This window comes from Coriobacteriia bacterium (assembly GCA_034370385.1).
GTDB lineage: Bacteria > Actinomycetota > Coriobacteriia > Anaerosomatales > PHET01 > JAXMKZ01.
Genome location: JAXMKZ010000051.1, coordinates 112,943 through 170,490, shown reverse-complemented (window position 1 = coordinate 170,490; position 57,548 = coordinate 112,943). Strand labels below are relative to the sequence as shown.

Sequence of the window (57,548 nt, the reverse complement as noted above, 5' to 3'; positions counted from 1 at the left end):
GCTGACGACCGCAGCCCCCACGCTTCCGCCGCGTCGAGCTGAGGCGACGGGCGACCCGGCGACTCCGCTGGTCACCCCCGCCGACATCGCCCCTACGATCGAGACGTGAAAACGTGAACGTCAGGGGCGCGAGCCGACGAGGATGAACATGAGCGATCCGCTCTGGACCGCGGTGTCTGCATCAGGTCGCTGCTGATAGACGCGACCGATGCTCGAGGCCTTCGGCTGCACCATCACGCGCGGCTCGAGACCTGCGGCCCGGATGCGTGCCTCCGCATCCGCCGTTCGCAAGCCCAACACACCGGGCGCGATTGCGTCCGCGCCGGGCGCCCTTCCGAGCGAGAGCAGTACTCCGACCGTGGTTCCGGGGTCCGCCGCGCTGTCGGCCGCCGGGGTCTGATCGAAGACGAGTCCCTCGGGCTGCTGCTCGGTGTAGAGCTCGGATACGGCGATGCCGTATCCGTTCAGCCTCAGCGCCGACGTCGCCTGCGAACGGGACATCCCGACCACATCGGGGATGCGACTCACATTCTCTTCGCGCTCGAGTTCATCGGCTTGGGCTCCCGTGAGCACGCCCACCGCCACGTCGATGAACACGATCGAGCCCGGATCGACTCTCGTCGCGGCACCGGGCTCCTGCGCGACGATCGTTCCCGGCTCTGCAACGGTGTCGTAGGAGACCTCGGTCTCGGCCACAAGCCCCGCGGCCTCTAGTTCATCGATGGCCTCGCGCCGCGCCATTCCGACAACGTCGGGCACACGCACCGAGGCGCTCTTCGCATCGCCCACGTCGACTTGATCGGGCGCCCGTCCGAACTCCGAGTAGTTCCAGATCAACCAGACGATGATCGCGAGCACGACCGCCAGCACCAGTGCCGGTAGCCAACCTCTCCGTCGACGAGAGGCCTCGTCTTCGTGCTCATCGATCGCGACTTCATCCTCGGGGGTCATGGCGTCCTCCGGCCAGCCTCACTTCACAGTCGTTCATGAGTAGCATACCGCGCTTGCGGCCTCATGACTCCATGTGTTCCACACATCGGCCCCACCGCGTCTCCTCCGTGCCGGCGCACACTGGGTCGAGGAATATCGATAGCCCTTCCGAAGTGACCGAGATAGAGGAGGCCGAACCATGTCGACGATCGGAATCCTGGCCGCCATCGCCATCGCTGTTCTTGGAATGGCCATGATGGCCAAGGGAGCCGGGCGACAGGCCCCGAGCCCCGTCGTAGACCTATCACCCACCCCGGTCGACGAGGCCGTGCGAATCCTCGCCCGCAGATACGCTCGCGGCGAGATCAGCTTTGACGAGTTCGAGCACATGGTCGCGCTCCTGCGTGACTGATCGGCGAGCGCACCCCCACCGCGATCACGCCCGACCCTCCTCCTCCAGACCGACCGTTTCGGCCCCCCCGGCCAGACCGGTCGGTCTCTTCGGGACCTGAACCGACGCTCGGGTACAATCCGAACGGCCCGCCCGCTTCGCTGTGCGCGAAGCGTCGCCATCCCCACTCCAGAAGCCGGGAGGACCGTGTCCGCTGCGCTCTTCAGGGCCCTGCATTTCGTTCGAGCCTACGGCTGGTGGGCTGCGCTTGGCGTGCTCGCTGTCTTGGGGTCCACCGCCGCGGACCTCGCCGGCCCCCAGGTCCTTCGACACCTCATCGACACCGGCATAGCGCAGGCACGCCGTGACGTCATCGTCACGGATGCCCTGTGGCTCGTCGCCATCGCTGCGGTCGGTGCTCTGGCCTCGTTCCTCCAAGGATACTTCTCCGCACGTGCGAGCCACGGCGCGGCGTTCGACATGCGCAACACGATCTTCGACAAGCTGCAGCGGTTGAGTTTCGCGTACCACGACCGCGCGCAGACGGGCCAGCTCATCACGCGTGTCACAAGCGACGTCGATCTCGTTCGCGACTTCGTCGGCGGCGGACTCGTTCAGAGCGTCTCGGCACTCATCCTGCTCATCGGCACAGTCGTGTTCCTGTTCGCGCTGGATGTGCGCTTGGCACTGGTCGCTATGCTCGTCCTGCCCGTGACGATCGGCGTTCTCCTTCTGTTCGTGCGCAAACTCGGCCCGATGTTCCGGGACTTCCAGGCCAAGCTCGCCGCGCTCAACACGGTGCTACAGGAGAACGTCGCCGGCGCCCGTGTCGTGCGCGCCTTTGCGCGCGAGGAGTTCGAGACGCGCCGCTACAACGTGGCCAACACCGAACTTCTCGACGAGGGGCTACGCGTCCGACACGTCGTGGCCAACGCATTCCCCCTCCTGTTCAGCGTGGGCACGATCGGCGTCGGTATCGTCACCTGGGTGGGCGCCGGACAGATTCTTGCCGGCCGCATCACCGTCGGCGAGCTGGTGGCGTTCACGAGCTACCTGTTCTTGATGCTCCAGCCACTCTTCATCATCGGGTTCGGCGCGCAGCAGATCGCCCGCGCCGGAGCGAGCGCCGAGCGCCTCTTCGAGGTACTGGATGCCCCCGAGGATGTCGTCGAAGCCGCCGACGCCCTCGCCCTCACCGGTACGGCAGGTTCGATCGAGTTCCGCGGCGTCCACCTGCGCTACCCCGGTACCGACCGCGAGACTCTGGTGGGAGTCGATCTCTCAATCGCTCAGGACACGGTTGTCGCAGTCGTCGGCGCGACGGGCTCAGGCAAGACCTCGCTTGTCAATCTCGTGCCGCGCTTCTATGACCCGACGCGTGGCGCGGTGCTGGTCGACGGCATCGATGTGCGCAACGTGACCCTCGAATCCCTGCGCGGGCAGGTCGGTTTCGTCATGCAAGACACCGTGCTGTTCTCGGGCTCGGTACGGGACAACATCGCCTACGGGCGCCCGGACGCAACCGAGGAGGCGATACATGCAGCAGCCGAGGCCGCGCAAGCCGACCGGTTCATCAGCGAGCTGCCCGACGGCTACAACACTCCCATCGGCGAGCAGGGCGTGAAACTGTCCGGCGGTCAGCGGCAGCGCATCGCGATCGCACGCGCCCTGCTCGTCGACCCGCGCATCCTTGTCATGGACGACTCCACCTCTTCGGTCGATTCGGCCACCGAGGCCGCCATACGTGAACGCCTCGACGCACTGATGGCAGGAAGAACGACGCTCATCGTGGCCCAGCGTCTTGCCACAGCCAAGCGCGCGGACCTTGTCGTGCTGCTCGATGAAGGGCGCGTCGTCGACACCGGGACACACGCGGAGCTTCTCGAGCGCTCCTGCCTGTACGCCGAGATCGCCAGCAGCCAGCTGGTAGGCGGCGAAGAGATCGCGACTGATCGTGCATGCGACATCCGCACCCCGGGGGGTGAGGACTGATGGCCGGACCTGGTGCCTCGCTGCGTCAGCTGGCAAAGGACGACCGACCCACCGCTGCCGCAACCGTCGCGCGCCGGTTGTCAGCCTTCCTCATGCCGCATCGCCGAGACCTACTCGCCGGTCTGATGTGGCTCGCGCTTTCGTCCGTGGCTCTCGCGGCGACCCCCGCGCTGATCGGGCGCCTTATCGACGCCGCGGTCGCAGGCGCCCCCCAGGGCGCCGACTCGAGCGTCCTCACGGTGCCCGCACTGGTCCTCGTCGGCGCTACTCTCGTCGGATGGTTCGCTCAGCGTATGCAGATCCTCACGTTCGGCACCGCCGGGCAGCGCGCGCTCTATGGGATCAGGCGTGCGGTGTTCGCAAAGATCGTCGCACTCGACATCGGGTACTTCGAGGCAGTCGAATCGGGCGACCTCATGAGCCGCCTCATCAACGATATCGAGCAGGTCAACTCGTTTTTGTCCCAGGGATTGCGGCGGCTCGTCTCGGCGACGTTCGCACTCGTGGCAACCCTCGCCTTCATGCTCTGGGTCGATGTGCGGCTCGCACTTGCCACCTTGCTGGTCGTTCCCGTCATGCTTGGCGTCACGAAGCTCTTCAGCGTCGTGGCGCGGCGGGCGTTTCGTCGTCGGCAGGAGTCAATCGGGGACGTGTCATCGACGCTGGCCGAAGAGTTGGACGGCATCAAGGTCGCTCAGGCGTTCAACCGCACGGGACGAAACCGCACCGCGTTCACCGATAGGAACGCGACCAACCGCGATGCGAACATATCCGCAGCGACCGTGTCGTCGGCCTTCTCGCCGGTGCTCTCCGTCATCAGTGCGGCGGCCACGGCACTCGTCGCCGCACTCGGCGGATGGAGCGCGGCGCAGGGGCTCGTGACCATCGGAGTCGTCGTCGCCTTCTTGAACTACGCGCGGCAGTTCCTCAACTCGATCTCCCAGCTGTCGTCGCTGTACTCCGAGACGCAGTCGGCGCTCGCCGGCGGTGAACGCGTCCTCGCGCTGATCGACACGCCGGTCGAAGTCACCGATCCCTCCGAGCCCGTCGTCCCCGCCTCCGTGTCCGGGCGCATCGAACTCTCCGGCGTGCGGTTCTCGTATCGGACGGGATCCGAGGTCCTGCACGACATCAACCTGACCGTTCAGGCCGGCGAGACCGTCGCGATCGTAGGCGCAACCGGTGCCGGCAAGACGACGCTCGTCAACCTCGTGCCGCGCTTCTACGACGCGACCGCCGGCACGGTGTCGATAGACGACATCGACGTGCGCGCGTATGCGCTTACCACGCTGCGCTCTGCCTTCGGTATCGTGCTTCAGGAACCCTTCCTGTTCTCCGGGACCGTCGCGGACAACATCCGCTACGGCCGGCTCGACGCCACGGACGCTGAGGTCATGGCCGCCGTTGAGACCTCTGGCGCGGCAGCGCTCATCGCCGGCCTGCCCGACGGGCTCGAAACCCCCATCGGCGAGCGGGGCTCGACGCTGTCGACCGGCCAACGGCAGCTGATCGCGTTCGCACGCGCCGTGGTCGGCGACCCCGCCATTCTCGTGCTCGACGAGGCGACTTCCTCGGTCGACACGCGCACCGAGATGCTCATCCAGCAGGGCCTGCACGGCATCCTTGCGGGCCGCACTGCGCTGATCATCGCCCACCGCTTGTCCACGGTACGCGACGCCGACCGCATCATCGTTCTTGATGCGGGGCGCATCGTCGAACAGGGGACCTATGCCGAGCTGCTCGCCGCAGAGGGCGCCTTCACGCGCCTGCATCACGCGCAGTTCGGCGGGTAGCCGTCGGGAGAATCGAACGTCGAAGGCGGCCCGTACGCGCCCCTCACGTGCGCATGTAACGACCAGGTCGCCGAGCTGCCACGGAAGTCTTCGAAAGCGCTAACGCTCATGCAACCACCGCTCTCGTGCGCGGCTTCAGACTGCGAGCAGGGCGGAGAGGGGCGAGAGGGGGTGTGGCGAGCGTCGATTCCGACACCGCCCGGATCTGAGAATGGGGGTCGCACGCGACCCCGACAGGGGCCATGACTATGATCCGGAGGACCGACCATGCATCTGAATCACCCCTTTTCCAAGCGAGCGCTTGCGACTATCACATCCCTCGCGCTGTGCGCGTCACTCGTTCCCTCGACCGCCTTCGCCCGCCCCGACGCGGCTAAGCCGAAGGCGGCGGTGCGTCACCAGCACGCGCAGCCCGATCGCAAGGTCAAGAATGTGATCGTGCTCATCAGCGACGGTATGGGCTACGCCCAGCTCGAAGCGGCCAATCTCTACGGCTACGGCCGCCGCGTCGCGCAGTCCTACGAGCGCTTCCCCGTTCGCGTGGGCATGTCCACCTTCGCACACCCTTCCGTCGGAGGGGCGTATGACCCGTCCGCGGCGTGGGCGAGCTTCGACTACGTGAAGAACAACCCGACCGACTCGGCGGCGGCTGCTTCGGCCATGTCGACCGGCATCAAGACATACAACGCGGGCCTCGGTGTCGACATCGATGGGCTGCGGGCCGCTCACGCGCTGGAGGCCGCTGAGGAGCTCGGCAAGGCCACGGGCGTCGTGTCGAGCGTTCAGATCAGTCACGCGACACCCGCCGGCTTCGTAGCGCACAACGCGAGCCGCAACAACTACGAGCAGATCGCCAACGAGATGCTCCACACGTCTGCCGTTGACGTCATCATGGGCGCCGGCAATCCGTTCTGGACGGACAGCGATACCACGCGCACGCCCTCGGCGAGCAGCTACCGGTTCGTCGGCGGCCAGGCCACCTGGGACGGGCTCGTAGCGGGCACTGTGGGCGGCGACGCTGACGGCGACGGCGACTCCGACGCCTTCAAGCTTGTCCAGACGCCCGCCGAATTCGCGGCCCTGACGACCGGCGCGACCCCCGCGCGCGTCGTCGGAATCGCCCAGTGCGCGTCAACGCTCCAGCAGAGCCGCGGCGGCGACACCAATGCCGACCCGTTCGTCGCACAGTTCAACCGCAACGTCCCGACCCTCGAGACGATGACCAAGGCGGCGCTCAACGTCCTCGACGAGAACCCCAACGGCCTGTTTCTGATGATCGAGGGCGGCGCCGTTGACTGGGCCGGTCACGCCAACCAGAAGGGCCGTATCATCGAAGAGCAGGTCGACTTCAATAACTCGGTCGATGCGGTGATCGAATGGGTCGATGAGAACTCGAACTGGGGCGAGACGCTCGTGATCGTCACCGGCGACCATGAGACCGGCTACCTGACGGGCCCCGGCTCGGGCAGCACCATCGCCGGCCCCGTGTGGAACCCGCTCGCCAACTTCGGCATCGGAGTGGCACCGGGCATGCAGTTCAACAGCGGTGACCACACGAACTCGCTGATTCCGTTGTTCGCCAAGGGCTCGGCTGCCCGGCACCTGCGCGCGGCCGCGACCGGCGTCGACCCGGTGCGCGGGGAGTACTTGGACAACACCGACATCGCCAAGACGGTCTTCGCCACGATGAAGTAGCTGCTTGGTTTCGCGTCGCCCGTCACCACCGGACGATGAAGGGCGGCCCCCTCGGGGAGCCGCCCTTCTGGTGTTGCGTGTAGCCGGCCGACCGGGCAACGCGTGATGCCGGCGCGCTACCCCTCGATGATGCGCATCGCCTCATCGCGATACGCATCCATGACAAACGGGATACCGGAGATCTCAGCAGACTCCTTCGTGAGCGCCATGAGATCAGCACGGGCGATCGTGTCCAGCCGCATATTGCGGCTACCGCTCATGAGCTGCTGCAGACCGACTTGAATCTTGTCGGAGTAGGTGTAGACCGCTATCGCGCCCAGGGGGAACTTGTCGACCTCGTCGCCGTACTTGGCCTTGAGCGTCTCGTAGGTGACGAAGATCTCCTCTTTGGTGCCGCCGAACGCTGACACCGACTTCGGAAGGTCCTGCTCCTTCATCCAGACCTCGATGTTCTTGCCCACGAAGCCCGGAATCATGAGTGCGCGACCCATGCAGACGGCCCTGGTGTGTGGTGCGCCGAGCGCGAGCACCTTGAAGACGTGATCCTCAGTCGAGAAGCCGCCGGCGATCGCGATGTCCGGGACGTACGCGCCCTGGCTTGCCAGCTTCTCGGCGAGTTCGTTGGCCATGCACTGCAGGTAGAACGTCGGAACGCCCCACTCCTCCATCATGCGCCACGGGCTCATGCCGGTGCCGCCCGGTGCGCCGTCGATGGTAAGCAGGTCGATGCGGGCGTTGCTCGCCCACTTCATCGCCATGGCGAGCTCGCGCATCGGGTACGCGCCGGTCTTGAGCGTGACGCGCTGAGCGCCGAGGTCACGCAAACGCTGGACCTCGGCGTAGAACTCATCCTCGTCAACGAAGCCCAGTCGGCTGTGGCGCTCGAACTGGCGGATGGCGCCGTCGGCGAAGGCTGCCTGGATGGCCGGGTCGCTCGGATCCGGGGTGACGAGGTAGCCGCGCTTCTGCAACTCCAACGCGCGCTCGAGGCTGTTGACCTTGATCTCGCCGCCGATGCACTTGGCGCCCTGGCCCCACTTGAGCTCCATGGTCGTGACGCCGAGCTTCTCCACGCAGTACTCCGCGACGCCGAGGCGCGTGTCCTCGACGTTCATCTGCACGAGGATGTCGCCGTAACCATCCTCCTGGTAGCGGCGGAACAGCTCCACGCGACGTTCCATGTCCGGCGAGCGCGTCACCTTGCCGCGTGCGTCGAGCTCAAGGGCCGGATCGATGCCGCACACATTCTCGCCGCACACGATCGACACGCCGGAGATCGCCGCACCGATTGCGAAGTGCTCCCAGTTCTTGCGGGCGATCTCGGTCGACCCGAGAGCGCCCGTGAAGATCGGCACCCGCATCTTGACCTTGTTCTTGTCGCCGAAGACGGTCTCGGTGCTGACCATCGGGAACAGCGTGTTGTCCGGATCGCCCTCGACACCGTCGGGCAACCCCTTGGCACCCAGCGCGTACCCGCAGATGTTCAGGTGCGAGTAGTCGATGGGATAATCCTTGTCGCCGCCGGCCGTGACCTCGCCGAACGGACCGGGATAGATGACCTCGCGACCACGGAACGAGGCCTTGAAGACCTCGCAGTTGCCGCGGCAGCCGTCGACACAGCGGCTACACAGACCCGAACCCGGAACCACATCCTTGGAGCGGTTCCCCGTCTGTGTGACATCGTTTCCTCGCGGGCTTTGCAGATTCACTCTCGTTCCCCTCCCCATAGATGACAGCTACGACGTGCCAACCTGCCGGATTCGCATTGCCCCGCATAGTAGCGCGATACGAAACATGATAGAAACACAGCAGGAATGTTTTCGAAATATTCACTGTGCGCGTGAGCGCAGACAAGGAGCAGCCATGACTCAAGAGAGCCGAGCCCATGCGGCCGAAGCGATTCGCGCTCAAGGGGTCGAGTTCATCCACCTGTGGTTCACGGACGTGCTCGGCTTCCTGAAGACATTCGTCATCTCCATCGACGAGCTCGACCTGGCGATGAGTGAGGGAATGGGTTTCGACGGCTCATCGATCCAGGGATTCGCGCGCATCCAGGAGTCGGACATGGTGGCGCTGCCTGACCCCTCGACGCTGCAGATTCTTCCGTGGCGTCAGGGCGACACCCTCGTCGCAACCATGTTCTGCGACGTCGTCCGCCCCGACGGCTCACCGTATCCGGGAGACCCGCGCAACGTCATGCGCCGCAACCTGGAGCGGGCCACCGAGATGGGATTCGACTTCTTCATCGGGCCGGAACTCGAGTACTACTACTTCAAGGACGACAAGCGCACCCGCCTGCTGGACCACGGCGGCTATTTCGACATGACCACACGCGATCTGGCCGTGGACCTGCGCAAAGAGACGGTCCGCGCGCTCAACCAGTTCGATATCCAGGTCGAGTACAGCCACCACGAGGTCGGACCCAGCCAACACGAGATCGACCTGCGCTACGACCGGGCGCTCAGAATGGCCGACAAGGTCATGACGTATCGGCTGGTGGTCAAGGAGATAGCGCAGCTGAACGGCGTGTATGCCACGTTCATGCCCAAGCCCATGTATGGCGAGGCCGGCAGCGGCATGCACGTCCACCAGTCGCTCTTCCGTGATGGGCGCAACGCGTTCTACGACGCGAATGACGAGTTCCACCTGTCGGACACCGCAAAGGCCTACGTCGCCGGGCTGCTGTATCACGCGCGGTCGATCTGTGCCGTGACGAACCAGTGGGTCAACTCGTACAAGCGCTTGGTGTCTGGATACGAGGCTCCGGTCTACATCTGCTGGGCGCACAGGAACCGATCGGCGCTGGTGCGCGTACCTATGTACAAGCCCGGCAAAGAGAACGCCACCCGCGTGGAGCTCCGTTCGCCCGACCCCGCATGCAACCCGTACTTGGCTTTCTCGGTGATGCTCGCCGCCGGACTCGACGGGATCAAGCGCGGCCTGGAACTCCCCGCCGACGTCACCGACAACATCTACGAGATGAGTGACGTCGAGCGCGCCACTCTCGGTATCAAGCAGCTTCCTGAAAGCCTGAACGAAGCCGTGAACGAGATGGAGCAAAGCGAGCTGGTGCGCGAAGCGCTCGGCGAGCAGGTCTTCGAATGGTTCATTCGTAACAAGCGAATCGAGTGGCATGACTACCGCACCCGGGTCACCCGGTGGGAGCGAGACAACTACCTCGCGATCCTCTAGAAGCGGGGCCCGGTAGGGCCTTCACCGCGGTCAATGAGAGCGGCGTACCCTCACGGGGCGCCGCTCTTTCGCGTCTGGGGACGCGAATCAACCAGAGTGACCGTGATCCGCTCGCGTGCGCCCGGCGCTACGTGACTCGAGTCCTACTTGAGGGTTCTTTCAAGACAACTACCAGCATTTTTCTTTTATTCCTCAACACCAGGTTGATACTTGTGCAGCGTAGTATGATTCATCTAGTATATGTCATGTCCTATATAACATTTCGGGGGGAAGAGCGCTGTGTCGCTCGAGCACGCGATACTCGGACTGCTCAACGAACACCCGCGGTCGGGCTACGACCTCAAGACGCGGTGTTTCGACGGTCCCCTGTACCCCTTGTGGGCCGCAGATCAGGCCCAGGTGTACCGCACACTCGAGCGTCTCAAGACGGTCGGTCTGGTCACCGCCACCCGCCGACGTCGCGCGGGCAAACCTGACCGGCGGCTCTACGAGCTGACGCCCGCAGGGCAGGTGTCCCTGCAGGCGTGGCTCGCTTCCCCTGCAGACACTCCCGTCGTACGCGACCCTCTCCTCATACGCCTCTACTTCGGCGAGGCCACCGCTGACGAGGACCTCATCGCCGTCCTAGTGGCCAGCCGCGACCAGCATCAGTCGCGACTGCTCGGGCTGCGGACTGCGAAGGCGGACCTGGCATCCGAGCGCTCCATCGACGATCGCACTTCGACCCTGAGACAGACCGCATTCGATGGAGCGCTTGCGCGGGAGCGTGCAGCCATCGACTGGCTGGACGACTGCATCGACGCCATCCGCGACGGGGCGCTGCCCGGCTCAACCGCTGCGGGAACCGGGCAGCGCCATCTATTCGGGACGTGAGTGCCGGCGTATAGTGAAGCCGGCCTGACAAGAAGGGGGTTGGGCGTGAGGATCATCGCGATTGACGCGAGTACCGGGCGGGGCGTGGTGAGCCGATCGGTCGAAGTGGCAGCGCGGGCGGCCGAAGCGGCCGGGGCCACGGTGGAGCGAGTACGGCTCGCCGAGTACGACGTGCGCTACTGCACCGGCTGCAAGATGTGCCGCCTCACGGGCACCTGCAAGATAGACGACGACCTACCGGATCTCGCCGAGAGGATCGCGCTGAGTGACGGGGTCATCTTCGGTGTCCCCTCCTACTTCAAACGGGCCGAGCGTCCCTTGCAAGCGGTTCTCGATCGCCTCTCGGGCTACTTCTCCTCAAGCGGCCAGCTTCGACTTCCGGGTTTCTCCGAGCGCGAAGTCCCCTCCGCCCCTCAGGCCAGGGCCGCTCGCCGCGCCGTGATCATCACCGCTACCTCAGCGCCGGAACCCATTGCGACATTCTTCGGCTACACGTCAGGACCCATCCGCGAACTGCGCACCTCACTTGCGGTGGGGGGCATTCAAACGATCGGCTCGCTCGCTGTGTCCGGCCGGTGGACCAACCACCAGCTCGACGAGTGGGAGAACGACAAAGCCTGCTCGCTCGGACGAGTCCTCGCGGGGCGCATCTGAACCGTCTCTCGGTCACTCAGCTAAGCAGCAGGTCCATCACCCCGGCGCCGGGATCGACGACAAGGCCTGTCGCCGAAGCATCCGTCTCGCCGTAAGCCACCGCACCGTTCGTCGCGATTCCCGGACCCCACAGCACGAAGGGCACCGGATCGCCCACGTGGGTCTTGAGCTCCACCGGCGTCGGATGGTCGGGCATCGCCAGGATCCGCACCTCGCCGGGGTACGCGCGAACACGACTCACGACCTCGCGATCGATGGCCTCAATCGCGGCGAGCTTCGCGGGGCCATCCCCTGCGTGACCCTCTTCATCAGGTGACTCGACGTGGATGACAACGAGGTCGTGATCCACGAGCGCCTCAAGAGCTCCGATCGTCTGGCCCGCGTAGTCGTTGTCGGAGTCACCGGTGACCCCCGTGATGGACAGTCGCGTGATTCCCGTCAGCACCGCCAGACCGTTAAGCAGGTCCACGCCGCTCGTCATCGCCGCCCGAACACCGCGCTTCTGCGAGAAGGGAACAAGACCGCGCGGGCGTGCTCCCGGCCAGAAGGGCCACACGTCGGTGACCGGCAGGAGTCCCGCACCCAGGCGACACAGGTTCACCGCGTTGTGCGCGAGCAGGGGCTTCGCGCGCTCCATGTAGTCGAGCAGAAGCTCAGAGCCCCTTCCGCGCGGCACCTGACCCACTACGGGTTTGTCCGAGATATCGTGCGGAGGAGTGAATCCGCACTCCAGAAGCTCGGGGTGACCCTTCACGACGAGGATGTGTCGGTAGGCCACACCGGGGTGCAGGGTGAACACCGCGTCGTCGAGGTTCGTGGCGATGTCGCGCACGATGGCGTTGGACTCCTCCGTCGAGATGTGACCGGCGGCGTAGCTCGTCATGAGCCCATCGGTGATCGTCACCGTGTTGAGGCGCAGGGCGACCTCGTCAGGGGCCAGTTCGACGCCGATGCTGGCGGCTTCGATCGCCCCACGCCCAACGTAGTCCTCCACGGGGTCGTAGCCGATGATCGAGGTGCAGGCGGCCGACGAGGAGGGCTCTGTTCCCTCAGGCACCGTACGAGCCAGTCCCACGAGCCCGGTGCGCGCGAGCGCGTCCAGATTCGGCGTGCACGCCGCCTCCAGCGTTGACTTGCCGCCGAGCGCTGACATCGGCCAACCCGCCGCGCCGTCAAGAATCACGATGACATACTTCACGCCAGACCCCCTCCTGGGTACGAGTACCTGTAAGAGCGTACCACCCGTTCACGGCGTAAGGACCCCCATGGCCTCATCCCATCTGCACACCCTCACCGGTCGGCTCGTGACACTGCGTCCTGCCGACGAAACCGAACTTTCGCAGCTCGCAGAGGCTCTGGCCGCTGATGCTAATGCGTCGCCGTGGCTTGGAACCGATCCCTCCGTCATCCTCACCTGGTTCCGTGGTGACGGGGTGTCTGCCTTCGTCGTTGACTCGCAGGGCACCGCATTGGGTGTGATCACGTTCGAAGAGGAGCTCGATCCCGACTACCACGCGGCCAACATCGACATCGGCCTGCTGTCTGGTGCGACCGGCCGGGGTGTCGGACCTGATGCGCTGGCCACACTCGTCGAGTACCTCTTCACCGTGCGGGGACACCATCGTGTGACCATCGACCCTGCCGTGGCCAACACTCGCGCGATCCGCGCCTACGAGAGGGTCGGGTTCAAACCGGTCGGGGTCATGCGCGAGTACGAGCGGGGCTCCGACGACCAATGGCACGACAACCTCCTGATGGACCTTCTCAAGCGCGAACTCATGCCGACGAGCGGCTCGTGAGTCGGGTATCATTCCTCAACATGAGAAGACCCACCACATACACCGATACGCGCGGACTGAGCGAGCATCAGCCGCTCTTCAGTGATGTTGTAGTGACGGGCATCGCACCGGGCGGCGGGCTCTTCGTGCCGACCGAGCTGCCTGACTTCGCGCTCGACGAGATTCTGGCGATGGCCGAGATGCCGTACTGGCGGCGAGCCGCCGCCGTATTCACGCGTTTCGGCGTGGACTTTGACGCCGACCGCGTGGATGCGCTCATGCGGCGTGCGTACGGTCGCCAGTGGGACGACGATCGGATCGCGCCGGTCGAGGAAGTCGTGGCGGGCGTGCATGTGCTGGAGCTGTGGCATGGACCGACGAGCGCCTTCAAGGATATGGCACTTCAGTGTCTGCCGCTGTTCTTCAGCGCGGCCGTCGAACGTCAACAGGCTCGTGGCGAACTCACCGACGACTTCCTCGTACTGGTAGCAACCTCGGGTGACACCGGCAAAGCCGCACTCGAAGGGTTCGCCGACCGGGAGCACACGAGCATCGTGGTGTTCTATCCCGACGGCGGGGTCTCTGACATCCAGCGCAAGCAGATGGTCACGCAAGCCGGCGGCAATGTCGGCGTCTTCGGCGTGCGCGGCAACTTCGACGACTGCCAAAGCGCCGTGAAGGACGCTTTCGCCGATGAGAACTTCAACGCATGGCTACACGGCGAGCACCGCCTGAAGCTCTCGAGCGCGAACTCCATCAACTGGGGACGTTTGCTTCCCCAGATCGCGTACTACGTGAGCGCCTATGCCGACATGGTCTCATCCGGTGGGGTCAAGTCCGGCGAGCCGATGGACGTGTGTGTGCCCACGGGCAACTTCGGCAACATCCTCGGCGCCTACTACGCCCGCCTGTGCGGCGTCCCGATCGGACGCTTGATCTGCGCATCCAACGAGAACAACATCCTCACCGACTTCATCGCCACCGGCGTGTACGACATCTCCGGTCGCGACTTCGTGAACACCCCGTCGCCGTCGATGGACATCCTGGTCTCAAGCAATCTCGAGCGGCTTCTCTACCACCTCGCCGGTCCGCACCAGGTCAACGGATGGATGACCGAACTCGCCAAGCACCGGCGCTTCCAGGTGGATCCCGACACCTTCCGCGCTGTGCGCGAGATACTTGTGGGCGACTTCGTCACCAACGACGAGTCCCTCGCCACCATCCGCCGCGTTCACGAAGAAACGGGCTACCTTCTCGACCCCCACACGGCGGTCGCCTGGGAGGTGGCAGAACGCATGCGCGGCGAGAACCCGGTGCTGGTCGTGTCGACCGCCCACTGGGCCAAGTTCGGCGCTGACGTGCTCAAGGCGCTTCTGGGCCGTCCCTATCGCGATCCGCTTCCCGCCGAACTCGCTGACCTCTCCGGCGTCGAGTTGCTTCGCGAGGTGCTCGGGCGCGCGGGTTCCTGCGCACCGATCCCGTCCGGACTCGCCTCGCTCGACGACATGATCGCCCGCTTCACCGACGTGGTCGACCCCGGACGCGACGGAGTGGAGTCGGCGGTCAAGGGATGGCTCGGCTGACGCGTGCCTGAGGACGATGCCGAGATTCTCCAGCGCTTCATCGACGCCCTGTTTCGTGAGGCCACGACGGCGACCCGTCTCGACGTGATCGTTCGTGCTGAGGCCTACGACCTGCCGTGCGATCTCGTCGGCATCATCGAACTGCTGCCGCCGGGCACCTATCGGCGAGACAAGTTGTGCGATCAGCTCAACTCCGCCCTCAAAGGCCACGGCTGGGCAGGGCGCTACCGCACGGTCGACTAAGCGACGCGCAGGCCCGTGACGACCAACCTAGCGTCTGCGCCGCTCACGAGGATTCCTCGCTCGGTAGCACTCGCTGCATTATCACGACATCGAGCCACCGGTCGAACTTGCGGCCCACCTCGCGCATCACGCCGACCCGCTCGAAGCCTGCACGCTCTGTCATGCGGAGACTCGCCTCGTTCTCCGACACGATCTTGCTGACCGCGACATGGTGACCTGCATCGACCGCCTCGTGAACGAGGTGGTCGAGCACGAGAGGCCCGATGCCTTGCCCGAGATGAGAAGGCGCCACATACACGGCGACTTCCACGGTCCGCGACCATGCACTGCGGCTCGCGAACGGAGACAGCGATCCCCAGGCAACCGTCTGATGCTCGGCGTCTTGGACCACGACGACGGGGTGCGCCGCGGACCGTTCCGCGATCCACTCCTGGCGCTCCTCGACGCTCTTGAGCTCCGTGTCAAACGTGGCTGTGGACGTCTCGATGTAGTGGTTGTAGATGCGCGCGATGTCGGCAGCGTCGCCGACGGTGGCGCGGCGGATCACGTAGTGGTCCATCACTCCCCGGATCTCAGAAAGAGTTGTCGCCATTATGCAGTTCTTAACTGAAATGATACTCGTCTGGCGCCGTTCTGGCACAGGCGTTGCTTTAATTCGACCGAGAGCTGGGCGACCCGCCTTACCCCTCCCCCCTCGGGCGGGAAACGCCCCTCGGCACTACACAGGACGCGCCTCCCCCCCTCAGGCGCGTCCTGGCATTTTGTAGGGGCTTCACCGCACCGCCAGCCATCGGCCAGCAGTTCACACCGATTCCCGCGCCGTGCTAGACCGTGTCGCTGTCGGCTAGCCGAACCGCCCGGTGATGTAGGCCTCGGTACGCTTGTCGGTCGGATTCGTGAACATCGTCTTCGTGTCGCCGATCTCGATCAGCCGGGCAGGCTCCTCCATGGACTCTCGGAGCATGAACGCGGTGCGGTCGGAGATTCGGGCAGCCTGCTGCATGTTGTGGGTCACGATCACGATGGTGACGCTTCGCTTGAGTTCAGAGATCGTGTCCTCGATCTGCTGCGTGGAGATGGGATCGAGAGCCGAAGCCGGCTCGTCCATGAGCATGACCTCGGGGCTCGTGGCCAGAGCGCGGGCGATGCACAGCCTTTGCTGCTGACCGCCCGATAGCTCGAACGCGTGCTTCTTGAGCAGGTTCTTCACTTCTTCCCACAGCGCCGCTCGCCTGAGCGAGTCCTCCACCAGCTCCCCGAGCTCGGCCTTCCCGCGGATACCGTGGGTCCTCGGTCCGTAGGCGACATTGTCGTAGATGGACATCGGGAACGGGTTCGGCTTCTGGAAGACCTGCCCGACACGCGCCCTCAACTCGACAGGGTCAACCGCACGATCATGGATATTGACCCCGTCGAGGAGGATCTTGCCTCCTACCGTGACGTTGCCCAGCTCGTCGTTCATGCGATTCAGACACCTCAGCAGCGTCGACTTCCCGCAACCGGACGGACCGATCAGGGCAGTCACCGACGTCGGCTCGATGCTCATGCTCACCTGATGGACCGCGGTATCTGACCCGTAGGTCACCGAGACGTCGGTGAGTTCGAATGAGCCGGTTGCGGTCGTTACCATCTGATCCTTCTCCTTTGGCGGGTCCGCCACGCGGCCGCAACGACGTTGATGATGCTTACGCCCGCAACAAGAACGAGGGCGGTGCCCCAGACAACGTCGGGGGCGGACTTGGTGGCCTGCGTGGCCATGATGTAGAGGTGGTACGGCAACGCCATGGTCTGGTCCAACAGCGACTCCGGTAGCGGGGCGTAGAAGGCCACGGCCGTGACCAGGATCGGGGCCGTCTCGCCAGCGGCACGCGACAGCCCGAGAATCGACCCGGTGACTATGCCTGGCGCGGCCGCAGGGAGGACGACCCGTGCGACCGTTCGCAACCTCGATGCACCCAGAGCAAGGGACGCCTGGCGCAGGTCCTTCGGCACTTGAAGCAACGCCTCTTCCGTCGCGGTGATGATCACCGGAAGGGTCAGACAGGCAAGCGTCAGCGCGCCCGAGATGACCGAGCGCCCGAAGCCGAGCGCCAGGACGAAGAGTGCGAGCCCGAAGAGGCCGTAGACGATCGACGGCACTCCCGCCATGTTCGCGATCGCAAGCCGGATCATACGCGTGAACCGGCCCTTCGGCGAGTACTCTGCGAGGTAGATTCCGGCCATGACGCCGATGGGCACGGCGAACACCGCCGTCCAGAAGGTGAGCAGCAGGGTGCCGTAGATGGCCGGCCAGATGCCGCCTTGTGTCATGAACATCTTGGGCGGCTGGGTGAGGAACTCCCAGTCGATCGAAGCCCCGCCCTTGATCACGAGGTAGAGCAGGATGAACGCCACGACGCCGATGACACCGAATGCCGCGGCGCCGGTGATGATCTTGGCGACTGTCTCGACGACGCGCGCGCGACGCACTCGAGCTGATGCCCTACTCATCGACGCCACCTCCGGCGCTGCCTCTCCAAGACGATATCGGCGGCGAGGTTGATGGCAAAGGTCACGGCGAACAGGACCAGGGCCATGGCGAACAGCACGGAGTAGTGCTCGCCACCCTGCACGACCTCCGCCATCTCACCGGCGATCGTGCCAGGCATGGTGCGCACGGAGACAAACGGCGTGTCGGCGATGATGCCCGAGTTGCCCGCCAGCATGAGCACGACCATGGTCTCGCCGATGGCTCGTCCGACTCCGAGCATCACCGCAGCGAAGACGCCCGATGATGCCGCCGGCAGGACCACCTTGTACACGGTCTGCCAGCGCGTGTTGCCCAGCGCCAAGGACCCGGTGCGCAGATCGGCAGGCACGGCGTGGAGCGCATCCTCGGAGATGGAGATGATGGTCGGCAGAGCCATGATGCCGACCACGATACCGGCGGTGAACGCTGTCAGGCCGGTGTCGAGTTCGAACCATACGCGCACCCGAGGAACGACCAACGCCAGACCGATCAGACCGAGTACCACCGAAGGCACGGCGGCCATGAACTCGATGACGGACTTGGTGAACTCCTTCATCCTTCGACCGGCGAACTCAGATATGTAGACCGCGGCGGCAACACCGACGGGAACGCAGAGGAGCACCGCGACCGCCGTCACCCACATGGACCCCGTCTCGGCGGGAAGGAATCCGTACGAGGGGACCTTGCTCGTCGGGAACCAGTCGGTCCCCGTGATCATCTCGATCATGCCGATGTCTGTGATCGCACGCCACGAGTTCAGCACGAGAAACACGGTGATTCCGGCAAGGACGACTATCGCTGTCAAACCTGACAGCGCTATGAGGCGCGTGAAGACGCCTTCGGCCGCCCGGCTGAATGCCGAGCGGCCGCGGCGCCGCCGTGAAGTGGGGGCGTCTATCATACGAGCTACTGCGCGACTGGCACGAAGCCCTGGTCGGTGACGATCTGCTGGCCACCAGGACCGAGGATCCAGTCGATGTAGGCCTTCATGACGTCAGCCGGCTCGCCGTTGCTGTACATATACAGTCCGCGTGAAAGCACGTAGCTGCCGTCGAGCGCGGTCTCGACCGATGCCGCGACGCCATCGATCTCAATGACCTTGACATCCGGGGTCAGGTAGCCGAGACCCACGTAGCCGATAGCGTTCGGGTTGTTCTTGGTCTCGTCGATGATCGCCTGGGTAGACGAGAGGAGCTTCGCCTCCTTGGCATACTCGTTATCCTCACCGACGACCTCCTCCTTGAAGTACTCGTAGGTACCCGAGGAGCTGTCACGCGACAGGAGAACGATAGGCGCATCGGTGCCGCCGACATCCTTCCAGTTCGTGATCTCGCCGCGGTAGATCTTGCCGAGCTGGTCGAGCGTCATGCCCGTCACGCCATTCCCGGGGTTCACTACGACGGCGATGCCATCCTTGGCCACCTCGATCTCGAACGACGTGATGCCCTTGCCCTCAGCCTCGGCCTTCTCTTCGTCCTTGATCTGGCGCGATGCATTGGCAAAGTCGATGGTGCCGTTGATGAGTGCTGCGATCCCGGTGCCCGAGCCGCCACCCTTGATGGCGATCATGACGCCAGGATTCTCGGTCTGAAAGACCTCGGCCCATGCCTGGCCCAGGTTGACCATGGTGTCCGAGCCCTCGACGTTGATCGAGCCCGTCAACTCCTCGCCCGCAGGCTCCTCGCCGGACGGCTCCTCGGTCGTCGTACCTCCGCAGCCAACAAGCGCAAATGCGAGCATCGCTGCGAGTGCGAGTACAAGCCACTTCTTCGCCTTCACTGGCACTACCTCACTTTCAGTGTCGTGTAAGCGGGGCTTGAGCACCCGCCGCGAGCCATGCTACGGACATGTCACCGTGCTTTGGTTGCACGCAGGTAAACTCAATGCACGTAGGTGTAAACTCCATGTGAAACAGCCCGTGTCGAGGTTTCACGCGTGCAATCATGTGCCGTCCGTCCCCCAAAGCCAAGGGAGCCCGTGATGGCCACTATCCTCATGGTCGAGGACGATCCGATCATCAGGCAGACAGTCGAGTATGCCCTGCGGCGCGCGGGATTCACCGTGCATTCGACGGGTGACGGCGACGCGGCACTCGATCTCGCGAATCGGGTGATGCCCGAACTCGTGCTGCTCGACTTGATGCTGCCCGGAACCGACGGTTACGAGATCGCCGAGAAGCTCCGGGCCACCGACCGCGAAATCGCCATCATCATGGTCACGGCGCTCGACACCGAACGCGACAAGGTGCGCGGACTCGACGCCGGAGCTGACGACTACATCACCAAGCCGTTCTCCATGGAGGAACTGCTCGCCCGCGTGCGAGCCAACCTACGCCGCGTGCGCACACGCGAGACGCTCGCCGATGACCGGCGCATCGAGGTGGGCGACCTCGTGATCGAGCCCAAGAGCTTCCGCGCCTCGGTCGCCGGGCAACCCGCTCGCCTGCGCCTCAAGGAGTTCCAGCTTCTCCTGTGTCTTGCCAAGCGCACCGGCGAACTGTGCACGCGCCAGATACTCGCCGAGGAGGTGTGGGGCTACGAGCACCTTCCCACCTCACGCACGATCGACGTGCACGTCCGGCGACTGCGCCAGGCGGTCGAAGACCCGTCCGCCTATACCTACGTTCACACGGTGCATGGAATCGGCTACAGGTTCGAGCCGCTGGCGAAGCAGGGAACCGAGACACCCTGATGAGCACCCCCCATCGACTCACGGGCTCGCTGCTCTTTCGCCTGGCGGTCGGGTACGCCTTGGTTGCGGCGGTGTTCACGGCTGCCTGGGTGTGGTCACTCTACGGACCGCTCGCCGAAGCGGCCCTCACCCAACAACAGCGCAACCTAACGGCGGTAGCCCAGAGTGCGGCGCTGCTCGCCTCGGAGTCCAACGACTCCCCTGCACGCATGGCACAAGGGCTGGTCGCGCGTACCGACCTGCGCCTCACGATCATCGCCAGCGACGGCTCAGTGCTTGCAGACTCAAACACCGATGCGTCTGCGATGGAGAGCCCCACCGATCGCCCTGAGGTTCGCGAGGCCCTCGCCGGCCGCATCGGTACGGACCACCGGGTCTCCCCCACCGAGGGTCAAGAGGAACTGCACGTGGCCGTCCCGGGGTCGATCGACGGACGCCGCGTGGTCGTGCGGGTGTCCCAGCCCATGTCTGAGATCGAAGACATCGCTTCGCGCTCCCGCCGCATCGCGTTGGTACTGCTGGGCATCGCCATGGCCATCACGTTCGCGGTTGCCGTCTCTGCGTCGCGCGCCGCTGCGCGTCCCGTGCGGGAGCTCTCCGCGGTGGCGGGGAAGATGGCCGCGGGCGACCTCAGCGTGGAGATTCCCGAGATGCCCGCGGACTTGAGCGAGCTCGCTGACGCGCTTGCCACGCTCCGCTCGCAAGTCCAGTCCCGACTCGAGGCGCTGGAGCAGGAACGGCACACGCTGCGAACCGCACTAGACGGTCTGGGAGACGCGGTGCTGCTCATGAATGGCGAGACCGTGCTGCTGGCCAACCGCGAGGCCAGCCGCATGTTTCGAACGCCCTCACGCGGGTGGGCGGGCTCAAGCCTCGATGAGACAGGGCTTCCCGCACCGGTGCTTGAAGCGACGCGCGAGCGCCTTGGATCCGATCACGCGACCGCGCTCGACCTACCCCCGGACCCGACCGGCCGCCACTTTCGGGTGTACGCCGCCCCCCTGCCATTCGCCCCGGACGTCGCCTCCGGGGTCATCGTGGTGATCTCGGACATAACCGAGCGCGCGCGCGTCGAACTGGTGCGCCGCGACTTCGTGGCCAACGCGAGCCACGAACTCAAGACCCCGGTGGCGGGAATCCGCCTTCTGGCCGAAACGGCCGCTACGGCAGCCGAAGACGGCGAGACAGACCGAGCCCTCGCCTTCACGCGCCTCATCGAAGCGGAGACCGATCGGCTCCAGAAGCTCGTGAGCGACCTACTGGACCTGTCCCGGCTTGACTCGAGTCCAAAGCCCGATGCCATCGCGGACGTCCGTATGGCCGTCGAGCGCGCCGTGGTTTCGCACAAAGCCGCATCGGCACGAAAGGGGCTCGCACTGGCGTCGAGCCTGGATGCCGTTCGCGGTCAGGACGTGTTCGTGCATGCCGACCCAACGGATCTGGCCATCGCACTCGACAACCTGCTCGACAATGCGATCGCATACACGGACACCGGTACCGTCTCGGTCACCGTGATGGGACTCGATGGTAGCGTGCTCATCAAGGTGGGCGACACCGGGCCGGGAATCCCGGCAGAGCACCAGCCGCGTGTATTCGAGCGCTTCTATCGGGTCGACCGGAGCCGCTCTCGTGACGCGGGCGGCACCGGACTGGGTCTGGCGCTGGTTCGACACGTCGCCGAACGCTCGGGCGGCAGCGTCACCCTCGAATCGCTCCCGGGTACGGGCTCGACGTTCACCCTGAACCTTCCGCGGGCCACCTAGCGACGAGCAGCACCGCGGCGATGATCCAAGCGCTACCCAGCATCCACCGGGAGTGCCCCGTCCCGCTCACACCCCTGATGCCTCCACGAGGCGCGCCGCGATCTGCTTCTTGCGCGACAGGACGCCCGGCATCCATGCGCTTCCCGTCTTGAACGAGACCCCGAGCGCCCGCTCCGCTAGGCGGATCTTGCCCGCGGCGAACACCTCGGAGCCCTCTCGCACGATATCGGTGCCCATCAGGACCGCGAGATCATAGCGACCGGCGAGCCGCATCGCCTCAAGCGCGGTGCACACCTCGTCAGCGTGCTCCATGAGCTCGGCCAGATCGACCGTCTCGAACTGCGCGATCGCCACGGCGACATCGCCGGCGCGGTACTCCTTGACGTCAGCGCTGACGACCTCGGAAGCCAGGAACGGCCGACCTGCGCTGCGCGCGCGGAACAGCTCCATCCCGAACTCCATCGGGTCGACGCCCACGACGGCAGCGAGCCGCTCGCATACCTCGCGATCGAGCGCCGCGGTCGTTGGCGACTTCAATAGCACCGTGTCGGTGAGCACTGCGGCGAGCAGCACGCCGGCGAGCGCTTCCGGCACGTCGACGCCAAGCATCTGGAAGCGCGTCGCAACAATCGTGGCGGTCGAGCCCACGGGTAGGTTCAGAAACAGGATCGGACCGGCGGTCTGGACGTCGCCCACGCGGTGGTGGTCGACGATCTCGATCACCGCGGCGTCCTCTATTCCGGCGGCCGACTGCGCGGACTCGTTGTGGTCGACGAGAATCACACGGCGACGTCTCCCGCGCGCGATATCGGTGCGCGTGAGCATCCCGACCACGTGTCCGACCTCATCGGTCACCACGGCCTCTCTCTGGACACTCGCGAGCAGATCCTCGGCGGCCTCGGAGAGTAAGGCCTCGGGACCAAACGTCAGGATGTCGGTGTCCATGAGGTCGCCCACCGCCTGCGACAGCGACACCAGGCGCGCCGCGCTGTATGTGTCGTGTGCGGTGACGATCACGCTCGCGCCCTTAGCGCGCGCGAGTTCGATGACGGCGTCGACCGGACGCGCCCCGGTCGTCACGATGAGGCACGCCGCGCCCGACTCGAGCGCAAGCGGCTGCGAACGAAGGCGGTCACCGAGAATGACCACATCGCCGGGGCTGATGCGGGCCGCCAGCGTGGCCGGCTCGGCGGCGCCGATCAGCACGCCGCCCGCGACCTCATCGCCCGGCGCCCCGGCGAGCACCTCGCCGTCGAGCACCTTCGCCAAGCGCTCCACGGTGACCGGCATCCGCGCGAAGCCCGCGAGCTCGGTCTCCTCGAGGTAGCGCTCGGCGAGCATCCGCTGGCTCACGAGACCGATGAGGGCGCCGCTGTCGTCTACGACAGGCAGAGCGCGCACATCGCGCTCGCGCATCAGACGCCCCGCCACGAGCATCGGCTCTTCGGGCCCGACGGTGACGGCACCCTCGGTCATCGCGTCTTGCACGCGGGTGCGGACATGACTCACCTCTTCGGGCAAGCTCACGCCGAAGCGCTCGAAAACCCAGCGTGTCTCGGCGGGCACAGGACCCAGCCGCGCGGGCACGTAGACGTTGCCCGGGTCGGTGAGGTTCTTCAGGTGCGCGTAGGCAACGGCCGAGCAGATGGAGTCGTTGTCGGGATTGCGGTGCCCAAAGACCAGAACGGGTCCCACGTTCACCCTCCTGACGTGCGGCTGACTGCCGCGTTCACGAGCGGACCTTCACGATGGGAGCGTACCCGACCAGCAGCTTCTTCGTCTCGCCGGTGCGCGCAAAACGTACCACGAGCTGGTCGCCGTTGACCTCGCACACGGAGCCTCGACCGAAGACCTTGTGGTCGACCGCGTCCCCCGCTGCGAACGTCTCAGTCGGCACCGTGGGCGCCTTGGAGGCCGGCCGTGACGGCGCGCCGACGCCCAGAGGTGCGCCCGCGCCGAAGACGCGGCCCTCACGCGGTGCCCCCGCGCCGTGCCCGGATGTGCCTCGTCGATCGCCGCGCTTAGCCCAGCCTGAGCCCGAGAAGCCATCTGAGCCGACGCCGGACACCTCGACGTGCTCTGTGGGGATCTCGCCGATGAAACGGGAGGGCGGGTTGTGCTGCGTGGATCCAAAGATCGAGCGCGCATGCGCATGGGAGAGATACAGCCGCTCACGCGCTCGTGTGATGGCGACGTAAGCCAAGCGCCGCTCCTCCTCGAGGCCGGCAGGATCAAACATCGAGTTGGCGTGCGGGAAGAGCGACTCCTCAAGGCCCGCGACGAAGACGACCGGGAACTCGAGGCCCTTGGCCGTATGCACGGTCATGAGTGTCACGTAGTCGTCGGCGCCCTCTTCGAGGGAGTCCAAGTCGGTCCGCAGCGCGAGCCACTCCATGAAGGCCGGCAGGTCGGGTGCCTCGTGGCTGGCCGCGAACTCGGATACGACCGTGAAGAACTCGCGCACGTTGTCTGCGCGTCCGAGCGACTCCTCGGTGCGTTCGGTCTCGTAGGCGGCGATGATGCCGGTCTTCTCGATGATCATCTCGACCACGTCGCGCAGGTCTCCTTGCAGCCCGCGCATCTCGTCGAGCAACGCCGCGAACGCCGCCAGCTTGGCGCACGTCGCGGCATTCACGCACGCGCTGAGGGCCTCCTCGTCGCGCACCGCGAGTTCGAAGCCGATGCCCTTCTGGCGAGCGATCGCGGTGATGCGCTCGATGGTCGTGTCGCCGATGCCGCGCTTGGGCGTGTTGACGATGCGGCGCAGCGACACCTCGTCCGCCGGGTTCACGATGACCTTCAGGTAAGCCGTCACGTCGCGGATCTCAGCGCGGTCGAAGAAGCGGGTTCCTCCCACGATGCGGTAGGTGATGCCGGCACGGAGGAAGGCGTCCTCTATCGACCGAGACTGCGCGTTCGTGCGGTAGAACACCGCGAAGTCGCGATTACGGCGGTGCTCGGAGCGCCCCAGCCGGTCGATCTCGCCCGAGATGAACCGCGCTTCGTCGCGCTCGTCACTGGCCAGGTAGCTTGAGATCTTCTCGCCCTCCGCGTTGCTCGTGAACAGCGTCTTGGGCTTTCGGTTCTCGTTGCGGGAAACGACTGCGTTGGCCGCCATCAGGATTCGGGCGGTCGAGCGGTAGTTCTCCTCCAGCTTGACCACGGTCGCCTCAGGATAGTCGTGCTCGAACTCCAGGATGTTGCGGATGTCGGCGCCTCGCCACGAGTAGATCGACTGGTCATCATCGCCCACGACCATGAGGTTGCGATGCGCTGCAGCCAGAAGCGACGTGATCGAGTACTGGGCGTGGTTCGTGTCCTGATACTCGTCGACGCTGATGTAGCGGAACCGCTCCTGGTAGGCCGACAGCACCTCGGGATGCTCGGCCAGTAGCCTGTGCGCGTTGACGAGCAGGTCGTCGAAGTCCATCGCGTTGTTGGCCTTCAGGCGACGCTGGTACACCGGATAGATCTTCGCCGCGACCTTGTCGAGCGGGGTGAAGGCCTTCTGCTCGAACTCGACCGGCCGCACGAGCTCGTTCTTGGCTGATGATATGCGTCCGCGCGCCGAGTTGATGGGGTAGCGCTTCTCGTCGTACTCGAGCTCGCGCATCACGTCTTTGAACAGCCGCTTGCTGTCATCGTCGTCGTAGATCGTGAAGTTCGAGTTGTAGCCCAGCAGGTGACCGTCGAGGCGCAGCATGCGCACGCACATCGCGTGGAAGGTGAGCACCCACATCGCGCGCGGATTCCACGCCGCGCCGATGCCGCCGAGCTGGGTCGTCAGACGCGCGCGCATCTCGGCCGCGGCCTTGTTCGTGAAGGTGATGGCGAGGATCTCGGCCGGGCTCACGCGCAGGTCAGCGACCATATGTGCGATGCGGTAGGTGAGCACGCGCGTCTTACCGGAGCCCGCACCGGCGAGGACGAGGAGCGGTCCCTCGGTGGTCTCGACAGCTTGGCGCTGTGCGGGGTTGAGTGAGGCGAGGTCGAGGTGGCTCATAGGCGAGGTAGTGTATCACGCGTGAATCGTCACGCGCGGGGTTGCTCGGTGATCGTCCCTATCTGTAGCGGCATCACCCTGCCTCAGTCGCCACAGAGTCCCCGAGCGAAGCAGCGCGCTCTTCGGACGGCTGACGTCTCAGGCTGTCTGTCTGCGTCCTGCCGCGGGTAGGATTGTTGTAGCGCAGACGTACACTCGCGTGTGGACGGATTGCGCAACAGATTGGGGGGTCTGTGATGGTTACGTCTTCTCGGCCGACCGTGGCGATCCGGTTGCTGCTGGTCTTAGCGCTCGGTATCGCTTCTGTGTCCTTCGCCACGGCGCCTGCCGCGGCCGATCCCGCGGACACCGAGTACGCGCGGGAAATGAACGCGAGTCGGCAACGGGGCCTCAAGAACGCCCTCATCAAGCAAATCACCGATCAGATGAAGTCCAAGACCTACACGGGGCATCAGTGGAACAAGTTCATGTCGGCTGGAAACCTCGACACGTTCGTGAGGATGATTCAGCAGGTCGACAACATCGTGATCAATCCCCGCATCACCGACCGCTACGTGACGAGCTTCTGGGGCACCGATGAGATCTCCCTCAGCTCAGATCCACGCAAGGGAGGCGGCAATCCGGAGACCACCCTCCACGAGCTGCTACACCGGATTCAACACGTCAACGGAGACGACCAGTACCTCGCCAACCAGCCCGGGCTCACGTTCTCTGGCCCAGACAACACGCTGCAGAAGCAGTATGACGAGCGCTACACGGACTATCTCGAGTCGATGCGCGGCAAGTTCATCTACCTGAACAGGCTCGAACAGCTCGCGGCAAATGGAGCATCCGTGGAATCCCTCAAGACCGCGTGGGAGCGGTTCGAGGCCGAGTACGCGGCCGCCATCGGCGCATCGCGCAAGTACTTCGGGATCGACCCGAAGCTGATGCGCACGTGGTGCGGGTTCTGGTTCCCCGACCCTGCGACCATCGCCGAGGAGTATCTCGCAGCCAAGCTGCCCACCGGGAAGGGTTGGACGAACCTCAAGACGATGCTGCGTACACAGAAGGCGTCGAACAAGTACACGGTCCAGCTGACAGCCATACCCAGTGGCTGCACCGAGTTCCCGAGCAACAGCTCCTATCCACGACGCAACGTCGTCGGCTCGAACCCGTATGTCTTCGACTACATCAAGGAGCCTTGGCCCAAGGGCGCGTGGGGCTTCAGCGAAGACCAGGAAGCGTATCTCGGCTTCGACAAGGGTAGCGGCGAGACATGGGTCTCCGGGAGCGTCACCGTCAAGTACCGCAAAGGATCCGCGTTCCCGCGCGAGTCGGGCTACACGTACTCCAGTACGCTCATCGACGGAACCGCCGCCGAGATCGCGACGGTACGCGGAGGCGGTGTGCCGGGAGCCGCTGAAGGTGACGTGACCACAAGCATCCTCCTGAGACTGCCGAGTGGTGACGGGGTCAGCATCCGGGCAGGCGCGCGGTCGGTGATCGTCGGCAATAACGGGGGCCCTGCTGCTCAGGAGCGTGCCGCACCGATCAACGCTGCGATCGTCAACAACATCCGCGTCAAGAAGGGCACCGTCGGTGCAACATCGGTCTCTTCGACGAGCGCGAATGCGAGCCCGCGCGAGGCGGCGTACTCGGCGATGGCGGATGTGACCGCGATGGCAGGCATGATGCGCTCAGCGCCGGACGTCTCGGGCGATCAGGTCGTCTGGGAGGAGTACACCGCGGGGAGCTGGGACATCTACGGGCAGAAGCTGGGGGGCTATCCCACGAAGCTCTCCATCCGTGCGGGTGACCAGCGCGGTCCGCGCATCAGCGGCAACACGGTCGTGTGGTACGAGGAGTCCGGTACGAACGCGGACGTGTGGGCCTACGACATCCCGTCCGGCAAGTCAGCACGAATAACCGACCACCCCAGCCCCCAGTACGAACCGGCGATCGCCGGCAATCGAATCGTCTGGTCCGACTACCGCAACGGGAACTGGGACATCTACACGTACGACACCAACAACGGCGCCATCGAGCGCCTCACCGCCGACACACGAGCGCAGCGGCGTCCTCAGATATCGCAGATTCCGGGCGTACCCCTGACCGGAGCCAACACCGAGTACCGAATCATCTGGCGCGACGAGCGCAAGGGCAAGGCCGACATCTACCTGCACGACATGCGCACGGGCTCAACTCGAAGGCTGACCAGCATGTCGGCGAACGAGAACGACCCGGCTATCGATGGCGACTTGGTCGTCTGGAAGGACACAGGGAACGGGCTGCGTGGAGACATCCACTGCCTTGACCTGCGCACCGGAAAGACGACGATCATCACCAGCGACAGCTACTCGCAGAACTCCCCGGATGTCGCCAACGGTCGGATCACCTGGTCGGACAACCGCAACGGCGACGGCGACATCTATGTCTACACCGTCGCCAGCAGAACGCTGCAGCGAATCACCCCCGACCCCGCGGAAAACGACTCGCCCCGCATCGGGGCCACATGGGTCGTGTGGCGTGAGACCGGCGCCGCAGGCTCCAACATCGGAGTCGCGCCGATCGGCGGCGCGGTGAAGCTGACGAAGCCGAGAGCACCAAGATCGGTCCGGGCGAAGGCATCCTTCGCCGCGACCGGAGCGGTCATGCCTGCGCACACGGGCAGCGTGCGGGACATCAGGATCGTCGTCCGCAAGTGGAACGCCAGCAAGAAGACATGGGCGTACTACGGAAGCGTGTGGGCGACCTCGTCCGCCGGCCCGGGCAACACGCTGGGCTATGCCGCGCGTTTCAGTCTGGATAGGCGGGGTCTCTACGCCCTGCAGGCGGTGCATCCGGGCTGCACGAGGGCGGGCTACGGAACGAGTGGGAACACCAGTGCGGGCTGGGCCCAGGTTCAGGTCAAGTAGGCGGGCAACCAGCTGCTCGGCGGTAGTGCGGGGGCGCCGTAAGACCAGGCGCGAGATGCCGTCAGCCTCCTACTTCACGAACTTGATCATCGTGAAGCCGGTGTCCTCCTTCTTGAGGCACTCATGATGGGTGACGCGCCGCTCGCCACCGATGAACTGGATGTTGCCACACCGCTCGCACACGAGCTTGTGACACACGGAGCAGTCACCCAAGCGTCGCGAGTCGATCGCGCCGCAGTGAGGACACAGATGGGCGAAAACTTCGGACAACACCGTCTCCGAACACGGGTGATACGGCCCCTTGACAGCGAAGCCGACCCGGTGCGGGGCTAGGTAAGCGTCTGATCGACGGCTGCCGCTACTCTGCCCAGTTCGCCAACGAGTGACCTTAATCCTTCTATATCGAGAGACTGGGGTCCGTCACACAGGGCCTCGCGCGGGTTGGGGTGAACTTCGACCATGATCCCGTCAGCGCCGACCGCCACCGCAGCACGGCTGATGGCCGGCACCAGATCGGCCCGGCCCGCCGGATGCGACACGTCCACGATGATCGGCATGAGCGACAGCGACTTGACCACCGGCACGGCCGTGATGTCGAGCGTGAACCTGGTGGTGGTCTCGAAGGTGCGTATCCCGCGCTCGCAGAAGATGACGTTCTCGTTGCCGTGCATGGTGAGGTAGTTCGATGCTTGGATCCATTCGTCGATCGTGGAAGCCATACCACGCTTGAAGACCACGGGCTTGCCGCTGTTGCCCGTCACCTCGCCGATCTTGCGCAGAAGGCTGAAGTTGGCCATGTTGCGTGTACCGATCTGGAGTATGTCGACATAGGAGTCGATCTTCTCGGCATGTGCGGAGTCGGTGACCTCGGTGACGATGAGCAGGCCGTACTCGTCAGCGGCCTCGCGCATGATCTTGAGGCCCTCCTCCTCAAGGCCCTGGAAGGAGAACGGTGAGGTGCGTGGCTTGTAGGCGCCGCCGCGCATGATCTTGATGCCAAGCTCCTTGAGCGCAGCGGCGACTTCACGCATCTGCTCGCGGCTCTCAACGGAGCACGGTCCCGCGATGATGGCCATACCCTCGTCACGCTTCACAGCGCCGATCGCACGGGCGTCCTGTGGCGACATCAGCCTCTCATCTCCTTCATCACGTGAAGGATGGTGCTGTAGATCTCGCGCAGGTTGTCGGCGAAGAGGGGGCCGTCGTTGCAGCTGGCGAGGTGGGTGAAGATCTCCTCCTCGCGCTTCGGGTCGTACAGGCCCCAGTGCACCTGAGGCTTAAGCTTGCGTATCTCGAGCGCCATCGTCGCTCGCTCGTTCAGGAGCTTGACGATCTGGCAGTCGATGTCGTCGATGCGCGCGCGAATCTCCGCGATCTCCTGGACTTTGTCCTCGGCCATGGGTCGTGCCCCCTTGAAGTACTGAGCCGATGCGGCTGAATGGCTGAACAGTCCCGAGATTATCGCACGGATGCGGCAAAGCGACACCGCGAACCGGTCAGGCGGCGCGTGAGCGGCGGCAGGCGGCACGAGTGCGGCGGCTCAGGGAGGCGAGGGAGCGCGTCCCATCACGCTGGGAGTGCCTTTGGTGGCGCAGAATGTCAGACTTTCTGATAAGCTGACGTACTGAGGAAAGGAGCTGCGATGACTGAGTACGTGAAGATCGGCAAGCGCGGAACCGTCGTGATCCCGGCGGCAAAGCGGCGTGCACTCGGTCTGGGCGAGGGAGACCTCCTCGCGATGGAGGAGTCGGCCTCCGGGCTGCTGCTCACACCCGTTCGCGCGTACGAAGTGGAGCTGTACACCCCGACGCGGCGAGCCGAGTTCATGCTGAACAACGCGGTGACAGCAGTCGAGTACGACGAGGCGTACGAGGAAGTCCGGGGAATGGGGATCGATCCGGAATCCGTGCCGCACCAGCCGCGGCCGGCTGAGTAGATGGACCGCCTGTTCCTCGATGCGAACATCCTCGTCGCAGCGGCTTGGAAGGCAGATGCGAGACTCGGCGATCTGTGGGGACTGCCCGACGCGCGCCTTCTCGGCTCTCCACACGTGATCGAGGAGGCGCGCCGAAACACGCACCCGGGCGAATCCGCCGAGCGCCTTGAGCGGCTCATCGGGGCGCTCACCGTGCTGCCGTCTGAGCCCGCCGACTTCCCCATCACCAACGACCCCGGGCTACCAGCAAAGGACCGACCGGTACTCCTCGCCGCGATAGCCGCGCGCGCTGACTACCTGATCACCGGTGACCTTGCACACTTCGGTCCGCTGTTCGGCCGCTCGTTCGACGGTGTGACGGTCATGCTGCCAGGCGAGTACCTGCGCAGTCGCGCGCGCTGACGCTCTGAGCTGCACTCATCCCTCAACGACCGCACGGTGGTCGAGCAGCACCCTTCGCGTCGCCTCCAAGCCCTCGCCTGAATCAACCGGTAGCGACGCCACGACGCGCAGCGCATCCGCACACCGATCGCCGAACAGCACCTGAACGTGCGTGTTCTCGTCGAAGCGCGCGCGCCACGTCAGACCGTCCGGCCGGGCAGGCAGGTCATGGAGCGCCCGTGCCCACGCTCGGGTGAGCGGGTAGTCGGCCGGACCGCACTTCGTGAGCCACAATCCTTGGCCCACAGCTGCCGCGTCCGCTCCCGCTAGGCTCACAAGGCGCACGGAACGCGTCAGCTCAAGCACAGAGACCATACGGCCCCTGAGCGTGGCGCGCGCAACCACGCGCTCCCCGACATCGACGAGCGGCGTGTCGCGCAGGACTGCTTCGGCCACAGCTCCTGCGAACGACTCCGCCGCGTAGAGGAAGCCGTACGAGCCGTCTGCGCAATCGAACCGCCCACCCGAGGGCGGCGTCGGAACGCGTACGGAGAACTCGCCCGCTTCGTAACGGGCCAGGTGGATGCGCCACAGGCGTTCACCGGCAGGCAGCGTGCGAACTGTCGGCTCACCGGTGATGCCGCCCGGCGGCGTGCGTCTCTGGTCCGCCCACTGGTCAGCCGCGCTCACGGGCGATCTACTCGCCGAAGACGACGTCGCTGGAGAGCGCCGCGAGCGATTCTGCCGCGCCCTCAGCGCCCAGCAGCGCCCGAGGAGGCGCGCCATCGAGCGCAGTATGGGGCGTGATCCACCACGACGCCACGCCCCACGGGTCGTGCGCAGCGTCGAGCAGGACGTTCACGTCACTGACTCCAGGGTGAAGCGCCTGCGCGCCGGCATCGAACTGGAAGGCCGGGTAGAGGAACTGATTGTGATGCGGGACTCCGACGATCTCGCCGCGCGTGCGCATGCGGTTCGCATACTGACGCGGGTTGCGCGAGCGGGACCCCAGAAGCGCAGAGACAGCCGACGCCGTCAACATCTCCTCATCGAGCACTCGAGCGTGGGCGAGACCGCGCACTGTGGCTTCGCGGGCGATGTCTCCCGCCGTGAACCCCGGAAGCTCGACCTGGTCGACGAGGATGCGCGGGCCTCCGGCGAGACGGTCGGCCAGTTCGTCGGATGCGATCGCACCGCGCAGCGATGCCGCGAGCGAGAATCGAAAGCGCGCGAGCTCCGGGTCGGCTCCGGCGACTACGTCGGCGACGGCGATGAGCGCCTCGGCCCGGTCACGGCCCGGTAACGAATCGGCGAGACGGGCGAGGGCCGCGTCCCAAGCGGTCACTCCCGCGCCAGCACGCTTGGCGGCTGCGGTAGGCATCTGGTGCTCCTTTCGGTTACACCAGATACATTACCACGTTCCGTATTATTCGTAACCTATCAGGCTGGATACACGGCGCGTGTCACGGCCGCAGCGCACGTCCTGTGACGCGCTCCCCCTACTCCCACTCGATGGTGCCGGGGGGCTTGCTCGTGATGTCGTAGGCGACGCGGTTGATGCCGTCGACCTCGTTGATGATGCGGTTACTCATCTTGGCGAGCAGCTCGTGGGGCAGCCGGGCCCAGTCGGCCGTCATCGCGTCGGCGGAGGCCACCGCGCGGATGATGATCGGATTCTCGTAGGTGCGCTCGTCCCCCATCACGCCGACGCTCTTGATGTCGGGAAGCACGGCGAAGTACTGCCACACCTCGCGGTCGACGTCCCACGCGCCGATCTCCTCGCGCACGATCGCATCGGCACGGCGCAGCTTCTCGAGCTTCTCGTGGGTGATGTCGCCGATGATGCGTACGGCCAGACCCGGCCCCGGGAACGGCTGCCGCGAAACGATCTCGTCGGGAAGGCCGAGTTCCGAGCCCACGGCGCGGACTTCGTCTTTGAAGAGCGCCTTGAGCGGCTCGATCAGGTCGAAGTGCACGCCCTGTGGGAACGGAATCAGGTTGTGGTGGCTCTTGATCTTGGCGGCGTGCTCGTTGCCGCTCTCGATGACATCCGGATACAGCGTGCCCTGCGCGAGCCACTTCACGCCCTCGAGCGTCGTGGCCTCCTCAAAGAAGATCTGCCAGAACTCCTCGCCGATGATGCGGCGCTTGTGCTCGGGGTCGCTGACGCCCGCAAGCAACGACAGATACCGGTCCTCGGCGTCGACGTGAACGAGGTTGACGTGGAACGTGTCACGGAATGTGTGGACGACCTGTTCGGCCTCGTTCAACCGCATCATCCCGTGGTCGACGAACACGCACGTGAGTTGGTCGCCGATCGCGCGGTGCAGCAGCGCAGCAACGACGCTCGAGTCCACACCACCGGACAGCCCGCAGATGACCCGGTCGGTCCCGACCTGCTCGCGCACACGATCGATGGTCTCCTCGATGATGTTGAGCATGGTCCAGGTGGGCGCGATGCCCGCGATATCGTGCAGGAAGTTGCGGATGATCTGCTGGCCGTACTCGGTGTGAGCGACCTCCGGGTGGAACTGGGTCGCGTAGAGGTTCCGGGAAGCGTCCTCCATGGCAGCCACCGCGGTGGTGGCGGTGCGAGCGGTGACGGTGAAGCCTGCGGGGGCGGTGCCCACGGAGTCACGGTGACTCATCCAGCACTGCGAGCGTTCGGACACCCCTTCGAGCAGTCGGCTGCCCGTCACGAGCACCTCGAGCTCGGCGAAACCGTACTCGCCGATATCGGTCTGGGGAATCTGGCCACCCAGGTGTAGCGCCATCTCCTGGATGCCGTAGCAGAAGCCGAGCACCGGGATGCCGAGCGCCAGGATCGCCGGGTCCATGTGCGGTGCGCCGTCGGCGTACACGCTCGCCGGGCCGCCCGACATGATCAGCGCCGCAGGTTTCCTCGCGGCGATCTCGTCCGCGCTGATATCGAAGGGCACGATCTCACTGTAGACCCGCGCCTCGCGAACCCGACGGGCGATGAGCTGAGCGTACTGCGCACCGAAGTCGAGGACGAAGACGACCGCCTGCTCGTCGTGGTAATCCGACACCTAGCGGCCCATCCCGACACCCTGGGTGTTCTGCAGGACCTTGCCCTCGGTCTGAAGCGACGGAGCGACGAGCACCTCGGCCTTCTGGAAGCTCTTGAGGTTCTCGTAGCCGCACGTCGACATCGAGGTGCGCAATCCGCCCAGAAGGTTCAGCGTACCGTCATTCTGGTGGGCGGGGCCAAGCAGGATGTCCTCAAGCGACCCCATGACACCCGCACGCACACGCGTTCCGCGCGGGAGGTCGGGATGGAAGGTCGCCATGCCCCAGTGGTAGCCGCGACCCGGCGCCTCAGAGGCGCTCGCGAGCGGCGAGCCGATCATGACGGCGTCGGCGCCCACCGCGATGGCCTTGGCGAGGTCTCCACCGGTACGCATGCCGCCGTCGGCGATGACGTGACTGTAGCGGCCGGTCTCCTCGAGGCAGCGGGTGCGCGCAGCCGCTGCGTCGGCTATCGCCGTGGCCTGAGGAACGCCGATGCCCAGTACGCGGCGCGAGGTGCACGCATGTCCGGGGCCGACGCCGACGAGCACGCCGACCGCGCCCGAGCGCATCAGGTGCAAGGCGCCCTGATAGCTGCAGCAGCCGCCGATGATGCAGGGGATATCGAGTGACTCCACGAACGCGTTCAAGTCGAGCGGCTTGTCGAAGGTCGACACGTGCTCTGCCGAGACGACGGTTCCCTGGATGATGAGGATGTCGAGTCCGCCGTCCATCGCCGGCCCGATGTAGCGCTCGACGTTCTGCGGCGTGAGCGATGCCGCTGCCAGCACGCCGCCCGCCTTGATCTCACGCACGCGCTGCGTGATGAGCTCCGGCTTCACGTCCTCTGCGGCGTACAGGGCCTGCATCTTCGCCGTGGCCTCCTCCTTGTCGAAGGATGCGATGGCATCGAGCTGCGGCGCGGGGTCGGCGTACTTGGTCTGGATGCCCTCGAGGTTCAGAACGGCCAGCCCGCCCATCTTGCCCATAGTGATCGCGAAGTTGGGATCGACGACGCCGTCCATCGCGGAAGCAAGCACGGGCAGCTCGAAGCGATAGTCACGGCCCTTGAAGTTGAACGTCCACGAGATGTCGATATCGCGCGGGTCGCGCGTCCTTCTCGATGGCACGATTGCGATGTCATCGAACCCGTAGGCGCGGCGAGCGGTCTTTCCCCGTCCGATCTCGATCTCCATGCTGTGTCGCTTCCTTCCTCGGTCATCATGAGCCCTGGTACGGCGGTGTCACTGGTCGCGAAGACCGGTTGGCGGCGCGGATACGACGAGGACCAGGCCTCCTGCCGTCCGACACACGGCGAACCTGGTCCGATGATCTGCTGCGATTCTCGCCTGTGAACGCCCAGCGCGCATCGCGCGAGCACGTTCCCGGTTCCGACATTCTAGAGGAGCGCCGAAGCCTAGGGAACCGCGCACTGCGAAAAGTTCGATCGACTTCGACAGGTCATGCCGTCGAGCGCGTCGATACGAGGGAGCGCAACGCGCTAGACTGGTACGCACGCGCACGCCGCGAGCACGGCCTGGCAGCTACCATCGCACCCGACAGGAAGGCCAGACGCGTTGAATCATCCCCACCGCGCCCGCTTCAGCTCGCTCTACCTCGCTGCAATCACGCTGGCAGCACTCGCACTGATGGCCGGGCAGGCCATCGCCACTGAAGACCCGCTAACCGCACCGGTCAGTGCGACCACAGTGGCGGCTTCAAGCGTCCCCACGCCTTCGGCTTCTCCGACCGCCTCTGCCGCCGCGCCGCTGATCGTGATCGACCCGGGTCACGGCGGTCCCTTCTCCAACGCCAACGCCAACGGCCTCAAGGAGAAGAACGTCAACCTCGCCCTGGCGCTGAGGCTGCGCGACGCGCTCGTCAAGCGCGGGTATCGCGTCCTCATGACTCGTCAGACCGACCGCGCACTCAGCCTGACCGACACTTTCACCTGGGGATACAGTGCAACCCGCGGCACCTGGGCTTTCGCTCGGGACGGTCGGGCCAACCCGCGCGGCGACATCCCGCGTGACGACCTGCAAGCGCGCGCGAACGTCGCCAACACGGCGGGCGCCGACCTGTTCATCAGCGTGCATGCCAATGGCTCGGTCAAGCGAACGGTGCGCGGCTACGAGACGTTCGCGTCGGGGCGCGACGCCCTGGGACGCTCGCTTTCCAAGGTGGTACAGCGCCGTGTCATCGCCCGCACGAAAATGGTCGACCGTGGGGCGAAGACGGCTGATTTCTACGTCCTGCGGTGGACCAACATGCCTGCGATACTTCTTGAAGCCGGCTTCATCACCAACAAGGCCGATGCCGCCCTGCTCCGCAACCCATCGTTCCTCGCGAAGATGGCCGATGGCGTCGCGAGTGGCGTCGACGAGTGGATGCGGACGCGCCCCTACCGCGCCACGACTGCGCGGCTCGGCGGCACGACTACGAGCGAGCATGCCGCTTCGCTATCCCGCCGGCAGTACCCGGCCGGCGCCCCCGTGGCTGTCTTGGCACGTTCCGATGAGTGGGCCGATGCACCAGGCGCCGCCGCTCTGGCGGCCGCACTTGGCGGGCCGATGCTGTGGACGAGCGCGAGCGGTCCCGACGCCACGACAACCGCCGAGCTGGCTCGGCTCGCGCCGCAGAGAATCGTCGTGGTCGGCATCGACACCGCTACCACCACTCGCAACGCCTCGCTCGCCGCGACGGCAGCCAAACTGCCTCGCAATGCGGCTGACACGCTCATCGCTTCTCACTCGGCTGCTCTATCCGCATCGATCGCAACCAGCGTGGGGGTCCCGCCGACGGGGCTCATCTTCGTCGCGTCGGCCGAAGACACGCGGGCGCTGCTCGCAGCGGCCCCGATCGCCGCTTATCGGCGCGCCCCGCTGCTTCTGGCCACGAACGGCGCGCTTTCCCTTGAGGGCGCCGCGTTCCTGAGTGCGAACCGGGCCCTCATCAAGCGCGTGATACTCGTTGGCCCCACGACGCGGGTGCCCACGGGTATCGCAGGTGGACTACCGACCACCCGCCACTCGGCCTCGGCCTTCGCAACGCTCGCCTCTTCGCTCAACGCCGCGACCTTCACGGAGCGTCGTGCCGGACGCCTGCGGCCCATCGTCGCCGACCCCCGCTTCGCGCCGGAGTACCTGGCATCGGGTGTGCGCGCCGCCTCTGCCAACATGCCTGTTCTGCCGGTTGAGGGCACGATTCTTCCCGCAAAGACGCGCGAGTGGATTACGAACCGGCGCAGCGCCATCGGCGGCTTCGAGATGCACGGCGCGCGCGGCGGGATGCCACCGCTCGTCGACCACCTGCTGCGCAAGGCCGACTACCTGTAGGGCGCGCGGCTACGGCAGGGCTGTCAGCACGACCGCCGCAAGCGCCAACGCGATTCCCACACGCTGCCACCCGTGAAGGTGCTCGTGCAGGATGAAGCGCGCCAGCAGCAGCGTCGCCACCGGGTACAGTGCCCCGAGCACCGACGCGACGGCGAGCGGCCCCAGTCGCAGAGCCGTGACCTGCGCGATATTGGCAGCGGCATCGACCAGGCCTGTGGCCACCACAAGCCGCCGTACCCCGGGAAGCGGCACGACACGACTCCCGCGGGTGAGTGCGGCCAGCCCCAGCATCGCGATGGCGGTCACACGCGCCACGGCGAGCGGCGCGAAGCCGGTCGATGCCGGCGTCTGCGCGTAGCACAGGATCGAGCCCGCGAAGCCGATGCCGGCGAGCACCCCGAGAGCGATGGCTCTTCGGCCGTTGCCGGTGCCGTCGTCTTCGGCGGTTGCGCTCACGATGATGACGGCGGCTAGCGCGAGAGCGATGCCCACAAACGACGTCCACGCCAGCGGCTCATCGCGCGTCAGCAAGCCGACGGCAGCCGGAATCGACCCGGACAATGCGGCGGTCACCGGGGCGACAAGGCTCATGCGTCCCGTCGCGAGCCCCGCGTAGAGTGCGAGGACGCCGAGACCACCCGACGCACCTGCGCCGATCCCCCACAGCAGGTGCGGGTCGGCCCACGACGAGGGCGGCACGACGAAGGACACGACCACGAGCAGCGCGAAGCCCGCTGCCTGCGACGCGATGGTGACGACCAGCGCCGGCTCGCGGCGACTGGCGAACCCCCCTAAGAAGTCCGCAGCACCGAACAGCGCGGCCGCGAGTGTGGCGATGAGGGCGATCACTCGAAGGCGAACCCGCCGTCGAATGCACCGACGCAGGCTTCGACCACGTTCGGGTCGTAGTGCCTGCCGCTGCCCTCGTTGATCTCGGCAAGAGCGGCGTCGGCTCCGATGGCAGGACGGTAGGGCCGATGCGAACACATCGCCTCCACCACGTCGGCCACGGCAAGGATGCGTGCGCCCACGGCGATCTCGTCGCCTGAGAGCCCGCGCGGGTATCCGCTGCCGTCGAGCCGCTCATGGTGCTGGTAGACGACCTCAGCCAACGGCCAGGCGAAGTCGACGCTGCACAGGATCTCGTGCGCGGCCTCCGAGTGGTACTTCACGAGCTCGTACTCCGCAGGCGTGAGCTTTCCGGGCTTGGAGAGTATCTCAGCAGGAACCGACACCTTGCCGATGTCGTGCACCGACCCGGCAATCCGAATCCTCTCGACCTCTTCGGCATCCATGTTGAGGTGCACAGCGATCGCCCTGGCCAGCTGGGCCACGCGCCGCTGATGCCCGGCCGTGTAGGGATCTCTGACTTCGACGGTCCTGCTCACGATGGCGACTACGCCTTCGAGCTCACGATGCGCGTCCGCGAGCGCCTCAGTCTGGTCCACGAGCAACTCCTGAAGCTGGTCTTGGATCTGTAGCCGCTCGGTGACGTCGTTGAACATGGCCACCATCAACCCGCGTGCAGCTCGAAACGCCGTGACCTCGAACGCCCCGCGTATCTGCCCCTCGTGGTAATCGATCTGGTTCGATGACCAGGGCCGACCCGTCGAGGCGACCTCCCGGTAGCGAACAGCCACGTCGGTGTCACTCAGCCCCGGAAACGCCTCCTCGATGGTCTTGCCGATGATCACCGAGTTATCCATCCCGAGCATGCGATCGGCGGCGGGGTTGGCTCCGACGAAGACCAGCCGCCCGTCCGGCTTCAGCCGATACATATGCACTCCGAACGGTGCGTTCTCCAGCACGGACCCGAACTGAGCCTCAGACTCCTCGAGTTCAGCCTGATGCTGCCTGCGTTCACTCAGGTCACGGAAGAGCGTGACAACCACCTGGCGAGCACCCGCAACGATAGGCGCGGAGGATATCTCGACCTCTGAAGGCATCCCGTCCGACCTCAAGACGCGAATCTCGGCAAGCGGCGGAACCCTGTGTGAGACCATCATCTCGCGCACGCGCACAGCAATCGGCACTCGATAGTCGGGGTGAATGAACTCCTCGAGGCCTCTGCCGGCAACCTGCTCTTCCGCGACCCCGAAGAACTCCTGCGCAGCGCGGTTAGCCGCGAGCGCAATGCGCCCGTCGTGCACAACCATGGGGTCAGGCGAGAGATCGAAGAGGGCACGATAGAGCGCCTCATCAAGTTGGAGAGGTGTGTCGTCCGCGCCTATCGGACCGTCGCTCATGTGCCATCCGTTTCGCAAGTGCGAGCGCTTCGAGTCGATGCTCGGATGATACTCCATGCAGAGGGGACCGTGAGCCGCCCGCCCGCGCCTACACGTTGAACTTGAAATGCATGACGTCGCCGTCGCGCACCACGTACTCCTTGCCCTCCAGGCGCTGCTTGCCCGCCTCGCGAGCGCCCTTCTCCCCGTCCAGCTCGACGTAGTCGGCGTAGCCGATGACCTCCGCTTTGATGAAACCCCGCTCGAAGTCGGTGTGGATGACGCCGGCAGCCGCAGGCGCCTTCGCGCCGATGGGCACGGTCCAGGCACGGACCTCCTTCTCGCCGGCGGTGAAGTAGCTCTGCAGGCCCAGGAGTCGGTACGCCTCGCGAATGAGCGTGTTCAGGCCCGGTTCCGCCAGGCCGATGGACTCGAGGTACTCGGCGGCCTCCTCCGGCTCGAGCTCTGAGAGGTCGGCTTCGACCTTCGCGCAGATCGGGATGGGCTTGACGCCGTCGATCTCAAGCAGATCGGCGCCCACCTGGCTCTCGTCGACGTTGGCGACGTAGAGCATCGGCTTCATGGTGAGCAGGTGAAGGTCGTGAAGCATCGCGCGCTCGTCGTCGGTCATAGGCAGAGTCCGCGCGCGGTGGCCTTCGGCGAGGTGCGCCTGCATACGAGCGACCAGCTCCACCTTGGGAGCCAGCGTCTTGTCGCGCTGTGCTTCCTTGCCCAAGCGCGGCTGCGCTTTCTCAACGGTGGCGAGGTCGGCGAGCACGAGCTCGAACTTGATCGTCTCGACGTCAGAGGCCGGGTCGACCTTGCCGTCCACGTGGATGACATCCTCGTCGGTGAAGAAGCGCACCACCTCGGCGATGGCGTCGGTCTCGCGGATGTTGGCCAGGAACTGGTTGCCGAGCCCCGCGCCCTCGCTCGCGCCCTTCACGAGGCCCGCGATGTCGACGAACTCGACGGCAGCGGGCAGGATACGCTGCGGGTTCACGATTGCCGCGAGCCCGTCGAGGCGCGCGTCAGGAACAGGCACGATGCCGATATTGGGCTCGATGGTGGCGAAGGGATAGTTGGCCGCATCCACCTGATTCTTGGTGAGAGCGGTGAACAACGTCGACTTGCCCACGTTGGGCAGACCGACGATTCCAATGGAAAGCGACACGTCACGGACTCCTTTGTGCAGGTCAGGGGCGAAGATAACCCCCGCGGGCTGCTGTATAGTACCACCCATGTCGGACTCCCCTCTCATCATCGCGGCCTACGCCTCGACCGGCTCCGGTCACCGCATCGCGGCGGAGGCGGTCGCGCGCGAACTCGGCGCGGCCAACGAGGGCGCCGTGGCGACCGAGACACTGGACGCACTCGAGGCCTGCGGGCCGTTCGCCCTGCGCCTCACCGACGGCCCCTGGACGACCTCGCCGCTTGCCCGGACCGCGCTCAAGGTAGCCACGCCCATCACCGCCGGCCTGTGTGCGCGCTTCGCTGATGGACTCATCGCAGCACGCCCCGCTGCCGTCGTGTGCACCCACCCGCTCGCCACGACCATCGCCGCACACCTCGTGGCACGAGGGCGCCTGCGCGCGAGCGTCATCTCCGCCGCCACCGACTACGTCACGCGCGGGCTCACCCCCCTGCGCGGCGTTGCACTGCACTGCGTCGCCGACGACGTCGCAGCCGCATCACTTCAGGCACGGGGCGTCGACCCTGCGATCATCGCCGTTACCGGCATACCCGTGCGGCCCCAGTTCACCGTGGAGTACGACGTCGGTGCTGCACGCACGCACTTCAGGCTGCCGGCGGACACGCGCGTGGTGCTAGCCGTCGTGGGCTCCACGAACCCGGAGCCGTACGCGCGCTTCAAGGAGTCGCTCTCCGTGCTCCTGCCGGCGCTTGCCTCCATCCCCGACACCGCCGTCGCGATCGTCACGGGTCAGGACCTGGCCTTCGCCACTGAGCTGCGTTCGCGGGTGAAGGGCTTCGGGACGAGTAACGTCCACGTCTTCGACCAAGTCGAGCACATGGCGCCGCTCATCGCGTCGGCGGACCTCGTGCTGGCACGCCCCGCCGGCGTCATGTGCGCCGAGTGCGTCGATACCGGCGTTCCGCTCGTGCTGGTGGGGCCGGCGAGCGGTCCCGAGCGCGGCAACGCGCGTCGTCTCGTGGACGCAGGGATCGCGCTGTTCGCCGAGGATCCTCGCACCCTGGCCGATCAGACCCGGCGTGCCGCTACGAGCCCCAGGCGGCTCGCGCACATGCGGGAAGCCGCCGCAGCCGCCGCCAAGCCGTTCGCTGCCGCCGACATCGCTCGTCACACGCTCGCAATCGCAGGACTCGCTGACGAGGCCAAGGCGCGCGCGTGAGCGGCGCTGCACCCGCCGAGCTGTCGACGCTCTTCTTTCAGGCCACGATCATCGCGCTGTCCGGGGCGATGGCGCCCGGGCCGTACCTGACCCTCACCATCGCGCGCACGGTGCGCCTCGGACCGCGCAGCGCGTTCATGATGCTGCTGGGCCACGGGCTGCTCGAGGCGGTGCTGCTTGTGGGGTTCGCCTTCGGGCTGCAGTCGTTCCTGAGCCAGCCAAGCGTCATGCGAGGGCTGTCGTTGGCCGGCGGCGCGTTCCTGTTGTGGATGGGCTTCGATCTGCTGCGCGGCGCATGGACCGGCAAGATCGCGAGCGACCTGGAAGTCGCTGAGAGCGAGTCGCGACTCGGGCCCGTCACCGAAGGGGCCATCGTCAGTCTGTCGAACCCCTACTGGCTGCTGTGGTGGGTGACGATCGGAGCAGCGCTTGCGGCGCAGGGGCTCGCGCTGGGGCCGGGCGGGGTGCTCGCGTTCTACCTCGGGCACCAGTTGGGCGACGTGGTGTGGTATGCCTTCGTCATCATCGCCATCTCGAAGGGTCGCCACCTGCTGCCGCCGCGGACGTACCGCTTCATCATGGGAGGACTCGCGCTCTTCCTCCTGGCTCTGGGCGTGCGCTTCCTGCTCGTGGGCGCGGGCATACTGACGACCGGATGATTCCGCGAAAGGGCTGACCGATGCGCATCGGGATGTTCACTGACATGTACCTCCCGCACATCAGCGGGGTGACCAACCACATCTCGCTGTACAAGCGGCGCTTCGAGGACCTGGGCCACGAGGTGTACGTGTTCACCTTCGGGGACCTCGACTACGCGGATGCCGAACCCAACGTCGTGCGCTCCCCCGGTCTTGCGTGGGGAGACACAGGCTGGCGAGCAGCCGTCTCCTTCTCGGCACCGGCCCGCGCCATCATCCGCACGCTCGATGTGGCGCACGTCCACCACCCGTTCCAGAGCGGGCCTCTTGCGCTAAGAATCTGCCGCGAGCACGGCATCCCCCTCGTCTTCACGAACCACACGCGCTACGAGCTGTACTCGGATTCTTACGCGAGCTACGTCCCGCAACCGCTGCGCTACTGGTTCCTGCGCCGCACGCTGAAGCGCTTCTGCGAGTCGACCGACCTCGTGGTGGCTCCGGCCGCCTCGATCGCCGAATGGCTGGGCACATTCGCGGGCTACTCCGACGCGGTGGTCGTGCCCAACGGCATCGACATCGACCGCTTCGCGAACCCCGTACAGCCCCGCGCGCGCGAGGAGTTCGGCTTCGGACCCGACGACATCGTGCTGTGTTATGCGGGCAGGCTGGGCCCCGAGAAGAACACCGAGTGGCTGGCGAGTGAGTTCGCCGCTGCGGCCGCGCGCGAGCCGCGCTTGCGGTTGCTCATCGTAGGCGACGGTCCATCGTCAGCCGGGGCGCGCGCAGTACTGGCCGAGGCGGGCGTGGCGGATCGGGCGCACTTCACGGGGCTCGTGGACTACGTACAGGTTCCGGGCTTCGAGGCCGCAGCCGACGCGTTTGTGACCGGCTCGGTCACCGAGGTGCATCCGCTGGTGGTGCTTGAGGCGATGGCGGCGGGGCTACCGGTGCTCGCCGTGAGCTCGCCGGGCATCTCCGATACGGTCATCGATGGCGAGTGCGGGCTACTGGCCCCGCAGGTGACCGACGGCGCGCTCGCCGAGCGCATGCTCGCGCTTGCGGGCGATGCGGACCTGCGGATGCGACTGCACGCCGGAGCGCGGGACCGCGCTAACGCGTACGCCTTCGCGCACACAGCCGACGTAGTGCTGGCGCACTACGAGCGGCTGGCGGCGGCACGACACAGATGCATCCACCGGCTGCGAACGGGAGGTCCACGGTGCTGAAGAACAAGCTTGAGCTTATTCGCGATGGCAGTCCCCAAGTGCTGCTGACATGGCACAAGCACAGTGAGTCCGGCGAGGTCATCCCCGTCGCGATCGAGTATCTGGATGATCTCGAACCCGAGGTGCGCACGAGCATCGAGAACATCGCGCTCCGACCTGTCTTGGCCATGGTCGAAGGCACCCGCAAGCGAGTAGCACCCGGAACCTCGGCTCACTTCTTAGCGCTACCGAGGGTTCTGTCCCGTTTGGGATTCCGGACTCGTCAGTACTGACGTTTCGGCATGTGCGCCGCTGAATGGGCTAGGGGGGACTGCCGGTCGTGGAGTCTGAAGTGCGAGAGCAGTACGAGAGGTGGCTGCGGGGCTGGACCCCCGTGTCCCTCTACGTGAGGTGGTACTTGCGGCACGGTGGCGCGCGGTACGCGCCACCCCTGTTTGCGGCGATGCGGCGGGTCGAGCTCCCCCGCGTTCTCGACGTGGGCTGTGCGACCGGCTTCTATCTGTTGTGGGCCTTCGAGCACGGACTGGGCGCCGAGATACTGGCCGGGATCGACGTGAGTCCGCAGCTTCTGAGCGAGGCGGCCCGACGGCTTGAAGACGCAACGCGCGCCGGCGCCAACGTGGAACTGCTTGAGGCGTCGGCCACGGCACTGCCCTTCGCCGATGGGTCGTTCGATGCGGTGCTGTGTAACGGCGTCGTGAAGTACCTCGACGATGCAGCGCTGTCTGAGTTCCTACGCGAGGCGCGCCGGGTGCTTGCGCCGGGCGGCTGCATCGCCGTCGCGGACTTCGGAAGACCGATCGCCATCCAGACCACGTTGTTCCCGCCGAAACGCTTCGGCATCCCCACGGACCACCTGCGCACAGCAGACGAGCTCCGCTCGGCCCTGACCGGCCACGGCTTCGTCGGGGTGAGAGACGTGCCGCTCAAACGCCTGCGCCGCATCCCCCTGACGTACGAAGGTGCAGTAGGCGTACGGGCCTGACGAGTCCATCGGGCCGAACGGCGCCTCTGGACAAACCCTTCGACGGCGAGGCTCCTGACGGACCACGCCCTACGACACGGCGCGAATCGTCTCTTCATCCACGACGCGCCCGTCCCTTAAGAACACGATGCGATCAGCGTAACCCGCCATCCGCGGGTCGTGAGTGACCATGACGACCGTCTGTCCATCCGAGCGCAGCCCCTTCACAAGCGCCATGATCTCCTCGGCGCTTACCGAGTCGAGATTGCCGGTGGGCTCGTCGGCCAGCACGAGCTGCGGATTCTTCACGAGCGCCCGTGCGATCGCCACGCGCTGCTGTTCGCCACCTGACAGCTCCGAGGCAAGCTGATCGACCCGGTCAGACAGCCCCACCTTCCCCAGAATCTCAAGCGAACGCGTCTTGCGTTCCGCCCGCGGGACGCCGGCGTACTCTGCCGCGAGCATGACGTTCTCGAGCGCGGTGCGCGTGGGAATCAGGCTATAGCCCTGAAAGATGAAGCCGACCTCGTTGGCCCGGATCGCGTCGAGTTCGCTGTCCTTCAGCTTCGTGACGTCACGTCCGTCGAGCACCACGTGGCCGGCGGTCGGCCGCGCGAGGCAGCCAATGACGTTCAGTAGCGTCGACTTCCCCGAGCCCGACGGCCCCATGACCGCAAGGAACTCGCCGTCCCTCACCTCGAGGTCGGTGCCGCGCAGCGCATGCACCACGTTGCGCTTGCCCATGTGGAACAGCTGCTCGACGCCCTGCACTGAGATCGATGACATGTCGTCTCCCTACTCGTAGGCGAGCGCGGCGGCCGGATCGAGCCGCGACGCATGACGTGCGGGCCATAGACCGCCGATCAGGCCGAGCACCACTGACATTCCAAGCGCGATGAATACGAGTCTCCCCGTCATGAGAAGCGACGAGGTTCCGGTTGACGCCACGATTGCGGAGTTCACAACGGTCACGGTAAGGGCGCCGAACGCAACGCCCACAAGCCCGCCGATGAGGCTCATGACCGCGGATTCGGCAAGCACGTCGCGCGCGACCCGAGATCGCGACGCACCGAACGCTCGCTTGAGGCCGATCTCGCGCGTCCGCTCGCCCACCGACATCGTCATGGTGTTTACGACCGAGAGCGTGCACACCAGAAGCGCGATCGCTGAGATGCCGAAGACGACCGCTGTAAGCAGTTCGACGAGGCCCGTCGCAGTCCCCAGCATCTCGGTCGGACCGGTCGCCTTGATGCCCTCGACGTCTCGCTCGAGCCTGGCGGCGAGCGCGTCACCATCCACGCCTTCATCGATGACAACCGTGTACTGCACGGCGAGCTCATCGGGCCGCACGCTGTCTTGGAACGTCTTGGGCAGGTTCATCCAGAAGAGATCTTGCGCGTCGGCCAAGGCCACGTAGGCGGCGGAGTCAGAGACGTTCACGAACGTGCGGTCGAGAATGCCTACGACCGTGAACCTCTTGTCTCGAATCTCCATCACGTCGCCCACGCCGAGCTTCCTGCCTCGGGCGAGGTCGCTGCCAAGCACCACCTCTCCGCGCGTGGTGCCCTCGGTGAGACGGCCCTCGGCCGCGTTGACGTCGAGATAATCTTCCCAGATACCCGGCGAGACGCTGATGACAACGGGCGGGATCACAGCGAGGTAGTCATCATCGATGAGGGTGGATACGAGGGGGAACGCCTCCCGGACGCCGGGATAGGCGTCAAGTTCGGGCTTGAGGTCCATAAGGAGGGGCCGCTCGCCAGTGGCCATACCGATGACGGTCGTCTCCCGCTCGTCTATCACGGTGACGACGCCGTTGAAGTAGCCGGTAAGCCGGTCCATGTACACGCGGTTGTTCTCAGCCGCCGAACCGAGCACGACGAGCGCGAACACCCCGATGGCCACGCCGATGACTGTCAGAATCGAGCGTCCCCTCCGGCGAAACACATCACGCAGAATACCCATGGTCCCTCCCCCAAAGTCCTATGCGCTACCGCGCGACGAGTGCCGCCGACGGATCGAGTCGGGCCGCGTTTCGTGCAGGCCACAGCCCCCCGACGATACCCAGCACGACGGCGAACGCCAGTGTTCCGACCACCAGCCGCGGAGTCACGAGGAACATCGAGGTGCCGGTGCCGGCCACGGTCGCTGCGTTGAGACCCAGCGCCACGAGCACTCCGAGTACGAGCCCTCCGATGCCACCCAAGGCGGCCATCAGCGCAGATTCGGCAAGCACGTCACGCCTGACCCTTCGGCGAGTCGCCCCCAGTGCGCGCTTCACGCCTATCTCGCGCGTACGCTCGCCCACAGCCATGGTCATCGTGTTCACTACTGAGACGGTGCCGACGATGAGCGCGACCACCGCGAGGCTCCACAGCACCGCGTTGACCAGATCGATGATCTGGGCCTGCGCCTCCTTCATCTTCGTCGGCCCGGAGGCGAGCACGCCATCGACGTCGCGCGTCAGCTGCTCGGAGAGGCGGTCGAGATCGACCCCCTCGTCGCCGTACACGTTGGCCTGGAGCACGAGGTCTGAGGGCCTGACGTCGTCCCTGAAGGCCTCGGATAGACGTCTGTGGTAGATCTGCTGCGCATCGGCGAGGGGCACAAACGCCCCCGCATCGAGGGCCGTCATATACGTCCGCCCGTAGATGCCCACCACGACAAACCTGGCATCGCGCAGGGTGACGTTGTCGCCTACCTCAAGACCGCTCTTCTTCGCCATGTCCGTGCCGAGCACCGCCGCACCCCGCTCCCCGGCCTTCAAGCGGCGGCCCTCGACGGTCTCGAAGCTGGCGAAGTCGGGGCTGCTCGCCTCGGCGCCCAGAATCATCGGCGGGATGCCGGTGAACTCGTCCTCGATCATGATGTTCACCTGCGGGCTGACCCTGCGAACGCCAGGGTAGGCCCGAATCTCATCGACGATTTCCTTCGCAAGCGGCCTCGATCCGAGCGACATCCCAACGAAGTTCGATGTCTCCGCCTCCACGACCGTGATGAAGTTGTCGTAGTAGCCACTGCTCGTGTTCAGCAGGACGTTCATGTTCTCAGCCACCGCCCCCAGCACCACGAGCGCGAACACCCCGATTCCGACGCCCGTGATCGTCAGAATCGAGCGCCCCTTGCGCCGGAAGATGTCTCGCAACACGCTCACGTCAACTCCTCCTCCCGCGCTGCGGCGAGCTCGGCCGAACTGGCCTGAACCCGCACGCGGCCCCCTGCAACCCCTGACACCGGACTCGCCTGTGCCCGACCGATCCTGGCCTCGGCCGCGTCTAACCAGTGAATGACCGCTTCGGTCTTCGCAATCGACAGGTCGACCTGCAGCACCTCGGTGAAGTCGAGCTCCGCATCGAGCTCCTCCTTGAGGCCGGTCAACGAACCGATTCGCCGCAGCAGTCCCTTGCGCTGCGCCTGAATGACGTCGAACACCTCTACGTCTCCGGTCAGCCCGAGGACGACCTTCGCGAACAGCTCGTCGCGACCAGCCTCACACCCATCTGTCGGCGAGAGAAACCAGCGTCGTAGCTCCGCACGCCCCGCCGGTGTCACCGTGTAGAGCTTGCGATCCGGAGCGTCGGCCACCGACACCGTCTCCGACTGCACGCACAACCCGGCACGAACGAGCCGCTCGAGCGTCGAGTAGACCTGCCCGTAGTTGACGCTCCACTCCGCCCCGAGCGCGTCCTCCAGCTCCCGACGCAGCTCGTACCCGTGCATGGAGCGCCGATCCAATGCTGCCAAGAGTCCATACTTCACACTCATCCGCTACCACCTATACACCGAGTATCTACATACCCAGTATATAGACCTGTTCAGGGAATCGGTCAAGGCCCCACCCCGAGATTCCCCGGTACCCCGCATGAGTCGTGCGCGGAGGGTCGCCTCAGTGGAGATCACGGACTTCGGATTGTCGCTCAGCAACCGATCTCGGCGAGTTCGAAGTCGGACGCGAACGGATTCAGGAACGTCACTCCCTCGATCTCTTGTCGATGCGCGAAATCCTCAGAGAGCACTACGGGGAGTCCTGCCTGCCAGGCGGACGCCCAGATCAGGGCATCGTAGATTCGCAGCCCACGCCGCGCGGCTACTTCTGCCGCCATCAGTGAGACTTGGGGCCCCGTGGGGAGCACACGAAACGCGTCCGCAGTTCCATGAACGTGCTCGAGCACGTGGAACCGCGATCCGACGCCAAGGCGTCTGACGAGAGTGTCGAACATCTCGGCGAGCACCTGAGTGCTGATGTAGCCGCGGTCAGTCGCACTCAGGGCAATCATCATCTGGGCTGCCCGTGCCTGTTTGCCCGCATCGTCGCCCAGCCTCGCGTACAACAGGATGTTCGTGTCGAAGAAAGCGGTCGTTTCGGTCGTAGATCTCATCCCGGCTCCACGGGTGCGAGGCCTTGGCTTCATGCGCGGATAGCTCCCTCCACTCCTCGAGCATTCGAGTGAGTCGCGCGGTTCGCTCCTTGCGCAGACGCTCATCTGAGGCACTTCGCGTGAGCAACGTCAGCGCATCGCGCACAAGCTCTGATTCCGACACGCCGCGCTCCGAAGCGAGCTCCTTGAGCGCGCGATCCTGTTCGGGGTCGATGTTGAGCTGTTTGCGAATCATGCGCCCCATGCTCGACCACCTCCCTTACCGGAATCCAAAGGAAACCCAACCGTCTCGCAGGTGACGGCACCGCCTCTCAAATATACATCGTCCATACATCTGCAACTACCCCTCGGAAGCGCCGCCAGCGGTGAATCCCATCCAATGCACAACAGAGGCCCCCGGCGATCGCCGAGGGCCTCCCTGTGTTGCGGAACGCGTTGCGCGGATGCGCAGGTGCTACATCATGCCGCCCATGCCACCCATGCCGGCCATGGCAGCAGCAGCGCCGTCATCCTTCGACGGAGCATCGTTGATGGCGGCCTCGGTGACGAGGATGTTCTTGGCGATCGACGCAGCGTTCTCGAGCGCCGAGCGGGTGACCTTGACCGGGTCGATAACACCCATGGCCATGAGGTCGCCGTACTCGCCGGTGGCCGAGTTCAGGCCCCAACCGGGGGTCCCGTTCTCGCGAACCTTCTCGACAACGACGGAGCCTTCGAAGCCAGCGTTGCTGGCGATGGTCTTGAGCGGCTCGATGAGCGCCTTGCGGATGATGGTCACGCCGACCATCTCGTCGGGATCGGCCAAGTCGAGCGCGTCAAGCGCAGGAAGCGCGTCCACCAGAGCCACGCCGCCGCCGGCGACGATGCCCTCTTCGACAGCCGCGCGGGTCGCCTGCAGGGCGTCCTCGATGCGGTGCTTCTTCTCCTTGAGCTCAACCTCGGTAGCCGCGCCCACCTTGATGACGGCCACGCCGCCGGAGAGCTTGGCGAGGCGCTCCTGGAGCTTCTCGCGATCGAAGTCGGAGTCCGAGTTCTCGATCTCGACCTTGATCTGGTTGATGCGGCCCTTGATGTCGTCCTCGGCGCCCGCACCGTCGATGATGGTGGTGTTCTCCTTGGTGATCTTGACCGTCTTCGCGCGACCGAGAACCGTCAGGTCCACCGAGTCGAGCTTCATGCCGAGCTCCTCGGTGACAACCTGGGCGCCCGTGACGATGGCGATGTCCTCGAGCATGCGCTTGCGGCGATCGCCGAAGCCCGGCGCCTTGACGGCGACCGTGACGAACGTGCCGCGCAGCTTGTTCAGGATCAGGGTGGCGAGCGCCTCGCCCTCAAGGTCCTCGGCGATGATCAGCAGCTGCTTGCCCGCCTGCATAACCTTCTCAAGCAGCGGGAGCAGGTCCTGAATGTTGCCGATCTTCTGGTTGGCGATGAGGATGAACGGGTCGTTGAGCACGGCCTCCATGCGATCGGGGTCCGTGATCATGTACGGCGAGATGTAGCCCTTGTCGAACTGCAGACCCTCGACGGTCTCGATGTCGATACCGAAGGTCTGGCTCTCCTCGACGGTGATGACGCCGTCCTTGCCCACGACCTCCATCGCCTCGGCGATCTTGTCGCCGATCTCGTCGTCAGCGGCCGAGATGGCGCCGACGTGGGCGATCTCGCCGCGGTCCTCGATATCCTTGGCGTGGCTCTTGATCTCGGCCACAACCGCGGTCACGGCCTTCTCGATGCCGCGGCGGATGGCGAGCGGGTTGGCGCCGGCGCTCACGTTGCGCAGACCCTCGCCCACGATGACCTGCGCGAGCAGGGTCGCGGTCGTCGTGCCGTCACCGGCGACGTCGTTGGTCTTGATGGCGACTTCCTTGACGAGCTGTGCGCCCATGTTCTCGAGCGGATCGTCGAGCTCGATCTCCTTGGCGATGGTCACGCCGTCGTTGGTGATCGTGGGGGCGCCGAACTTCTTCTCGAGCACGACGTAGCGGCCCTTGGGACCAAGCGTCACCTTCACGGCGTCGGCAAGCTTGTTGACGCCGGCGGCAAGGCCGTGGCGAGCCTCTTCGTCGAAACGGATCTCTTTAGCCATGCTGGTCTCGATACCTCCTTGGATAGTGCGGATGGGTCAGGTTGGCGAAGCGTTGTGGCTAGTCTTCGACGACGGCGTAGATGTCGTCGGCGCGAAGGATCAGGTAGTCCTCGCCATCGACCTTGACCTCAGTGCCGCCGTACTTGCTGTAGACGACGGTGTCGCCCGCCTTGACGTCGAGCGGAATGCGGTTCTCGCCCTCGTCGTCCCACTTGCCCTCGCCCACGGCGATGACCGTGCCCTTGGTGGGCTTCTCCTTCGCGGTGTCGGCGATGATGAGGCCCGACTTCGTCTGAGTCTCGGCCTCGGCCTGCTTCACGATCACGCGATCGCCCAGCGGCTTCAGATTCATTGACATCCCTCCTGCTTCCTTCTCGACGGTCTACGACTGCGGGCGCGGCTGCACCCGTTGGTCACGGTTCGGCTTAAGCGCGCCCCCGTTGCGCGAAGGAGTACGTACCCACCTCCGCGCGCTGTCAGCGCACCCCACCCTCCGAGTGCTGGCACTCACACGCCTCGAGTGCCAGCAAGAGCGATTGTAGCCACGTACCACTCATGATTCAAGGGGTTGCGTGTGGAGAAATCGAGAAATCTGAGTGTCAGTCGCTCAGATTTACGAGGACAGGGGCGCAGCCGGGAATCGCGCGGGTCGCCGGACCCGCCCGGACTGCTGGCTCAACCTCACGTCGTATCGAGGCGCAGACCGGGAACCGCATCGGCGTCGATGCTGAGGAATTCGCCGCGCCGCAGCCGCGGCAGGGCGGCAGCGGCGATCATGGCCGCGTTGTCGGTGCACAGATGGAAGGGTGGGACGCTGACGTGCACGCCCAGTGGCTCGATGGCCGCGCGCAGCGCCTCGCGCAGCGACGGGTTGGCCGCCACCCCACCGGCCAGACAGAACGCCTGCGCGCCCGTCTCCTTGACCGCACGCACCGCCTTGGAGACCTGAACGTCCACCACCGCCGCCTGAAAGCTCGCGGCGAGATCGGGCACGTCGATCTCTCGTCCTGCCTCGCGCTCGTGGCGGATGTGGTTGATCACGGCGGTCTTCAATCCCGAAAGCGAGAACGCGTAGTCGCCGCTCTTCATCATGGCGCGGGGAAAGTCGATGGCCGTCGGATCGCCATCCACCGCCATGCGAGACAGTACCGGGCCGCCGGGATATCCGAGGCCGAGCACCTTGGCGACCTTGTCAAACGCCTCGCCGGCAGCGTCATCGAGAGTCTCGCCCATCGTGCGGTACACGCCCCACTCGGGCATGTGCACGAGCGACGTGTGGCCCCCACTCACCAGGAGAGCCACCAGCGGAGGCTGCACCAGCGGATCGGCCAGCACGTTGGCAAAGATGTGACCCTCCAGGTGGTTGACGCCCACCAACGGCACCCCCGTGGCGAGCGAGAGCCCCTTCGCGTAGGCGAGCCCGACCACGAGCGCCCCGACCAGACCGGGTCCGTAGGTCACCGCGATGCCGTCGAGCGCCGCAAACGGCATCACCCCCGGCGCCCCGAGGGTCTCGCCCGCCCGCACCAGCGCGTCGTCGATGACGCCCACGATCGCCTCGGCGTGCTTGCGGCTTGCGATCTCGGGCACCACGCCGCCGAACCGCGCGTGGAAGTCTATCTGGCTTGCCACGACGTTGGAGACCAGGACGCCGTCGGTCGTCACGACAGCGGCGGCCGTTTCGTCACATGAGGTCTCTATCGCAAGCAGGTACCGGTCGTCGCCCGGCGGCAGTTCGGCGCGTGCGGGTGTCGGCAGCTCCCCCTCGACGCCTGCCCGCCCCCCCATGATGACCGCGTCCTCGCCCGTGTCAGAGTAGTAGCCCGGGCGCAGGCCGACCTGCTCCATGCCCACCGCCAGGTAGAGGTCGATAGCGGTCTGATTGCCAGCGCGGCACTCCAGCGTGATCCGCAGCGCCCCCATCACGGCCGCCTGTTGAGAGAGCCGTGCGAACAGCGCTCGCCCGACACCACGACGGCGAAACGGCGCGTCAACCGCCAGATTCAACAGATGCGCCTCGTCGTCGAGGAGCGCGACGCCCCCGTAGCCGATGACTGCGCCATCCGAATCGGCCACGAACCAGGCCCGCCGGGGGGCGTTCAGCTCGTCGGTGAACATGCCCACGGTCCATGCATCCGTGAACGAGGCGTCCTCGATGGCGAGTATCCCGGGGATGTCAGTCGCTCGCAGGGGCCTCAGCCACACCCCGTCGACACCCTCAACGGTGGAATGCATCGAGTCAGCAGGGCCGTCGCTGGCGGCAGCAACGCCCGAATCCGGCGGGTCCGCCTGAGGCAGACCAGCACGGGCTCGCTCGTTCTCCTCGGCATCCGACAGACGGGTGTACACCGGCAGGACCGTCGCGGGGTCTCCCTCGCCCCACCCCTGCCGGGCGCGATCATCGACCCACGCGGCAATCAGCCCCGTGGCGTCCGGGTGCCACAGCTCCTCCGTGAGCACGCGCGCGTCGGGAAGCTGGGCCCGGAAGGCCTCATGGTGCTTGAGGAGCCCGTTGCCTGCGAGCACGGTCGGTATGTCCTCGCCCGCCCCCCACTGGGCCGCAACCGCTTCGGGAGCGGCGACGGTGTCCGGCGTCAGCCGACGCGCTCGTCCGCCGTGCAGCTCGTAGAGGGCCGGGTAGACCTCTCCGCGCATCGCGTCACCGATCACGCCCAGGCGTCCTTCGACGCCGCCGATAGCCGCTTGCCAGGCGATCGCGTCGAGCGTCGACGTGCCCCAGAGGGGAACACCGAGTCCATGCGCGAGCCCCTTGGCTGTCGCCACACCTATGCGCACCCCCGTGAAGGAGCCCGGCCCTCGACCCACCGCGATCCCCTCGAGTTCGCCGATGGCGCAATCGGCGGCCTCGAGCGCCTCGAGCACCCACGACAGCAGCACCGTGTTCGCCTTGCGCGGAGCCACGCGGGACACATCTGAGAGCACGACCACGCGCCCGGAGCTCTCGGCGTGGGCGACCCCCACCGCAACGGTCTCAGTCGCCGTATCCAGCAGCAGTAGCCGACGCTCGCTCACCGTCTGGCCTCCCCCGACGTCGCAGCTTCGCACGCCGCGATCCACGCTGCAGCCAGCACTTCGCCCCGCGGACCGAGCGGCCGCACTTCAAAGCGGCGGCCTTCATCGCTCACCAGGCGTACGGTCACGGCGATTCCGTCCAAAGGCAGTGCCTCGGCGAAACGATCGCCCCATTCGACGACGGCGACTCCGTCGGCCTCGAGCGTCGCGTAGTAGTCGAGATCCTCGAGCTGGACCGCCTCATCAAGCCGGTACAGATCGAAGTGATAGAGGGGAATCCGCCCTTCATGCACGAGCAGCATGTTGAAGGTCGGGCTGGTCACGGGCTCGATGACCCCCAAGCCCTCGGCTATGCCCTTGGTGAGCTGCGTCTTGCCCGCGCCGAGGTCACCGGATAGCAGCACCACGTCGGCCGCGACGAGCAGGGGCGCCAGCAGCTGACCGATTCGCATGGTCTGCTCAGCGGAGACCGTGGCGATGGAGCGCCCGCCCATCATGCCGACGCCTCAAGGCGGGCGACGAGCTCCCCCAGCGCGGCGAAGTCGGCAAACATCACATCTCGCTTCGTGCGGTCGTAGATCGCGGCCGCCGGATGATAGACGGGAAACACCGAGAACCGACCCGCATGCGCGAGCTGGCCACGGAGCTGCGATATCGAAGCGTCGGTCTTGAGGATGAACCTGGTCGCGAAGTTCCCGAGCGTCACGAGCACGTCAGGCGCGATCACCCTGATCTGCTCGCGAAGAAACGGCGTGCACGTCTCGATCTCATCAGCCAGCGGATCACGGTTGCCCGGCGGCCTGCACTTCAGCACGTTGGCGATGAACACGTCGGCGCGCTGCATACCTGCGTGGGCGAGCAGTTCGTCGAGGAGTTTGCCGGCAGCACCCACGAACGGCTCTCCCTTGAGGTCCTCGTTCCTGCCCGGCGCCTCACCGATGATGACCACGCGCGCTGCAGGGTTGCCGGATCCGAACACCAGGCTGGTGCGCGTCTGTGCCAGCGTGCACCGGCGGCAATCTCCGATGAGATCACGAATCTCGTCGAGGTCGGCGCAGCCCAAGCCGGTCATAGCGGTCGCGCCCCCTTTAGATCCACGTGGCGATTTCGTCGAGCGGCCTGCGCGCAGGTCGTCCGGCTGACTCAGCCGAGTACCCGACGGGCAACACGGCGACCGGCGTGATCGGTCTCGACAGGCCGAGCGCCGAGCGAACAGCCTCCTCGTCAAAGGCGCCGATCCAACACGACGCCAGCCCTAGGTCCACCGCTGTCAGCAAGATGTTCTGCGCGGCAGCGGCGGTGTCTTGAATCGCGTAGAGCATCTCACCGCGATCCCCGTAGCGCGCGGCACATGGTCGCGGATCCACCGAGACCACGATGATCACCGGTGCTGCCGTCGCCCACCTCTGATGAAGCGCGGTGGCAAGTCGCTCTCGAGCCTCCAGACTGCGTACGACGGTGAACCGCCACGGCTGCACGTTGCCGGCGGAGGGCGCCGAAACGGCAGCCTCAAGCAGTTTGCGAACCTCAGCCTCAGGCACGTCGAGCTTCGCGTTGAAATGCCGGACACTCCGGCGCTTCGCAATCACCTCGGAGAACTCCACCAGCTGCTCCTGTTGTCGCGTCGACCGCCCTCAGGCAGCCTGGTCCGTGTCGAACGCCATTCTATCCGAACCCACGCCCTGCCGATGACAGGCAGGGACTACCGGAAACGCGTCGAACACTTCCGACAAAGGAGGTACGTGATGCACAACCAGCCTGATGTCACCGACGAGAACCTCGGTATCCGAGCGTTCAAGCTCCAACGGGCCAAGGCGGTCGAGCGCGCCGCAGAACGGCTGCGCCACGGTCTCGGTCCGTCGTGGAAGGACCTCACCAACGACGAGATCGAGGAACTCGAGTGGGTGATGGGCGAGCTGTGGGCGTACGCGGCGCGCGCTGACTGGGACGACCTCCACTTCGGGCGCCTGACCATGAGCGATGTGATCCGCATCCTGACCCTCGGCAGCCAACTCAGACGCCACTCGCGTCCGAGTGTCGAGGTGCTGCGTGATGTTGAGGCGATCGTACGCGCAGAGGGTACCGCCGACCACACGGCGGAGTGATCACCCGGAGAGCGCGGCCCGCTTCTTAGCCTCGATCTTCTTCTTGACCTTCTTCAGGCGAAACAGATCCTCGCGAGCACGCTCGTCGAGGGTCTGCCTGATATAGGCGACCTGCTCTCGAAGCGCCGGCACGGTGACCTGCTCGAGCGCATTCACGCGGCGGTTCGTCTTGTTGATCTCCTCGCCGAGGCGCTTGAGGCGCGTCTCGATGTCGGCATACTCGATGATGACATCGAGTATCCGCTCGAACTTGTCGGCCGTCTCATCGACGCGAGACGAAACCCCGGTGACGGAGTACCCACGGGTGAACGAGGACTTGATGGGGCTGTCGCCCTTCGTCACCACCGGGACCGCCACGCCCATAATCTTCGTTCCTGACATGTCGACGACGACCTCGCCGGTCGTCGCCAGCGACGCCGACCTCACGGCGACCGCGCCGTCAACCGCCTTGGCGATGGTCAGTGAGTACTGCGCCTCAGCGACGTTCTTCTGCAAGGACTCCGAGAGGCGCAGCGTTTCGTCCATGACACCCATGAACTCGATGAGCAGCGCGTCCCGCTTCTGTTTGAGCAAGTCCATGCCCTGCTGAGCGAGCCCGATCTGCGCCCGCCGCTCGAGGAGCTCGGCTCTAGTTGGACGAACCTCTTCCATGGTCCCCCCTTACGCGCTCTCAGCGAGTTCGTCGGCTTTCGATGCGCCGGCGCGGTCCGGGTGATACGTTTCGATGAAGTCTCGCACGCGCTTCAACTCACCGATAGGCAGCCCGGCCATGAGCTCCCATCCGATGGAGAGGGTCTCTTCAATGGAGCGACCCTCCTGACCCTGGCCGACGATGCGCGATTCGAACT

The 57,548-nt window shown here is 65.7% G+C and carries 56 protein-coding genes and 1 pseudogene (2 of these 57 running past the window's edge); 23 read left to right on the top strand and 34 right to left on the bottom strand.

What is annotated here, in order from left to right; all coding sequences use genetic code 11:
- Positions 1–109, top strand: partial view of an EamA family transporter gene (locus tag U1E26_10850; protein ID MDZ4170130.1) — the end only. It extends 881 nt beyond the left edge of the window; 109 of the gene's 990 nt are visible here — the last part of the coding sequence; the start codon falls outside the window, past its left edge; it ends in the stop codon at positions 107–109.
- 11 nt (positions 110–120) lie between these two features.
- Here the strand turns inward: U1E26_10850 and U1E26_10845 are convergent, their stop codons facing one another.
- Positions 121–951: a PASTA domain-containing protein gene (locus U1E26_10845; protein ID MDZ4170129.1), complete on the bottom strand. Its 831-nt coding sequence runs from the start codon at positions 949–951 to the stop codon at positions 121–123.
- 178 nt (positions 952–1,129) lie between these two features.
- Between U1E26_10845 and U1E26_10840 the strand changes: the two genes are divergently transcribed.
- The 4 genes from U1E26_10840 to U1E26_10825 all read left to right on the top strand — a co-directional run bounded on the left by U1E26_10840 (position 1,130) and on the right by U1E26_10825 (position 6,801).
- Entirely contained in the window at positions 1,130–1,342 is a 213-nt protein-coding gene (locus U1E26_10840; protein ID MDZ4170128.1) for an SHOCT domain-containing protein, read from the top strand.
- Between the two features lie 186 nt (positions 1,343–1,528).
- On the top strand, positions 1,529–3,313 hold the full coding sequence (locus U1E26_10835; GenBank protein MDZ4170127.1) for an ABC transporter ATP-binding protein: 1,785 nt from the start codon (positions 1,529–1,531) through the stop codon (positions 3,311–3,313).
- On the top strand, positions 3,313–5,106 hold the full coding sequence (locus tag U1E26_10830) for an ABC transporter ATP-binding protein (GenBank protein MDZ4170126.1): 1,794 nt from the start codon (positions 3,313–3,315) through the stop codon (positions 5,104–5,106). Before U1E26_10835 ends, U1E26_10830 begins: the two co-directional genes overlap by 1 nt.
- 267 nt (positions 5,107–5,373) lie before the next feature.
- Positions 5,374–6,801 (top strand): alkaline phosphatase, encoded by a 1,428-nt coding sequence (locus U1E26_10825; GenBank protein ID MDZ4170125.1) that lies wholly within the window; start codon positions 5,374–5,376, stop codon positions 6,799–6,801.
- 116 nt (positions 6,802–6,917) lie between these two features.
- On the opposite strand, the gene U1E26_10820 is transcribed toward U1E26_10825, so the two are convergent.
- Positions 6,918–8,510 (bottom strand): glutamate synthase-related protein, encoded by a 1,593-nt coding sequence (locus tag U1E26_10820; protein ID MDZ4170124.1) that lies wholly within the window; start codon positions 8,508–8,510, stop codon positions 6,918–6,920.
- Between the two features lie 154 nt (positions 8,511–8,664).
- On the opposite strand from U1E26_10820, the gene U1E26_10815 reads away from it, so the two are divergent.
- From U1E26_10815 to U1E26_10805, 3 genes are all read left to right on the top strand, one after another.
- Positions 8,665–9,993, top strand: a complete 1,329-nt coding sequence (locus U1E26_10815; GenBank protein ID MDZ4170123.1) for a glutamine synthetase family protein — start codon at positions 8,665–8,667, stop codon at positions 9,991–9,993.
- A gap of 279 nt (positions 9,994–10,272) precedes the next feature.
- Positions 10,273–10,866: a PadR family transcriptional regulator gene (locus U1E26_10810; GenBank protein MDZ4170122.1), complete on the top strand. Its 594-nt coding sequence runs from the start codon at positions 10,273–10,275 to the stop codon at positions 10,864–10,866.
- Between the two features lie 45 nt (positions 10,867–10,911).
- Entirely contained in the window at positions 10,912–11,520 is a 609-nt protein-coding gene (locus U1E26_10805; GenBank protein MDZ4170121.1) for a flavodoxin family protein, read from the top strand.
- A 16-nt stretch (positions 11,521–11,536) separates the two neighbouring features.
- On the opposite strand, the gene U1E26_10800 is transcribed toward U1E26_10805, so the two are convergent.
- Positions 11,537–12,718: a cofactor-independent phosphoglycerate mutase gene (locus U1E26_10800; protein MDZ4170120.1), complete on the bottom strand. Its 1,182-nt coding sequence runs from the start codon at positions 12,716–12,718 to the stop codon at positions 11,537–11,539.
- Between the two features lie 67 nt (positions 12,719–12,785).
- Here U1E26_10800 and U1E26_10795 point away from each other — a divergent pair, with 67 nt between their 5' ends.
- From U1E26_10795 to U1E26_10785, 3 genes are read left to right on the top strand one after another with little or no spacing between them, the layout of a single operon-like run.
- On the top strand, positions 12,786–13,319 hold the full coding sequence (locus tag U1E26_10795; protein ID MDZ4170119.1) for a GNAT family protein: 534 nt from the start codon (positions 12,786–12,788) through the stop codon (positions 13,317–13,319).
- Entirely contained in the window at positions 13,316–14,881 is a 1,566-nt protein-coding gene (gene thrC, locus U1E26_10790) for a threonine synthase (protein ID MDZ4170118.1), read from the top strand. The genes U1E26_10795 and thrC overlap by 4 nt, the downstream gene beginning before the upstream one ends.
- A 3-nt stretch (positions 14,882–14,884) precedes the next feature.
- Positions 14,885–15,124, top strand: coding sequence for a hypothetical protein (locus tag U1E26_10785; protein ID MDZ4170117.1), 240 nt, complete (start codon positions 14,885–14,887; stop codon positions 15,122–15,124).
- A 43-nt stretch (positions 15,125–15,167) separates the two neighbouring features.
- Here the strand turns inward: U1E26_10785 and U1E26_10780 are convergent, their stop codons facing one another.
- From U1E26_10780 to U1E26_10760, 5 genes are all read right to left on the bottom strand, one after another.
- Complete coding sequence (locus U1E26_10780) at positions 15,168–15,716, bottom strand: N-acetyltransferase family protein (protein MDZ4170116.1); 549 nt, start codon at positions 15,714–15,716, stop codon at positions 15,168–15,170.
- A 252-nt stretch (positions 15,717–15,968) separates the two neighbouring features.
- Entirely contained in the window at positions 15,969–16,754 is a 786-nt protein-coding gene (gene pstB / locus U1E26_10775; protein MDZ4170115.1) for a phosphate ABC transporter ATP-binding protein PstB, read from the bottom strand.
- Positions 16,748–17,614 carry a phosphate ABC transporter permease PstA gene (gene pstA, locus U1E26_10770; protein MDZ4170114.1) on the bottom strand — a complete coding sequence of 289 codons (867 nt, stop codon included), beginning with the start codon at positions 17,612–17,614 and terminating at the stop codon, positions 16,748–16,750. Before pstA ends, pstB begins: the two co-directional genes overlap by 7 nt.
- Positions 17,611–18,534 (bottom strand): phosphate ABC transporter permease subunit PstC, encoded by a 924-nt coding sequence (gene pstC / locus U1E26_10765; protein ID MDZ4170113.1) that lies wholly within the window; start codon positions 18,532–18,534, stop codon positions 17,611–17,613. Before pstC ends, pstA begins: the two co-directional genes overlap by 4 nt.
- Positions 18,535–18,539: 5 nt before the next feature.
- Complete coding sequence (locus U1E26_10760) at positions 18,540–19,412, bottom strand: phosphate ABC transporter substrate-binding protein (GenBank protein MDZ4170112.1); 873 nt, start codon at positions 19,410–19,412, stop codon at positions 18,540–18,542.
- A 201-nt stretch (positions 19,413–19,613) separates the two neighbouring features.
- On the opposite strand from U1E26_10760, the gene U1E26_10755 reads away from it, so the two are divergent.
- Positions 19,614–20,324 carry a response regulator transcription factor gene (locus U1E26_10755; GenBank protein ID MDZ4170111.1) on the top strand — a complete coding sequence of 237 codons (711 nt, stop codon included), beginning with the start codon at positions 19,614–19,616 and terminating at the stop codon, positions 20,322–20,324.
- The gene (locus tag U1E26_10750) at positions 20,324–22,087 is read left to right on the top strand and encodes an ATP-binding protein (GenBank protein MDZ4170110.1); all 1,764 of its coding nucleotides are present in this window, start codon (positions 20,324–20,326) and stop codon (positions 22,085–22,087) included. Before U1E26_10755 ends, U1E26_10750 begins: the two co-directional genes overlap by 1 nt.
- Before the next feature lie 66 nt (positions 22,088–22,153).
- Here the strand turns inward: U1E26_10750 and U1E26_10745 are convergent, their stop codons facing one another.
- Positions 22,154–23,782: a putative manganese-dependent inorganic diphosphatase gene (locus U1E26_10745; protein ID MDZ4170109.1), complete on the bottom strand. Its 1,629-nt coding sequence runs from the start codon at positions 23,780–23,782 to the stop codon at positions 22,154–22,156.
- Between the two features lie 34 nt (positions 23,783–23,816).
- A complete protein-coding gene (locus U1E26_10740; GenBank protein MDZ4170108.1) occupies positions 23,817–26,090 on the bottom strand; it encodes a UvrD-helicase domain-containing protein in 2,274 nt (757 codons plus the stop codon).
- Positions 26,091–26,326: 236 nt separating this feature from the next.
- On the opposite strand from U1E26_10740, the gene U1E26_10735 reads away from it, so the two are divergent.
- Positions 26,327–28,987, top strand: a complete 2,661-nt coding sequence (locus U1E26_10735) for a hypothetical protein (protein ID MDZ4170107.1) — start codon at positions 26,327–26,329, stop codon at positions 28,985–28,987.
- Positions 28,988–29,056: 69 nt separating this feature from the next.
- Here U1E26_10735 and U1E26_10730 read toward each other — a convergent pair whose 3' ends face one another.
- From U1E26_10730 to U1E26_10720, 3 genes are read right to left on the bottom strand one after another with little or no spacing between them, the layout of a single operon-like run.
- Positions 29,057–29,257, bottom strand: coding sequence for a hypothetical protein (locus tag U1E26_10730; GenBank protein MDZ4170106.1), 201 nt, complete (start codon positions 29,255–29,257; stop codon positions 29,057–29,059).
- 59 nt (positions 29,258–29,316) lie between these two features.
- Positions 29,317–30,114 carry a 3-deoxy-7-phosphoheptulonate synthase gene (gene aroF, locus U1E26_10725; protein ID MDZ4170105.1) on the bottom strand — a complete coding sequence of 266 codons (798 nt, stop codon included), beginning with the start codon at positions 30,112–30,114 and terminating at the stop codon, positions 29,317–29,319.
- A complete protein-coding gene (locus tag U1E26_10720; GenBank protein MDZ4170104.1) occupies positions 30,114–30,386 on the bottom strand; it encodes a chorismate mutase in 273 nt (90 codons plus the stop codon). Before U1E26_10720 ends, aroF begins: the two co-directional genes overlap by 1 nt.
- A gap of 243 nt (positions 30,387–30,629) precedes the next feature.
- Between U1E26_10720 and U1E26_10715 the strand changes: the two genes are divergently transcribed.
- Together U1E26_10715 and U1E26_10710 are read left to right on the top strand one after the other, a co-directional pair.
- A complete protein-coding gene (locus U1E26_10715; GenBank protein ID MDZ4170103.1) occupies positions 30,630–30,923 on the top strand; it encodes an AbrB/MazE/SpoVT family DNA-binding domain-containing protein in 294 nt (97 codons plus the stop codon).
- Positions 30,924–31,325 carry a PIN domain-containing protein gene (locus tag U1E26_10710; protein ID MDZ4170102.1) on the top strand — a complete coding sequence of 134 codons (402 nt, stop codon included), beginning with the start codon at positions 30,924–30,926 and terminating at the stop codon, positions 31,323–31,325.
- Between the two features lie 15 nt (positions 31,326–31,340).
- On the opposite strand, the gene U1E26_10705 is transcribed toward U1E26_10710, so the two are convergent.
- The 4 genes from U1E26_10705 to U1E26_10690 form a co-directional block, all read right to left on the bottom strand.
- Positions 31,341–31,994 carry an RES family NAD+ phosphorylase gene (locus tag U1E26_10705; protein MDZ4170101.1) on the bottom strand — a complete coding sequence of 218 codons (654 nt, stop codon included), beginning with the start codon at positions 31,992–31,994 and terminating at the stop codon, positions 31,341–31,343.
- Positions 31,995–32,001: 7 nt separating this feature from the next.
- Positions 32,002–32,685 carry a hypothetical protein gene (locus U1E26_10700; protein ID MDZ4170100.1) on the bottom strand — a complete coding sequence of 228 codons (684 nt, stop codon included), beginning with the start codon at positions 32,683–32,685 and terminating at the stop codon, positions 32,002–32,004.
- Positions 32,686–32,803: 118 nt separating this feature from the next.
- Complete coding sequence (guaA, locus tag U1E26_10695; GenBank protein ID MDZ4170099.1) at positions 32,804–34,354, bottom strand: glutamine-hydrolyzing GMP synthase; 1,551 nt, start codon at positions 34,352–34,354, stop codon at positions 32,804–32,806.
- Entirely contained in the window at positions 34,355–35,530 is a 1,176-nt protein-coding gene (locus U1E26_10690) for a GuaB3 family IMP dehydrogenase-related protein (GenBank protein MDZ4170098.1), read from the bottom strand.
- 381 nt (positions 35,531–35,911) lie between these two features.
- Between U1E26_10690 and U1E26_10685 the strand changes: the two genes are divergently transcribed.
- A complete protein-coding gene (locus tag U1E26_10685) occupies positions 35,912–37,669 on the top strand; it encodes an N-acetylmuramoyl-L-alanine amidase (protein MDZ4170097.1) in 1,758 nt (585 codons plus the stop codon).
- A gap of 9 nt (positions 37,670–37,678) precedes the next feature.
- Here the strand turns inward: U1E26_10685 and U1E26_10680 are convergent, their stop codons facing one another.
- The 3 genes from U1E26_10680 to ychF form a co-directional block, all read right to left on the bottom strand.
- Positions 37,679–38,518, bottom strand: coding sequence for a DMT family transporter (locus U1E26_10680; protein ID MDZ4170096.1), 840 nt, complete (start codon positions 38,516–38,518; stop codon positions 37,679–37,681).
- Positions 38,515–39,915 carry a PAS domain S-box protein gene (locus U1E26_10675; GenBank protein MDZ4170095.1) on the bottom strand — a complete coding sequence of 467 codons (1,401 nt, stop codon included), beginning with the start codon at positions 39,913–39,915 and terminating at the stop codon, positions 38,515–38,517. The genes U1E26_10680 and U1E26_10675 overlap by 4 nt, the downstream gene beginning before the upstream one ends.
- An 88-nt stretch (positions 39,916–40,003) precedes the next feature.
- Positions 40,004–41,068, bottom strand: coding sequence for a redox-regulated ATPase YchF (ychF, locus tag U1E26_10670; GenBank protein ID MDZ4170094.1), 1,065 nt, complete (start codon positions 41,066–41,068; stop codon positions 40,004–40,006).
- Positions 41,069–41,135: 67 nt separating this feature from the next.
- Between ychF and U1E26_10665 the strand changes: the two genes are divergently transcribed.
- From U1E26_10665 to U1E26_10645, 5 genes are read left to right on the top strand one after another with little or no spacing between them, the layout of a single operon-like run.
- Entirely contained in the window at positions 41,136–42,266 is a 1,131-nt protein-coding gene (locus tag U1E26_10665) for a glycosyltransferase (protein ID MDZ4170093.1), read from the top strand.
- Positions 42,263–42,925, top strand: a complete 663-nt coding sequence (locus tag U1E26_10660; GenBank protein ID MDZ4170092.1) for a LysE family transporter — start codon at positions 42,263–42,265, stop codon at positions 42,923–42,925. Before U1E26_10665 ends, U1E26_10660 begins: the two co-directional genes overlap by 4 nt.
- Before the next feature lie 20 nt (positions 42,926–42,945).
- Complete coding sequence (locus U1E26_10655; GenBank protein MDZ4170091.1) at positions 42,946–44,130, top strand: glycosyltransferase; 1,185 nt, start codon at positions 42,946–42,948, stop codon at positions 44,128–44,130.
- Positions 44,124–44,402, top strand: a complete 279-nt coding sequence (locus tag U1E26_10650) for a hypothetical protein (GenBank protein ID MDZ4170090.1) — start codon at positions 44,124–44,126, stop codon at positions 44,400–44,402. The genes U1E26_10655 and U1E26_10650 overlap by 7 nt, the downstream gene beginning before the upstream one ends.
- Before the next feature lie 59 nt (positions 44,403–44,461).
- Positions 44,462–45,115, top strand: coding sequence for a class I SAM-dependent methyltransferase (locus U1E26_10645; protein ID MDZ4170089.1), 654 nt, complete (start codon positions 44,462–44,464; stop codon positions 45,113–45,115).
- Positions 45,116–45,184: 69 nt separating this feature from the next.
- Here U1E26_10645 and U1E26_10640 read toward each other — a convergent pair whose 3' ends face one another.
- From U1E26_10640 to U1E26_10585, 12 genes and pseudogenes are all read right to left on the bottom strand, one after another.
- A complete protein-coding gene (locus tag U1E26_10640) occupies positions 45,185–45,880 on the bottom strand; it encodes an ABC transporter ATP-binding protein (GenBank protein MDZ4170088.1) in 696 nt (231 codons plus the stop codon).
- A 9-nt stretch (positions 45,881–45,889) separates the two neighbouring features.
- Positions 45,890–47,059, bottom strand: a complete 1,170-nt coding sequence (locus tag U1E26_10635) for an FtsX-like permease family protein (protein MDZ4170087.1) — start codon at positions 47,057–47,059, stop codon at positions 45,890–45,892.
- A 25-nt stretch (positions 47,060–47,084) separates the two neighbouring features.
- Positions 47,085–48,248, bottom strand: a complete 1,164-nt coding sequence (locus tag U1E26_10630) for an FtsX-like permease family protein (protein MDZ4170086.1) — start codon at positions 48,246–48,248, stop codon at positions 47,085–47,087.
- Complete coding sequence (locus U1E26_10625; GenBank protein ID MDZ4170085.1) at positions 48,245–48,859, bottom strand: PadR family transcriptional regulator; 615 nt, start codon at positions 48,857–48,859, stop codon at positions 48,245–48,247. Before U1E26_10625 ends, U1E26_10630 begins: the two co-directional genes overlap by 4 nt.
- 152 nt (positions 48,860–49,011) lie before the next feature.
- Positions 49,012–49,473, bottom strand: coding sequence for a PIN domain-containing protein (locus U1E26_10620; protein MDZ4170084.1), 462 nt, complete (start codon positions 49,471–49,473; stop codon positions 49,012–49,014).
- A gap of 136 nt (positions 49,474–49,609) precedes the next feature.
- Positions 49,610–49,708: pseudogene (locus U1E26_10615) on the bottom strand (CopG family transcriptional regulator).
- Between the two features lie 219 nt (positions 49,709–49,927).
- Positions 49,928–51,562: a chaperonin GroEL gene (gene groL / locus U1E26_10610; GenBank protein MDZ4170083.1), complete on the bottom strand. Its 1,635-nt coding sequence runs from the start codon at positions 51,560–51,562 to the stop codon at positions 49,928–49,930.
- Positions 51,563–51,620: 58 nt separating this feature from the next.
- The gene (gene groES, locus U1E26_10605) at positions 51,621–51,920 is read right to left on the bottom strand and encodes a co-chaperone GroES (protein MDZ4170082.1); all 300 of its coding nucleotides are present in this window, start codon (positions 51,918–51,920) and stop codon (positions 51,621–51,623) included.
- A 323-nt stretch (positions 51,921–52,243) separates the two neighbouring features.
- On the bottom strand, positions 52,244–54,595 hold the full coding sequence (gene tsaD, locus U1E26_10600; protein MDZ4170081.1) for a tRNA (adenosine(37)-N6)-threonylcarbamoyltransferase complex transferase subunit TsaD: 2,352 nt from the start codon (positions 54,593–54,595) through the stop codon (positions 52,244–52,246).
- Complete coding sequence (gene tsaE, locus U1E26_10595; protein ID MDZ4170080.1) at positions 54,592–55,092, bottom strand: tRNA (adenosine(37)-N6)-threonylcarbamoyltransferase complex ATPase subunit type 1 TsaE; 501 nt, start codon at positions 55,090–55,092, stop codon at positions 54,592–54,594. Before tsaE ends, tsaD begins: the two co-directional genes overlap by 4 nt.
- Positions 55,089–55,667, bottom strand: a complete 579-nt coding sequence (locus tag U1E26_10590; protein MDZ4170079.1) for a uracil-DNA glycosylase — start codon at positions 55,665–55,667, stop codon at positions 55,089–55,091. Before U1E26_10590 ends, tsaE begins: the two co-directional genes overlap by 4 nt.
- 16 nt (positions 55,668–55,683) lie before the next feature.
- On the bottom strand, positions 55,684–56,199 hold the full coding sequence (locus U1E26_10585; protein ID MDZ4170078.1) for a nitroreductase family protein: 516 nt from the start codon (positions 56,197–56,199) through the stop codon (positions 55,684–55,686).
- Positions 56,200–56,340: 141 nt separating this feature from the next.
- Between U1E26_10585 and U1E26_10580 the strand changes: the two genes are divergently transcribed.
- On the top strand, positions 56,341–56,700 hold the full coding sequence (locus U1E26_10580; GenBank protein MDZ4170077.1) for a hypothetical protein: 360 nt from the start codon (positions 56,341–56,343) through the stop codon (positions 56,698–56,700).
- Here U1E26_10580 and U1E26_10575 read toward each other — a convergent pair whose 3' ends face one another.
- The gene (locus tag U1E26_10575) at positions 56,701–57,351 is read right to left on the bottom strand and encodes a V-type ATP synthase subunit D (protein ID MDZ4170076.1); all 651 of its coding nucleotides are present in this window, start codon (positions 57,349–57,351) and stop codon (positions 56,701–56,703) included.
- Between the two features lie 9 nt (positions 57,352–57,360).
- Positions 57,361–57,548 carry the 3' portion of a V-type ATP synthase subunit B gene (locus U1E26_10570; protein ID MDZ4170075.1) on the bottom strand. Its footprint extends 1,255 nt past the window's final position, so the window shows 188 of its 1,443 coding nt (coding positions 1,256–1,443); the start codon falls outside the window, past its right edge; its stop codon occupies positions 57,361–57,363.

Excerpts from the sequence above, each read along its gene's own strand:
- U1E26_10845 (MDZ4170129.1), bottom strand. The coding sequence starts at position 951 with ATGACCCCCGAGGATGAAGTCGCGATCGATGAGCACGAAGACGAGGCC.
- U1E26_10840 (MDZ4170128.1), top strand. The coding sequence starts at position 1,130 with ATGTCGACGATCGGAATCCTGGCCGCCATCGCCATCGCTGTTCTTGGA.
- U1E26_10830 (MDZ4170126.1), top strand. The coding sequence starts at position 3,313 with ATGGCCGGACCTGGTGCCTCGCTGCGTCAGCTGGCAAAGGACGACCGA.
- U1E26_10825 (MDZ4170125.1), top strand. The coding sequence starts at position 5,374 with ATGCATCTGAATCACCCCTTTTCCAAGCGAGCGCTTGCGACTATCACA.
- U1E26_10815 (MDZ4170123.1), top strand. The coding sequence starts at position 8,665 with ATGACTCAAGAGAGCCGAGCCCATGCGGCCGAAGCGATTCGCGCTCAA.
- U1E26_10795 (MDZ4170119.1), top strand. The coding sequence starts at position 12,786 with ATGGCCTCATCCCATCTGCACACCCTCACCGGTCGGCTCGTGACACTG.
- U1E26_10780 (MDZ4170116.1), bottom strand. The coding sequence starts at position 15,716 with ATGGCGACAACTCTTTCTGAGATCCGGGGAGTGATGGACCACTACGTG.
- pstB (MDZ4170115.1), bottom strand. The coding sequence starts at position 16,754 with ATGGTAACGACCGCAACCGGCTCATTCGAACTCACCGACGTCTCGGTG.
- pstA (MDZ4170114.1), bottom strand. The coding sequence starts at position 17,614 with ATGAGTAGGGCATCAGCTCGAGTGCGTCGCGCGCGCGTCGTCGAGACA.
- pstC (MDZ4170113.1), bottom strand. The coding sequence starts at position 18,534 with ATGATAGACGCCCCCACTTCACGGCGGCGCCGCGGCCGCTCGGCATTC.
- U1E26_10755 (MDZ4170111.1), top strand. The coding sequence starts at position 19,614 with ATGGCCACTATCCTCATGGTCGAGGACGATCCGATCATCAGGCAGACA.
- U1E26_10750 (MDZ4170110.1), top strand. The coding sequence starts at position 20,324 with ATGAGCACCCCCCATCGACTCACGGGCTCGCTGCTCTTTCGCCTGGCG.
- U1E26_10740 (MDZ4170108.1), bottom strand. The coding sequence starts at position 26,090 with ATGAGCCACCTCGACCTCGCCTCACTCAACCCCGCACAGCGCCAAGCT.
- U1E26_10735 (MDZ4170107.1), top strand. The coding sequence starts at position 26,327 with ATGGTTACGTCTTCTCGGCCGACCGTGGCGATCCGGTTGCTGCTGGTC.
- aroF (MDZ4170105.1), bottom strand. The coding sequence starts at position 30,114 with ATGTCGCCACAGGACGCCCGTGCGATCGGCGCTGTGAAGCGTGACGAG.
- U1E26_10720 (MDZ4170104.1), bottom strand. The coding sequence starts at position 30,386 with ATGGCCGAGGACAAAGTCCAGGAGATCGCGGAGATTCGCGCGCGCATC.
- U1E26_10715 (MDZ4170103.1), top strand. The coding sequence starts at position 30,630 with ATGACTGAGTACGTGAAGATCGGCAAGCGCGGAACCGTCGTGATCCCG.
- U1E26_10710 (MDZ4170102.1), top strand. The coding sequence starts at position 30,924 with ATGGACCGCCTGTTCCTCGATGCGAACATCCTCGTCGCAGCGGCTTGG.
- U1E26_10700 (MDZ4170100.1), bottom strand. The coding sequence starts at position 32,685 with ATGCCTACCGCAGCCGCCAAGCGTGCTGGCGCGGGAGTGACCGCTTGG.
- U1E26_10690 (MDZ4170098.1), bottom strand. The coding sequence starts at position 35,530 with ATGGAGATCGAGATCGGACGGGGAAAGACCGCTCGCCGCGCCTACGGG.
- U1E26_10675 (MDZ4170095.1), bottom strand. The coding sequence starts at position 39,915 with ATGAGCGACGGTCCGATAGGCGCGGACGACACACCTCTCCAACTTGAT.
- U1E26_10665 (MDZ4170093.1), top strand. The coding sequence starts at position 41,136 with ATGTCGGACTCCCCTCTCATCATCGCGGCCTACGCCTCGACCGGCTCC.
- U1E26_10655 (MDZ4170091.1), top strand. The coding sequence starts at position 42,946 with ATGCGCATCGGGATGTTCACTGACATGTACCTCCCGCACATCAGCGGG.
- U1E26_10640 (MDZ4170088.1), bottom strand. The coding sequence starts at position 45,880 with ATGTCATCGATCTCAGTGCAGGGCGTCGAGCAGCTGTTCCACATGGGC.
- U1E26_10635 (MDZ4170087.1), bottom strand. The coding sequence starts at position 47,059 with ATGGGTATTCTGCGTGATGTGTTTCGCCGGAGGGGACGCTCGATTCTG.
- U1E26_10625 (MDZ4170085.1), bottom strand. The coding sequence starts at position 48,859 with ATGAGTGTGAAGTATGGACTCTTGGCAGCATTGGATCGGCGCTCCATG.
- U1E26_10620 (MDZ4170084.1), bottom strand. The coding sequence starts at position 49,473 with ATGAGATCTACGACCGAAACGACCGCTTTCTTCGACACGAACATCCTG.
- groL (MDZ4170083.1), bottom strand. The coding sequence starts at position 51,562 with ATGGCTAAAGAGATCCGTTTCGACGAAGAGGCTCGCCACGGCCTTGCC.
- groES (MDZ4170082.1), bottom strand. The coding sequence starts at position 51,920 with ATGTCAATGAATCTGAAGCCGCTGGGCGATCGCGTGATCGTGAAGCAG.
- tsaE (MDZ4170080.1), bottom strand. The coding sequence starts at position 55,092 with ATGATGGGCGGGCGCTCCATCGCCACGGTCTCCGCTGAGCAGACCATG.
- U1E26_10590 (MDZ4170079.1), bottom strand. The coding sequence starts at position 55,667 with ATGACCGGCTTGGGCTGCGCCGACCTCGACGAGATTCGTGATCTCATC.
- U1E26_10580 (MDZ4170077.1), top strand. The coding sequence starts at position 56,341 with ATGCACAACCAGCCTGATGTCACCGACGAGAACCTCGGTATCCGAGCG.
- U1E26_10575 (MDZ4170076.1), bottom strand. The coding sequence starts at position 57,351 with ATGGAAGAGGTTCGTCCAACTAGAGCCGAGCTCCTCGAGCGGCGGGCG.